Source organism: Rhodococcus sp. NPDC006774, from assembly GCF_040636045.1.
Lineage (GTDB): Bacteria > Actinomycetota > Actinomycetes > Mycobacteriales > Mycobacteriaceae > Rhodococcoides.
The window spans coordinates 1-55,699 of the sequence record NZ_JBEYIW010000007.1; the positions used below are offsets into that span (position 1 = coordinate 1).

A 55,699-nucleotide genomic window follows, 5' to 3' on the forward strand; every position below is an offset into this window, starting at 1 on the left:
GCTACGCCGATGGATACATACGATTCGGCGACGGTCGCCGAGCAGCCCAACGCGACAGCCATTTCGGTGCGTCCGTATCGGCTGTAGTGCTTGTGCTCGGTGTCGCGGGTGATCCAGTCGCAGTGCACGGTGTAGCAGGCGGTGATCTTGCGGGCCGCGTGCCGGTTTTCTTCACGCGCGGCAGCGGTCAACGCGTCCAGTGACACAGTCGGTATTGCACCCATTTTTTCACCCCCCGGTGAGCCGAAACAAGAACGTGCGTTCGAACTGAAAGAAGACTAACCCAGGCCACCGACAAGAACGCTGGAGCCGAAATTGAGGCAGCTGACCTGCCGCTATCCGCCGAATCGTTCTACACTCGACTCCATGAGCGATCCCGATTCCACGTCGTCGGAACTAGCCGAATTACGCCGGCGTGCGGCCAGCGGCGATCAGGATGCCATCGACGAGTTGGTCGAACTCGCAGGCTCTCGAAACGACCTCGACGAACTTCGCTCTTTCGCCGATGCAGGCAGCAGCGATGCCGTCGGCATCCTCGTCGAGCTCGCCGGTGAACGTGGCGACCGCGACGAGTTGCAGAGGTTGGCCGCCGCAGGCAGCCAAGACGCCGCGGACATTCTGGAGGAACTCGACGGCTAAGCGGGCCGCTCCCCCAGTTGCACGGTGAGTCGGTGTGCCGCGTCGAGCAGCAGCTTGCCCAACTCCCGGCGCCGATCATCACGGAATCGTGTCTCGACACCCGTCAGGCTCAATGCCCATGCCGGACCTCCGGCACGGTCGAACACGGCGGCGCCGAGGCCCCAGCTGCCTTCCACCAGCAACGCCGGATTGACGGCGAATCCGGTGGTGCGGGTGTGCGCGATGCGGCGTCGAATCTCGCTGTCGGAGTGGTCTTCTCCCCACTCGGGCACCAGGTCCACTCCACCGAGGTACTCGTCGACTTCTCGGTCGGGAAGGTGCGCAAGAATGGCCAGGCCTGCGGACGCCACCCCGAGCGGTAGCCGAATGCCCTCGTACAACACGTGTGAGCGCAAGGGAAAGCTCCCTTCCACCCGAAGCAGACACACGGTCTCCGCCCCACGCCGCGCCGACAGAAACGCACTCTCTCCACTCTCGGTGGCCAACGCCTGCACTATCTTTCGAGCCTGGTCGGTGATGTCGTACCGCAATGCCGCCATCGATCCGAGCAGATAGATCTCCGGGCCCAGTGACCAGTGGCCGGTGGCGGCGTCGCGGTCGACGAATCCTTGGTCGGCCAGAGACGCCAGTAGGCGATGTGCGGTCGGCCGCGCGATTCCGGTCGCCCGAGCGAGCGCGGTGGTCGAGGCGCCCGACGGCTCCTCGGTTCCCGCTGCGCGCAGCAACGAGCAGATCTTGCCGATCACACTTGCGTTGGCATCCGGTGACGTCACCCGGCCATCGTACGTCCACTCAGCGGACGCCATATCTCCATCCGTTCACCGAACGAGCAAAATCCATCATTCACTTCAACCAGATACACAGCTCAGGTTCACTGAGTGCAACGTTTGCTCAACGAACACATCAGGAGCTACAAGTGACTGGAAAGACCTATGCGTCCGCGGCCGAGGCGGTCGCGGACATCGGCCGAGGAGCGACCCTCGCGGTCGGTGGCTTCGGATTGTGCGGTATCCCCGACGCCCTCATCGAAGCCATCGCGAACACCGATGCCGACGAGCTCGAAGTGTTCTCCAACAACTGCGGCGTCGACGGCTACGGACTCGGAATCCTGTTGGCCGCCGGACGAATCCGCCGCGTCACCGCCTCGTACGTCGGCGAGAACAAGGAATTCGCCCGGCAGTATCTCGCCGGCGAACTCGAAGTCGAACTCACCCCCCAAGGCACACTCGCCGAACGACTCCGCGCCGGCGGCAACGGCGTCCCCGCATTCTTCACCCCCGCCGGGGTCGGCAGCCCCATCGCCGACGGCGGAATGCCGTGGCGCTACGACGCCGACGGCTCCGTGTCCATCGCATCGCCGCCCAAGGAGACGCGAGTGTTCGGCGACAAGCGGTACGTCCTCGAAGAGTCGATCAATGCCGACTTCGCGCTGGTGCACGCCGAAACAGGTGACACGGCAGGCAATCTCGTGTTCGACAAGACCGCGATGAACTTCAACCCCCTCGCCGCGATGGCAGGCAAGATCACCATCGCGCAGGTCGAGAACCTCGTGGAGCCGGGCGAGATCGACCCGGCCCACGTACATCTTCCCGGCGTGTTCGTCCAACGCGTCGTGCACACCGGGCCACAGGACAGGCGCATCGAAAAGCGCACCGTCAGTTCAGGAGTTCGAGCATGAGCACAGGATGGACGCGCGATCAGATGGCCGAACGCGCCGCAGCAGAGATGGTCGACGGGGAGTACGTCAACCTCGGCATCGGACTGCCGACCTTGATCCCGGGATATCTGACCGACGACGTCAAGGTCACGCTGCACTCGGAGAACGGCATCCTCGGCACCGGGCCGTACCCCACGGAGGACAAGGTCGACGCCAACCTCATCAATGCCGGCAAGGAGACCGTCACCGTCAATCCCGGTGCAGCGTACTTCGATTCGTCGTTGAGCTTCGGCATGATTCGCGGCGGCCACATCGACACCGCGGTGCTCGGCGGCATGCAGGTCTCCAGAACCGGTGACCTCGCAAACTGGATGGTGCCCGGCAAGATGGTCAAGGGCATGGGCGGCGCGATGGACCTCGTGCACGGTGCCCGGCGCGTCATCGTCGTCATGGAACACACCGACCGCGAGGGGAACCCGAAGATCCTCGACGCCTGCACCTTGCCGTTGACCGGCCAAGGCGTCGTGAATCGCATCATCACGAACCTCGCCGTCATCGACGTCGTCGGCGACGGAACCCTCGCTCTCGCCGAGCTCGCACCCGGTGTCACTTCCGAAGAGGTCGTCGCCGCAACGGGATCCGCGCTCACGATCCCGTGACACCGAGCCCGTGAGACAGAACCCGTGAAACAACTGTGGGCTCGAACGTGCGAAACGTTCGAGCCCACAGTTCGACGTACTAGTCCGGGATCATGTCGAAGGTGTCCGGGTTCGGGCCGTTGCGGCCCTGCTCGCCCTTGTCCAGGGCGGTGATGGCGTCGACATCGGCAGAGCTGAGCTCGAAGTCGAAGATCTCGAAGTTGGCCTTCACCCGCTCCGGCGTGACCGACTTCGGGAAGATGATGTTGCCGCGCTGAATGTGCCAGCGGAGCACAACCTGCGCGACGGATTTGCCTGTCGCGTCGGCGATTCGCTGCAGTTCTGGGTCGTCGAGAACGTTGCCCTGCGCGATCGGCGACCACGCCTCGGTGGGAATCGCGTGCTCACGGCCGTACGCCCACACGTCGCTGTTCACGAAGTACGGGTGCACCTCGATCTGGTTCACGGCTGGCACCGTTTCGGTCTCTCTTGCCAGCCGGTCGAGGTGGGCCGGCTGGAAGTTGGAGACACCGATGTTGCGGGCGCGACCGTCGGCTGCGAACTCCTCCAACGTTTTCCACGTGGAGACGAAGTCGCCGTCGTAGCGGGTCGGGAGCGGCCAGTGGATGAGAAAGAGGTCCACGTAGTCGGTTCCGAGATCGCTGAGCGTCGCGTCGAACGCCTTCCGCGCATCGTCGGGCTTGTGAAAACCGTTGTTGAGCTTGCTGGTGACGAAGACCGATTCACGGTCGATGCCGGAGTTGCGGATACCTTCGCCGACCTGCTTCTCGTTTCCGTACATCTCGGCGGTGTCGATGTGGCGGTAGCCGATCTCGAGGGCCGTTTCGACGGCCTGAGCCGTCTTCTCGGGATCGATCTGGAACACGCCGAAGCCGAGCTGCGGGATCTGCTTGCCGTTTCTGAGCGTGACGTTGGGTACCTGAGTCATATCGCTCGGGTGCCCGCCCTCCCGCCGCTTCAAACCGGATGAAATGATGCCAACGTGATAGTGCAGCGCATCCGGCGCGTCGTCGATGGGGTTGCCGAGAATCTCGGCCGGTCCACCGCAGCTCTGACAGCCCCGACTCGGCACTTCGATCCGGCGCACCCGTGGTTCCTCACTGCGGTCGAGCGCGGAAACGACGACACCCGAATCGCAGCCTGGACCGAGGGCAACCGCGTCGAGAATCTGGTGCACGGCAAGACGTACTTCGCGGCGCTGGCGCAGGCACTCGAGCGGACCGAACGCGACGATCTTGTGCTCTTCACCGACTGGCGCGGCGACCCGGAACAGCTGCTCACCGACGACGGCGTGACCGTCGAGGATGCGCTTACGGCCGTCGCCCACCGCGGTGGCCTCGTGAAGGGCATGGTGTGGCGCTCGCACATGGAGACACTCGGCTTCACCGGTCCGAAGAATCGCAAGCTCGCTCTGCGGCTCGAGGAGGCCGGCGGCGAAGTCATTCTCGATCAGCGCGTATTGACCCTCGGAAGCCACCACCAGAAGTTCGTCGTCATCCGCTATCGACGGCCCGAGGTGGCCGACGTCGCGTTCGTCGGTGGCATCGATCTGGCTCGTGCCCGACGCGACGACGCCGATCATTTCGGCGATCCGGTCTCGCGTCCCTTCCCTCCCGAGTACGGCGAGATCCCTGCCTGGCACGACGTGCAGGTCCAGCTGGAGGGCCCCGCAGTGCGGGACGTCGAGGATGTCTTTCGCGAGCGCTGGGAGGATCCCGCAGCCCTGTCCCGCCTCCCCTGGCACGCCGTACCCGACATGCTGCGCGGTGTGACCAGGGAACCGTCGGAGCTACCGACTGCGGCTGCGCCCCCGGATCCGCGGGGCACGTGCTCGGTTCAGCTGCTGCGCACCTACCCGCGTCGGCGTCCCGCCTACCCGTTCGCCACCAAGGGCGAGCGCAGCGCGGCACGTGCGTACGCCAAGGCTCTGCACCGAGCAACCGAGTTGATCTACATCGAGGATCAGTACCTGTGGTCGGTCGACGTCGCGCGGGTGTTCGCTGCGGCACTGCGTCGCAAGCCGAACCTGCGGTTGGTGGTGGTGGTTCCCAAGCACCTCGACGACGACAGCAATCTCACCATTCCGTCTGCGCTGCTGGGACACTCGGCCGCACTGGGCGTCATCCGCGCTGCCGGCGGTGATCGAGTACTGGTTCTGGATATCGAAAATGACCGCGGCATACCGGTGTACGTGCACTCGAAGGTGTGCGTCATCGACGACATCTGGGCAGCGGTGGGTTCGGACAACTTCAATCGCCGCTCCTGGACCCATGATTCGGAGTTGACGGCCGCCATCATCGACGAAGAACGGGACACTCGCGAACCTCTGGACCCGGCAGGCCTGGGCGACGGTGCTCGAATTCACGCCCGCAACCTACGTCTGGAACTGATTCGCGAGCACCTCGGCCGCGCCGACGGTGACGACGCCGATCTGGTGGATCCCCAAGGATTCTTCGATGTGGTCTCGGCCAGTGCGACCGCGCTCGACAACTGGCACCGCAACCCGTCCTCGGGCCCGCGCCCTGCCGGCAGACTTCGCCGACACGAGATCTCCGTGCCACCCGTGTGGCAGCAACGACTCGCTGCCTTCGCGTACCGCCTGTTCGTCGATCCCGACGGCCGCCCGATCGGAATGCGCCTGCGTCGTCGTTTCTGACGTGCTCGTCGTTTCGGTCCTGACATTTCGGGCATGCACAGTCGGTGCCCTCCTCCTCTCGTGACCTCAGTGCTCTCGTCTTCGCCCCCTCCCCGCTGTTGACGGTGACCCTCGACAAAGCTCCCAACGGCAACACAGAACTGCACGTGCACGCCGGCGGCCAGGGCCACTGGATCGCTCGGATGGCCACGGTGCTCGGCCTGGACGTCACGCTGACGGGAGTGTTCGGCGGCGAGATCGGGGGCATTCTGCGCGACATCGTCGAGCGGGAGGGCATCTCCGTCGTCTCCGTCGACATCGGCCAGGAGAGCGGCTCGTACGTTCACGATCGCCGCAGCGGTGAGCGTGAAATCCTGGCCACGGTCGACCCACCACCGCTGGCCAGGCACGCCCTCGACGACCTGTTCAGCGCGGCCCTCGCCGCCGGTGCCCGCAGCGACGTCTCGATCCTCGGCGGACCGCACGAAGACGACATCGTTCCGCCCGAGGTGTACGAGAGGCTGTGCGCGGACCTGACCGCCCTGGGCAAGACGGTGGTGGCCGACCTGTCCGGACCGACCATGATCGCTGCGCTCGCCGGCGGCCTCACGGTGCTCAAGGTCAGCCACGAGGACCTCATCGCCGACGGCCGGGCCGAGTCCGAGGACCCGGCGCACCTCATCGACTCGATGCGGCAGATGCACGACGACGGCGCGGAGATCGTCGTGATCTCGCGGGCAGGAGATCCGGCCCTGGCGCTGGTGGACGGCGACGTGCTCGAAATAGTCACGCCGGGACTGCGCATGGTCGATCACCACGGAGCGGGCGATTCGATGAGTGCAGGCATCGCCGCAGGGCTGGCTCAGGGACTGTCTGTCCCGGAGGCGTTGCGACTCGGCGGCGGAGCGGGCACTGCCAACGTCACGCGGCGCGGCCTGGGTAGCGGGCGACGCGACCTGGTTCTCGGCCTCACCGAGTCGGTGGAGGTTCGTCCGTACAAGAAGGCAGGCAAGAAATGAGAGCCCTGATCACCAACGACGACGGCGTGCACAGCGAGGGCATCGCCCAGCTCGCGCGGGTGGCCGTGGAGGCCGGTCTGGACGTCGTCGTGGCCGCGCCGCACGAGGAGCGCAGCGGGGCCAGCGCGTCGTTGACCGGCATGGGCGTCGACGATCATCTCGGTATCGGATCCGTCGCCATCGCCGGCCTTCCCGATGTACCGGCCTACGCGGTGCAGGCGTCACCCGCTCTCATCGCGTTCGTGGCCACCCGCGGGGCGTTCGGCGACCCTCCGGATCTGGTGCTCTCCGGGATCAACCACGGACCGAACACCGGTGCCGCCGTCCTGCATTCGGGCACCGTCGGTGCCGCATTGACGGCGCTGACGCATCGGGTTCCGGCGATGGCACTGTCGTCGATCGCCACGGAGCCTGCCCATTGGGCGACGGCAGAGCACGTGGCCCGGATCGCGGTGACATGGATGATGTCCCACGGCCCGTCCGACGCGGTCGTCAACGTGAACATTCCGGACGTTCCACTCGCGGAGTTGGCGGGGATAGTGCCGGCATCGCTGGCCCGCTACGGTGCGGTGCAGGCCGAAATAGGTGATCGCGGAGAGGATTTCGTCACCGTTCGCTTCGACGAGATCCGAGCCGAGGACGACGATTCCGACGCATCGCTGTTGGCCCGCAGCTGGGCGACGTTGACGGCGATCCGCCCGCCGAGCGAGGTGGAAGGAATCGACCTGTCGGCGATGCGCGGCTGACCTGTGTCGTCCGAGCTCACCGAGATGTGTCGGTGGTGTCGTGCACACTGGGAACTATCACCGGACATGCCACGGACCTAGGGGGTCACCGCGTATGACGTTTCATTCTGTAGTTCCACCGTTTCTGCTCGAGCGGTTGCAGGGTGCGGGTGCTCGCGCCACGCTGCTCGCCGATCGTGAGATGCGTGCCGGACGCGAGGTGGTGCAGGCGCGTACCGCCATCGCTCCGCGGACCGGCGGCACGCTCGAGCGCACGATTTCCGATGCCGAGTCCACTCGCGATCTCCCCGGCCGACAGGTGCGTGCCGAGGGCGAGGAAGCAACCGGAGACGCTGCGACCGACGAGGCGTACGACGGCCTCGGTGCCACGTACGCATTCTTCGACGAGGTCTACGGGTATTCGAGTCTCGACGGTAGCGGGCTTCCCCTCGACGCGACGGTGCACTACGGCCAGGACTACGACAACGCGTTCTGGGACGGCTCTCGCATGGTGTTCGGCGACGGTGACGGCGAGGTGTTCGCTCGGTTCACCGTCTCGCTCGGCGTCATCGCCCACGAACTCGCGCACGGGTTCACGCAGTACACCACCCCGCTCGAGTACAAGGACCAGGCCGGCGCGCTGAACGAGTCCATCTCCGACGTGTTCGGCGCACTCGTCGAGCAGTACACCGCGAAGCAGAACGCCGAGGATGCGTCGTGGCTGATCGGTGAGGGTCTGTTCCTGCCCGCCGTTCAAGGAAAGGCGCTGCGCTCGCTGCTCGAGCCCGGCACCGCTTACGACGACGATGTCTTGGGCAAGGATCCGCAGCCGGCGAGTATGGACGATTTTGTCGTCACCACCGAGGACGACGGCGGCGTGCACATCAATTCCGGTATCCCGAACCGCGCCTTCGCCGTTGCCGCCACCACGCTCGGTGGTCCGGCCTGGGACCGCGTCGGTCAGGTCTGGTTCGACACGATGACGGTCGGCGGACTGTCACCGACGGTCGATTTCGCAGGCTTCTCCGCCGCCACGATCGCGGCGGCGAACGAGCGATTCGGAGCCGGTTCCGACGTTGCGAGGGCCGTTGCCACGGGTTGGTCTACCGTGGGGGTGAAGACAACAGGGCTCGAGTCCCTACCGAAGCCGAACGACGATCGGGTGTGATCGAGGGCAGATGAGCCTGCGCATCGAGGTACTGCGAACCGGCGGTGTCGCCGGGATGTCCAAGCGCGGCGTCGTCGAGACCGACGAGCCGGAATGGCAGTCGTTGGTCGAGGCCGCGCAGCCGTACATCGCCGATCAGCAGTCCACCGATCCGGCCGAGTCCAACGCCCGTGACACCTTCGTGTGGAGTGTGTCGGTGGGTGAGCACTCGTGCCGAGTGGGCGATTCGAGCCTGACCGGCCCTCTACGCGACCTCGCGGAGCGCACACTCCGCGAGGGTCGCGTCAAGTAGACAGGGCCTCAGGCCTTCCACTCCGCACTGCGTTCTTCGGTCGCCTGACCCAGTGCCTCGACGAGGGCGTCGACTCCGAAGTCCTTGCCGTACGAGGGCGTTCCCGGCTGCTGACGCCACGACTGGGCGAGGGTTCCGCCGTCGACGGGGTCGAATCCGAGCTCGTCGATCACCGAGAACACGATCTTCTTGGAATCGTCGTCGTCCCCGGCGACCGGCAGTGCGATTCGACCGCTGGTCCCGGCCGGCACGCCCTTCTCGAGTAGGTGCTTGTACCAAATTCCGTTGAACGCCTTGATCACCGGCTCTCCGAGTTGCTGAGACACCCACACACTTTCGGGCGTCCCACCCTCGATGTCCTCGATCGACCCGTCGCGCTGCTGCGGGTAGTAGTTGTTGGTCTCGATGATCGGGGCTCCCGGTTTGCGGGCGCTGACAATGCCCGGGGCCAGGTCGGGAACGTTCTTCTGCGGAATGCTGAGAAGCACCAGGTCGGCGTCCTGCGCGGCGTCGGCGGCCCACACCGCCGTCGCTCCGGTTTCCTCGGCCAAATCCGCCAAGGTCTCCGGGTCGCGCGAATTCGAGAATCGAACCTCGTGACCGAGTGCTGCCCACCGACGAACGAGGGTGCCGCCGATGAATCCGCTACCGATGATTCCAATTTTCATATCGAGAACCAACGCACCCGAACCGAAACAATTCCCGTCAGGATCCGACGGATACCTTCGACCGGGGACGGCCGAACTTCATGGCCTTGTCCACGACCTTGCCGTACCGCAGAACCGGCAAGTCGCGGAAGTAGTTCATGCGCAGCTTCCATGGGGTCTCGCTCCCCTGCCTCGGGAAGTTGTCGACGGCTCGAAGCACGTATCCCGCTGCGAAGTCCAGGAACGGTTCTTCGTCGACGGACGGATCGCGCTCGAGTTCGACGGTGCTATACCCCTTCTCGTCCATGTGCGCGAGCAGACGCATCACGTAGTTCGAGACCATGTCGGCCTTGAGTGTCCACGAGGCGTTGGTGTAACCGACGACGAAGGCGAAGTTGGGGATCCCGGTGAGCATCATGCCCTTGTAGGCCATGGTGCTGGGCAGGTCGACGTCGTTGCCGTCGATGCGGAACTGCGCACCGCCGAGCGCGGAGAGGTTGAGTCCCGTTGCGGTGACCACGATATCGGCGTCGAGGTGCTGGCCGGACTTCAGCTGCAGGCCGGTTTCGGTGAAGCGCTCGATGTGATCGGTGACGATCGAGACCTCGTCCTTGCGGATCGAACGGAACAGATCGTTGTCGGGCACCAGGCACAGACGCTGATCCCACGGGTTATAGGACGGGGTGAAGTGGGTGTCGAGGTCGTATCCCTTCGGCAGCCACCCCTCCTGCATCGTGCGGATCCGCTTCTTCATGAACTCCGGGTACTCCTGGCTCAGGGTGTAGATGAGCATCGCCATGGACACGTTCTTGAGCCGAGTCACGCTGTACGCCAACTTCTTCGGCAGTCGCTTGCGCAGGGTCTGCGCAATCGGGTCCTGCGACGGAAGCGAGAGGATGTAGCTGGGTGAGCGCTGCAGCAGCGTGACGTGCTCGGCGTCGCGAGCCAGGTTGGGGGCCAACGTGATCGCTGTTGCGCCGCTGCCGATGACGACGATCTTCTTGCCGGAGTAATCCAGATCCTCGGGCCAGTGCTGTGGATGAATCACCTGGCCGCCGAAGTTCTCCTGACCGGCGAACTCGGGGGTGAACCCCTTGTCGTAGTTGTAGTAACCGCTGCAGGAGAACACGAACGACGCGGTGATCGTGACTGTCTCGTCTGTATCGCTACGGTGCGCAGTCACCGTCCAGAACTGCTGCTCGGACGACCATTCGAGAGCGACGACCTTGTGATGGAACCGAATGTGCTTGTCGACGCCCGCTTCTCTCGCGGTCTCGACGATGTAGTTGCGGATGTCGGTGCCGTCGGCGATGGACTTCTCGCCCATCCACGGCTTGAAGCTGTATCCGAGGGTGTACATGTCGGAGTCGGAGCGAATCCCGGGATAGCGGAACAGATCCCACGTTCCACCGATCGCGCCGCGGCTCTCGAGAATGGCGTAGGTCTTGCCGGGCAGATCGTGCCCGAGGTGGCGCGCGGCCCCGATCCCGGACAGGCCGGCACCGATGATGAGGACGTCGACCTCGGGAGAGGGCAATACGGCAGTCATGTCAAAGATTCCTTCGATGTCCGATGTCAGCTGGTCTTGTTGCGAGCGCTCTCGGACCTACCGAGGCGGGCTACTTCTTCGTCCATCTTCGGCAGGATCGTCGGCACGTGCTCGAGCATGCTGCGATCACCGACCCGCGAGGTGATGACGGCTTTGAACCACGACGCCGCGCCCACCCACCGCGGCACGTAGACGCGCCGCTTGCGCTTGGCCAGGCCGTCGACGAATGCGTCGACGCACTGATCGACGGTCATGGTCTTGCCCAGCGGGCCGGGGAGCACCGCGAGCAGATCCTGGAAGGCGGTGAGATCGGATTTGGCGTCCTGCACCATCGGTGTGTCGATCCACGCCATGTGTGCGGAGCCGACGTCGACACCTCGGTAGTTGACCTCGAGCCGGAGCGCATTCGCAAAGTGTTCTGCTGCAGCCTTACTGGCGTTGTACGCGGCCAGGCCGGGGCAGGGGGTGAACGCGGCGAGCGAGGAGACGACGAGGACGTAGCCGTTGCGTTCGATGAGCGACGGCAGAGCGGCGCGGACGGTGTTGAACACGCCCATCACGTTGATGTCCATGACGCGTTGGAACGTGGCGGGATCGACTTGCATGATCGATCCGTAGCTGGCGATTCCGGCATTGGCGAGCACCAGATCGATGCCGCCGTACGCCTCGATTCCGCCGTCGACGGCGCGCTGCATGTCGTCGAGGTTCCGAACGTCTGCCACGAACGCCTCGGCCTTCAGCTGCGTCGCCAGCTCTCGCAGCGGGGCCTCGTCGACGTCGACGAGTACCAACCGGGCACCGCGTCCGGCCAGCGCACGCGCCGTTGCGGCACCGATTCCCCGTGCTGCTCCGGTGATCAGAACGACCTTGTTGCGTAGCGTCGACGCCGCCATGTGCTCCCCCTCCATCGGAATGCCTGTCTGCGAACACTTTGCATCTGATACCGAGCGGTGTCAAGATCTGTGTGTGTCCACGCATCACAGTGAAGTCGGCCGCACCTACCGAGGTGCCGACCCGCAGCAGCGGCAGCAGGAGCGTCGAATTCGCCTGCTCGACGCAGCCGTCGAGGTCTTCGGCACCACCGGCTACCGGACGGCAACCGTGGAGAAGGTGTGCAGCGAGGCAGGCCTGACCAAGCGCTACTTCTACGAGTCGTTCACCAACAGCGAGGACCTACTGATGGCGACCTACGCCCGCGCAACCGATGCCATGCGCCAGAACATCCTGGCCGGTGCCGCCGCCGAGGCCGACTCGACCGAACAGGTACTCCGAGCCGCTCTCACCGGCTTCTTCACCTTCGTCGCCGAGAATCCGAAATCTGCGCGCATCGCCTTCGTCGAGATTCTCGGGGTCTCGTCCACCGTCGACGCGCTCTACCGCAAGACCACGACCTCGTTCTCCGAGACGGTGCTCCAGGTGGCCGAGGGGGTCGGTTCCAGCCGCGGGCTCGCCGGGCCCAACCGTCGAACATTGGCCATGGGCCTGGTGGGTGCGGTCCTCACCATCGCCCAGCAGTGGCTACTCTCCCCCGAACGCGAACCGCTGGACTCGGTGATCGCCAGCGCCCACACCATTCTGGCCGCGGTGGTGTTCGGACGCGTCGACGGCTGAACGTCAGCTCAAGGCCTGCTCTGCAGCGGCTCCACCGGCTCGTCCGCAGTGGCACGCTCTCCTGATTTGACGACGACGACGCCGAGCAGAACCAGTGCGCCACCGGCCAATTGGATCGGTGCCGGTGCCTGCCCGAGCAGCAGCCACGCGAACACCAGTGCGGCAACGACTTCCATCAATCCCATGAACGACGCCAACCGCGACCCGAGGCGTCGGCCTGCCGCGATCCCGAGAACATAGGCCAGCGCGGCGGTCACGACGCCGAGGCCGATGATCGGAACCCACCACGGCACAACGGCATCGACGAAGGTGACGTCGGTGAGCGGGGCAGCGAACGGGACGATGCCGATCAGTCCGGCGACCAGCAGGATGAGCCCACCCGTGAGCAGTCCTGCCCCGGCGAGCACGATCGGCGGGAGTCCGTTGCTCTCGTCCGCGGACAGCACCCAGTAGACGGCCGCACCGACCATCGAGCCCAGCGCCCACAGCACGCCGACGGTGTCGACGTCGGCACCGGAGATCAGGTCGAGTACGAGCACAAGACCCATCGCGGCGAGCAGCGCGCCCACCACGGTCAGGCGGCCCGGACGTTGCTGGTGCCGGAACCACATCCAGCCGATGACGGCCACGGGCGAGGTGAACTCGATCAGCAGCGCCACGCCCACCTCCATCCGGCCGACGGCGTTGAAGAAGGCGAGCTGGCACCCTGCCACCGCGAAGGCTCCGTACGCGAGGAGCAGCTTCCAGTTCTTCGCCAGCAGGCTCCACCGCCCGCGCAACGCAAGGATCGACGGAATCAGCAGGACGGCTGCGGCGAGCAGAATGCGCGCGGTCACCGCGGCCCCGGCGGTCCAGCCTGCGTCGAGCAATCCCGTGGCGAGCGAGCCCGAAAGCCCGAAGGACGCCGCCGAGAGCAGCGCGAAACCGAGCCCCGAGAGTCGACGCGACCGTGCCGCAGCGTTGTGTTCGACCGCACGATTCAGCTGCGCGTCATGAGTGTAAGCCGTCATGACATGTGACAGTAGGCAGTGACTTGGTAAGGTGTCAACATGCTTTTTGCTCATGACGCGGAACTGTCGTTGTTGTCCGCCGTGGCATTGGTCAATTCCGCCGAGGACCCGGACACGTTGACCACGCGCGAGCAGTTGGCCGAGTTCATCTCCGAGCAGGGCTATTCCGGCCGCTTCGACGGCGACGAGGAGGAGCTCGAGGCGGTGAGAGCCCTGCGGCCGACCTTGCGATCACTGCTCACCAGCAGCCGAGACGACGCGGTGGTCGAGGTCAACCGATTGCTGGCCGAGTCCTCCGCCCTGCCGCGACTGGTGCGCCACGGAGACCTCGACTGGCACGTTCACGCGGTCGCCGACGACAGTCCGCTCGCAACCCGCATCGTCGTCGAAACCGCGATGGCCATGATCGACGTCATCCGCGCGGACGAGCTCTCGCGCTTCGACGTCTGCGCCGATCCGGACTGCAACGGGCTGGTCCTCGACCTCTCGCGCAACCGGTCCCGCCGATTCTGCAGCACCACCTGCGGCAACCGAGCAGCCGTCGCCGCGTACCGGGCCCGCAAGGCTCAGTAGCACCACGGGGGCTTAATCGATCGGCTTTCGGGTATCCGCCGTCCGAGCTGATCGAAAGGAATTGCCCCTATGGTCGAGAAAAGGCCTACCAAGACAAGCTGGGCCAGAGCAGTCGAGAACATGCTGGCCGTCATCCTGATCTTCGCCGGGATCGCCGCTGCGGGCGGTCTGATCGCCGCATTGGCGGGCGGTTTCGAGGGATGGGCGATCATCGCCGGAATTGCCGTGATCGTGTTGTTCGCAGGCGGATTCTTTGCCATCCGCGACGGTGCCCGACGACGCGCCCTCGAATCGAACACCGTCGTCTACGCCCCGGACAACACCGACGAATTGTTCGACGTGGACCCGAGTACCGGAGAGCGAACCCCGCACCGCGACTAGCGCGATCGTGCGGGTTCGCCCGGCCAGGTCGGTCAGAACGGATACTTCTGGATGTCCGACTGCATCGTGACCCACTGCAGGTCGCAGAAGGTGTCGAGGTTGACGGTGGTGCCGAAGTGCCCGCCCGAGCCCGAGGCCTTGGTTCCACCGAACGGGGCCACGGCCTCGTCGTCGATCGTCTGATCGTTGATGTGCACTGCGCCGGAACGGATTCGGTCCGACAACTCGTACGCCGCGAACGGATTGGCGGTGACGATCGCAACGGACAGACCGTATTCCGAGGAATTGATGATGTCGATGGCCTCGTCCACGGTGCGGTACGTCGTGATCGGCGCGACCGGACCGAAGATCTCCTCGGTGAACGCGGGTGAGTCCTTCGGCACGTTGCCGAGAACGGTCGGCCGGTAGTGGAGACCGTCGAACGTGCCGCCCGCGGCCAGTTCGGCACCGGCCGTCACCGTGGCCTGCACGATGCTGTCGACTCGCTTCAACTGGTTCTCGTCGATGATGGGCCCCAACGCATTCGACGGGTCGGTCGGATCTCCGACGGTGATGCGTGCGGCGATCTTCGCGAGCTCCGCCGTGTACTGCTCGGCGAGATGCTCGGGAACGAGGTGCCGACCCGACGCCATGCAGATCTGTCCCTGGTGCAGGAACGATCCCCACGCGCCCGCCGATGCAGCGGCCTCGATGTCTGCGTCGGGCAGCACGAGGAACGCGTTGTTTCCGCCGAGTTCGAGGTGGACCTTCTTGAGCAGCGGCGCAGCGGCTTCCGCGATTCTGCGGCCGGCGGCCGTGGATCCGGTGAAGGAGATGCACGGAACGTCGGGGTGCGAGACGAGAGCGGCTCCCACATCGGCGCCCGAGGGCAATACGTGCAACAGACCGTCCGGCAGGCCCGCTTCGGCGAAGATCTCGGCGAGGATCAGCCCACCCGAAATCGGCGTTCGCGGATCGGGTTTGAGAACGACGGCATTGCCGACAGCCAGAGCAGGCGCGACCGACCGCATCGACAGTACCGCTGGGAAGTTGAACGGGCTGATCACGCCGATCACGCCCATCGGAACGTAACGCCCCATCGAGAAGCGGGACTTCGCGCTCCGCAGTACCTGCCCGTAGGGCTGCGACGCCAGAGCGGCCGCCTCGGTCAGTTCGGCAAGAACCAAGCCGACCTCGGCCCCCGCCTTGCCGTGACCGGACCCCGATTCGGGAACCAGCCACCGCGTCAGACGCTCGGGGTTTTCCGCCAGGAGCGCCGCAGCCTTCGTCATGACCGACGCCCGCTCGGGGTAGGGCTTGGCGGCCCATTCTTTCTGCGCACGTGCGGCTTTCGCGACAGCACGATCGAGGTCGGCGACGTCGGCAGCACCGACGGTGGCCACAACCGACCCGTCGGACGGCGCGGTCACGTCGAGGGTTCCACCACCGCCGTCCACCCATCCGCCGTCGAATATCTTCGCCGTCCACGCCAGTGTGTTCGCCATGTCAGTCCTGCTCTTTCTTTCTCGATGTTCTTTCTTCGTTACCGCTGGGCTGCGATCGCTGCGTCGAGCACCTCGGCCTCGGCCCAGGATCCGTGGAACGCGAACGGAACTCGGACGGGAAGCTTGACGCGTGCGAGAGGTTCGCGGGTGAACGCGTCGGCCTCGTGCACCAGTAGCTCGGACAGTCCGGTCGCCGGATTCCACCACAGGGTCAGCAGATATCCGTCGTTCTCGGCGCTCGCTCCTCGACGCTGGACGAAGACCGGTTCGCTGGGGCTGGTCAACCCGTCGGGCCCTTCGAGCACGATCGTCTGACCGGTGGAGAAGTCATGGCGCGCAAGCCCATCCGTCAGGGTCAACGGCGACAGATCACGGGTGGTGGCGAAGTAGCCGAAGCGATTCTCCTTGCCCAGCCACGCGTCGTTGATCTTCGGGAATTCACCCGCCACTCCGCTGTGCATGTGCTGGGTGGTCGTCCTGGTCGCGGTATCGAGCACGAACCGCCAGGCCATCGCAGGTGGAAACCAGGAGTGCGAGTCGATCGGCTCGTCCGAGTCGTCGACCGGATTGCCCAGACGCGCGATGACGTGCAGATCCACCACGATTCCTGTGGCAGTTTCATGCGCGTTGAAGAAGTGCGTCGGGGCCAGCATCAGGCCGGTGTCGTACCAGGTCACCTCATGGGTGCGACGGTCGAGAACGGCGAACCTGCTGCCGTTCGGTGTAGCCGATTCGTCCCAGAGCACACCGGGCCGCCCCGCCATGATGCGGTCGAGGCGGAACTGGTTGGGCGAGATGAGGAAGATCGCGAGGTGTTCGCTCACGATGTAATCGTGCACCATTGCCGGACAACCCATGTCGAAAGTGACGGTATCGACGACGGTGCCGCTGGTATCGGCCTCGTACCAGGTCAGATTCGGCCCGATGGCAGAGTAGAAGAGCATGTTGCCCGTCGACGGTTCGATCTTGTAGTGCGCCGTGCACAGGATGTCGAGTGCGCCACCGAAGTCGTACGTGCCCTGCGTGTCGAGAGTTTCGGGGTGCATCGAATGCGGAAGTCCGCCTTCGTAGTACACCAGCAGATGGTCGGCGAACAGGCCGACGTTGGTGTTGGCGACACTCTTGGACGGCGGCGCGCCCACGGGCAGATCCCGCCTGGCCTTGCCCGAACCGTTGACGAAGCCGCTGTACAGCGCTTCCCCGGCCTCGACCTCGATCTTCATCGTGTCGGTGTGCACCCACTTCATCCGGAACGACGCCTTGCCGTCGCGGATGTAGGTGCCCGCGACTCCGCCGTCGCCCTCCCACCAGTGGTAACGGTCGGTGTCGAGTGGCTCGAAGCGGGGATTGTCGGCAATTCGGAACAGCGCGCCGGCGAGGTCGTCGGGGAGTTTCCCGATCACCTCGAGGTCGAATGCCTCGGTCTCCTCGTGCCAGGGCGCGAACGGCCCGTTCAGGAATTTGTTGGACGTGTTCCAGTCGACGTCCGCGTTGTGCCGCGGAGTCGCAGGAGCGGTGCGTCGGACCAGTGTCGTCGGGAGCGGGGTCGGTACTTCACGCATAGCTGATGCCTTTCGTCTCGATGTAGGACAGTTCGGAAGGGCTCGGGGAAGATCCGGTCCACGACGCCACTGCTGCTCCGACTGCGGCTCGAACGTCGTCACCATCGTGCGGATGCCACGCGGCCGCGACGAAGCGGTCGGGCCGGATGAGCACGAATCTTCCTGTATACGTGCGCATCTCGTCGTCCAACCGGCCGTCGACGTCGAGCAGAACGTTGATGCCGTCGATTCTCGGTACCGTGCCGTCGGTGGGCACGACGGCCTCGACCGCATGCAGGCCGCGCGCGACTGCGCGCGCGTGCGCCCAATCCACCGTGTCGTGCACGTCGACTCCCACCAGCGCCCAACCGGTTCCGAGGATCTCGTCGAGCGGGCGGATGGTGCGGGTCGCCGAGTCGAAGGCCCGGGGTTGCCCGATCACGCTCCCGGTGTCGTCGCCGGGGAGTACGAGCCCGTCGGAGAATCGGTAGGGCGGACGGTAGGCCATGGTCTCGAACCAGCGTCGCCCGTTCACGGTGGCCAATGCGGCTCGGACCAACCCGTCGCGCCTGGCCGCGATGCGAGGATTGGTCGTCATCACCACGCGGCCCAACCGCTCGGATGCGCGTACCACCGCGGCTGCGTGCGGGCCACGCTCGGATTGGTATGTGGCCAGCACACTTTCGTGCAGGCAACCCTCGAGCACGCCGGCCAACTTCCACGCCAGGTTCGCGGCGTCGCGAATGCCGGAGTTCAGACCTTGACCGGCGAACGGCGGCATCATGTGTGCGGCGTCGCCGAGCAGGAAGCAGCGCCCGAGCTGCCATCGATCGGCCACGAGGCCGTGGAAGCGATAGTTGACGGCTCGTTCGACCTGCGCTGGTGTGATCGGCCGGTAGCGCGAGACGAGCTTGTCGATGAGCTCGAACGGTGGCGCGTCGGTGGCCGTGCCCTCGCCCTCGAACAGGCGGAATTCGTATCGACAGCGGCCACCGAGACCGGGCACCACCACGTGCGGCCTGCTCGGATCGGCGTGGTGCATACCGTAGCGCTCGGTGTGCGGGTCGCCGAGCGTGTCGACCACCAACCACAGTTCCGGGTGGCTGCGCCCGATCATGCCGATTCCGAGCAGGTTTCGGACGGTCGATCGTCCGCCGTCGCTACCGAGGAGATAACGAGCCCGCACCGTGCGTCCACCCGCTTCGATGGCCACGGCGTCCGCGTCCTGCACGATCGACGTGACCTCGGTGTCGAACCGTACGGTGACATTGCGCGCCGTATGCAGCGCCCCGGCCAGTACACGCTCGAGATCCGGTTGCGCGAACGGGTTCTTGAAGGGGTAGCCCAGTCGGTAGGCACTCTCCGCGCCGCCGTGGAACAGCGGTTCGTCGTCGAGGCCGTAGTAGCGGGTTCCGGTGCCGGGCACGACGATCGGCAGGATCTTGTCGATGACGCCTGCCTGCTGGTAGGTGCGCAGTGCCTCGTCGTCGATGCTGATCGCTTTGGGTTCGTCGCTCGTCGTCGAGCGCCGCTCGAGAACGACGACGCGAAGCCCTCGTGCAGCGAGCAGCAGGCCCGCGGTCATACCGACCGGACCGGCACCGCAGATCGCTACGTCGTAGAGGGTGTCGAATCTCTTGTCCACACCACCAAGGTAGCGCGCATCACGTTAAATAGGAATGCTGTCCCATAAAATAGGACATGCTACGAGCTGACGACGGCCAATCGTGCGGACAGAGCATCGGCCGCCGCCCGCACCGCGGTGACGAGCACGTCGGTCCGGTCCTCGGGAACGCGACGCCTGATCGCCACGATGCTCAATGCGGCTGCCACCGAACCGGACTCGTCGAAGATCGGTGCGGCGATTCCCATCGCATCCGGATCCACCTCGGCGACGGTCAGGCCGTAGCCAGTGGTCCGGATCCGGTCGAGGCGATCGACCAAGCGATCGACGTCGGTCAACGTTCGATCGGTGAAGCGCTGCAGCTCGTGCCGACCCAGGATCGAGCGGATCTCTTTCTCCGGCAGCCAGGCCAGGAGCGTCAATGCCGATGCGCCGGCGTTGATGGGCAGCCGACTCCCCCGCTCGTAGCTCAGGCGCACCAGCTGCTTGGCCCCCTCGCACCGCTCGATGCACACAGCCGTGTCGTCGACGAGCCTGGTGAGCAACACGGTTTCACCCACCTCGTCGGCCAGTTCGCGCATCACCGGCTGGGCGATGGTCGTCAATCCGTAACCGCGCCGGGCCAATCGAGCAAGTTCGAGTACTGCGACACCCAACCGAAAGCCGCCGTTGGGAGCTTCCTCGAGAAACGATGCGCCGACCAACGTCTGCAGATATCGGTACGCCGTGGAGCGGGCGCTACCGAGGGCCTCGGCGACGTCGTTCGCGCTGATCTGCAGGCGATCCTCGGTGAACATTCCCAGGATTATCAGTGCGCGGTCGGCCGTGCTGTTGCGTTCTCTGTATCCACTCGTCTCCGATGCCATGTTTCCATCCTAGTTCTGATTGTCAGGACTGCAGTGTCATCAAATGAATCTTTGCCCTTGACAGCTGTGATCCAGGCCATGAACACTGTCCTGTATTAGACAACAGTAGTCCTGCTTTACAGGACACGGCCTCCGGACGAGGAACTCATGAAACCCACCCAACCCAAGCTGGATCGCGGCACGCTCATCGCCTGCTGCCTCGCGATCGGCGTCGCCCAGATGGGCGTCTCGCTCGCAGCGCCCATTCTCGGTGTGATCCAACGCGACCTCGGAGCGAGCGCTGCGGCGCTGGCGTGGATCCCGGCCGCGTTCATCCTTCCCACCGCCATACTCGAGCTCAACTTCGGCGTACTGGGCGACATGTTCGGCCGCAAGAGGCTGCTCGTCTGGGGTGGCGTGCTCGTCTTCGTCGGAGACGTCGTCGCCGGAACGTCGGGAACTCTGACGCAACTGATCGCCGGGCAGGCCATCGCCGGACTCGGTGCTGCAGCAATCTTTCCCACGTCACTGGCGATGCTGGTCTCGGCAACCCCCGAACGTCAGGAGCGAGCCCGCGCCCTGTCTCTCTGGGCCGTCAGCCTGGCGTTCGGTGCCATGATCGCCCCGCTGATCAGTGGCTTCGCGGCCGAACACTTCAGCTGGGGCTGGTCGTTCGCCATTCCCGCCGTGCTGGGTCTCGTCACCGCAGCGGTCAGCGCCGCGGTGATCGTCGACTCGCGTCATCCCGCCGGGCGCGGACTCGACTGGCCCGGCCAGATCACCATCGCCGTCGCTTTGCTCGCCCTGCTGTACGCGGTGATCCAGGGCTCCGTGGACGGCTACTCGAGCCCCGTCATCGTGGGCACTTTCGTTCTCGCAGTGGCGGCATTCGTCGCGTTCGTCATCAGCGAGCAGCGAGCCCGCACCCCGATGCTGAATCTCGCGCTCTTCCGTACGCCGGCCTTCGCAGCGGCCGCCCTGATCGGTTTGCTCGCGATGTTCGGCTTCATCGGAACCGCCTACGCGCTCAGTGTGAAGCTCGAAGCGATTCTGCACGTCAGCCCGCTGCAGGCCGCTCTACCGTTCGCCCTCATCCAAGCCGTACCGCTGCTCCTCACTCCGTTGCTTCCGCGCCTGTTGATGCGCGTCGCGGCGCGCACGCTGCTGGTCACCGGGCTGGCGGCACTGGCCATCGGTCAGATATGGATGGCTCAGCTACCCGGTGACTCCACCTCGCTGCTCGCGATGACCGGCCCGATCCTGCTGCTCGGCACCGGCTTCATCACCATGTTCACCGCACTGACGGCCGTCGCCGTCGGAGCCGTCGCCATCGACTACGCCGGAATGGCAAGCGCAGTAACCAGTCTCGTCCGCGAGACCGGCCAGAGCCTCGGCCCCGCGATCGTCAGCGCCGTGTCCTTCGGAGTTGCCGGAGCCACCCTCACCTCCAGCCTGTCCGACGGTTCCCTCCCTCCCGAGGCGGTGGGCGTGGCCTCCGGCGTCGCCGAGCAGGGCGGGCCGTTGGCGGTGGCCAACGCCGATCTCGGCCCGATCTCGGATCTGGTTGCACCGCTTGCCCGTACGGCTCTCGAAACCGGCCTGGACATCGGCATCTACGTCTGTGCCGGAGCCACCGTCCTGGCCGCGGTCATCGCCCTCGTCATCCCCGGCGGAGCCCCGAAGGGCCTCGATGCGGCCCCGATCGATGCGGCAGCGTCACCTGCGGCCGGGCGACTGCTGCCGGCAGGTGAGTGAGATGTCCACGCCCACTCTGAATCACGTCTTCACCCTCGACGTCGAGCTGGCTCCCCCGGTGGTCATCGGGTCGACCCCGCACGGAATGCGTCGGGTCATCCCGATCACCGGCGGCCGATTCCACGGACCGGCCGGATCCGGAACCATCCTGCCCGGCGGTGCGGACTGGAACCTGGTGCGCACCGACGGCGTCACCCATCTGTGGGCCCGCTACACGATCGTCACCGACGACAACGTGCCCATCATGGTCACCAACGAGGGCTGGGGTACGCAGGACGACGCCACCATGGAGCGCATCTTCGCCGGCGGCGGTGCCGACATCGACCACTGGTACTGCTCCACCAACCCTCGATTCGAAGTGGCCGACCCACAGTGGAACTGGTTGAACCACAGCGTGTTCCTCGGCCAACTCTCGCCACCGAACCGCGGCGACCAGGTTCGGATCACCGTCTACACCGACGCCCCCGTCCCCACCCCATCGACGCCCCGAAAGGCGGATCACTGACATGACCACTCCCACCCGAAACAGACTGCAGGAAGGTGGTGCCGTGGGAACGCTGCGGCAGACCGCTGTCTCGCACATCGGTTTCACCGTTCCCGACGTCGCCGCCACCGCCGACTTCTACGGCCGCACCGTCGGTCTGACGGTGCAGGAAGAACTCGCGGGCGGAGGCCTGCGCCTCGGCTGGGGTCTCGGACACCACGTTCTCGACCTGACCGAGGGTCCGAAAGGACTGTCTCACTACGGCTTCGAGGTACGCGACATCGACGGCCTCGACGGTATCGCCAAGAGACTCGCCGACGCAGGCCACCACGTCGCCGAGCTGGATCCCGCCGTGCTCGACCATGCCGTCGGCGCTCCGTCGGGCATCTCGGTGACCGACCCCGACGGCACGACGGTGCATTTCCACGGGCCGGTCGCACGGCAGGGCGAGAACGCCGCCGATCCGGGACGACGCCCGATCAAGTTCCAGCACACCACTCTCGGCACCGACAACGTGGCGCAGATGGTCTCGTTCTTCGTCGACACCGTCGGGTTCCGCATCTCCGATCAGCTCGAGGACGGCAAGTTCGCGTGGCTACGCAGCGACCGCGATCACCACACTTTGGCCGTCGTCGAGAACGGCAACCCCGGCGATCTCGACCACTACTCCTACGACCTCGCCGAGTGGGAGGACTTCAAGTCCTGGTGCGATCGCCTCACCGAGATCGGCGTCGACGTCGTCTGGGGACCGGGACGTCACGGCCCCGGCAACAACCTGTTCGTCTTCTTCGACGATCCGGCGGGTAACCACATCGAGCTCTCGGCCGAGATGGAGAAGTTCCACGACGACCGAGCCACGTACGTGACGCGGCAGTGGCGTCCGGTACCGGCGTCGGTGAATCTGTGGGGCGGACAACTGGCCAGCTGGCGCAAGACGAGTGAGAGCGAGATCTGACCGATGGCCTACATCAGCTACGAACACAACGGAATTCGTGGAGTCGGGGAGGTCGACGGCGATGCGCTGATTCCGCTACAGGGCATCGCTGCGATCGGGCGTTCCAGTTCGCTCGAGGCACTCGCCGGCGCCGATCGACTGACCGAGGAGCGCCTGCCGATCGCCGACGTGCGCGTCCTGCCCGCAGTCACCGACCCGGCCCGAGTGATCTGTGTCGGTCTGAACTACCGCGACCACATCGCCGAAACCGGACGCGAGTTCCCTACGTACCCGGTGATGTTCCCCAAGTACGCCTCCAGCCTCATCGGTGCCTACGACGACATCGCCGTCCCGCCGGAAAGCTCCGAGGTGGACTACGAGGGCGAGATGGCGGTGATCATCGGACGCACCGGCCGACGCATCACCGAGGAGAACGCGTTCGATCACGTTCTGGGTTACACCGTCGCCAACGACATCACGATGCGCGACTTCCAGTACAAGACGCACCAGTGGATGCAGGGAAAGGCATGGGACGCAAGCACTCCCCTTGGCCCCCGCATCGTCTGCCCCGGCGAGGTGGACCTCGGGAGCTGCGGCATCCGCACCGTCGTCAACGGCGAGAAGGTACAGGAATCGGATCTGTCGCAATTGCTGTTCACGGTGCCGAATCTGATCGCGACCATCTCCACGTTCACCACCCTCGAGCCGGGTGACGTCATCCTCACCGGCACCCCCGGTGGCGTCGGATATCGCCGTAAGCCGCAACTGCTGTTGAAGCCGGGTGATCAGGTGTCCGTCGAAATCGACTCGATCGGCATCGTCGAGAACCTACTGGTGGCGGAGACGATCTAGAACTTCCCACGGCCGAATCGGACCGACGGCAGGGAACCGGTCAGCGCGAGTCGTCCCGCAGTGCCGCCACCATGCTCGAGCTCGGCGCATATCGGCTGATCCACGTCGCCTGGACTGCGTGGTAGAGATCTGGCTTGCCACTCCACACCGTCGCGGCCGGACGATTGCTGCTGTCGAGTTCGTGATGCCAGGACCCGTCCACGCGGTCGACGAAGTACTCGGCGGCGACATCCCACCAGGTTCGGTAGTCCTGCTCGTAGCGGTCTTCTCGGGTGTGGCGGGCCAGGGTCGCGGCCGCGCCGATCGCCTCGCACAGCACCCAGTGCAGGCGCTCGGTCACCACGGGGTGGCCGGACCAGTCGGTGGTGTACACGAACCCCGGTGTCGGCCCGGGCTGCCAACCATCCTGAGCCGCGCGGTGATACAGAGACTTCGCCGACTCGACGTAGTCGTGGCCCTGCGCGCTGGCGGCAACCATGCTGGCCTGCACCAGAAGTCGTGCCCACTCGAACCCGTGGCCGACCGTCGCCCCGTAAGGCTTGAACTGGTTGGCGGTGTCGTCCGAATTGAACTCGAGCTGCGGGATCCACTGGGCGGTGAAGTGTTCCGGGATTCGGTGGTCGTTCTCCTGCGCCCAGCCGATCACGTTGTCGCAGATGCGGACTGCACGTTCACGCCAGATCGTGGGCGCACCCGCATCGACGGCAGCCAACAGCGCTTCGACCATGTGCATGTTGGCGTTGATTCCGCGGTAGTCGTCGAGTACCGACCAATTCGCAGTCCAGGTGTCCGCACACATTCCGTACTGCTCGTCCCAGAATCGTGCAGCCACGATGTCGAGGGCTTCGTCGAGAAGACCCCGACCGTCAGGGTGCCCCGCGGCGGCGGCAGCCGAGGCGGCCAGCACCACGAACGCATGCGTGTACGCGTTCTTGCCAGCATCGGGCGAGGTCGCGTCGGAGCTGGACTCGAACCAACCGCCGTTCTCGCTGTCTCGCAACGACGTCAGAAGTCCGTCGAACACCCGATCGGCCTTTCTGCGGGACCCCGGCCGACCCAGCATCGAGGCGAGAAAGTGCACATGCGCCATCCGAGCGGTGATGTACGTATGCGCCGGGTGATCGAGGTCCGGGTTGCCTTGATCGTCCAGCCACACCGCGCCACCTGCGGGGTGGTCGAGTGAGGTTCCGAAGTCGAGAAGGCGAGACGATTCGGTGTCGAGCCACAACTGATGAGAGGGAAGGGTCCACCAACTGCGACGATGTCCGGAGCTCATGTGTTCATTGTGCGCTGTGCTCGACGCACTGGGTCGGAGTCAGCGAGAGACGCTGTAGCGCAGGTAGACCCAACCCGCGGCCTGGAACACACGTTGTTCCTCCAGGGCCAGGTCGAGGTGCCGTCCGACGGGAAAGTAGGGCTTCCCGCCACCCAGAATCGTCGGGACGAGGATGACCTCGTACTGATCGATCTCGTCGACGAGCGACTCGGCCAGGGCAGCCCCTCCGACGGCCAACGTGCCCTCGGTTTCTCGCTTGAGACGCTGCACCTCCGCGACGGCATCGACACTGCGCACCAACCGGCAGCCGTCGGCCACCGAGTCGAGAGTGTCGGAGAAGACGATCCGCGGCGTGTCCACGTACAGCCGAGCGAACTCCGCCTCGACGTCGTCACCGTCGGCGCGCGCCGGGTCTGTCCAGTAGTCCTCCATCGCGTCGTAGAGTCGACGCCCGAACAGGAAAGCGGCGGTCGCCTCAGTCTGACGGTTGGAGAAGCTGTGCGTCTCGTCGTCCGGCATGGAGAAGTCGAGACTGCCGGTGGGATCTTCGATGAATCCGTCGAGAGAAACGTGCATGTTGTAGGTCAGAATGGCCATGTCACTCCTGGGGTCGGGTGGATTCGACAGTATGGACTTCGACGCCCTCCGGAATTCACCGGTGAGCGAGTCAGTCCAGGATCGCAGTTGCCTCCACCTCGACGAGGACGTCGGGCTCGAAGAGGTAGTCGACGCCGATCAGCGATGCGGGTGGCATCGGAGTCGGCAATCCGATCTCCTCGGCGACGCGGGTGACGCCGTCCATGAACTCACCGATCCGCTCCGGGGCCCACTGCGTGACGTAGAACGTCAGGCGCAGTACGTCGTCGAATGTCGCTCCGGCACCGGTCAATCCGATCGCTGTATTGCGCAGTGCCTGCGCGACCTGCCCGGCGAGGTCGTTTTCGGCGACCGTCGACCCATCCTCGTTCCGCGCGATCTGACCGCTGACGTGGATATGCCGGGATCCCTGCCCCACCGCTACGTGGTGATACGGGGTGGGTTGCATCATGCCGGACGGAGTGAATCGAGTGACGCTCATGAAGTTCCTTTCGTCGTGACCGAAGCCAGGTATAGGATTGATACCTGGTACACAAAGGACACTTCAAGGGAACCTGGTTTCATGACCGATACCGCCGACGGCAACGCAGAGCTGACCATCAGTGCCCCTCACCGCGAACTGTTGGATCAGGTGCTGGACAAATGGTCGCTTCAGGTGCTCAACGAATTGTGCGAGCGCCCCTGCCGATTCAACGATCTCCGCCGTGCAATTCCGACAGTGACGCAGAAGTCCCTCACCGCAACTCTCAGGAAGCTCGAACGCAACGGCATCATCGAACGCATCGTTCTGAGCACTCGCCCGGTGGCGGTGGAATATCGAATCACACCGCTGGGCAAGACCCTTCGGGATCCCGTCGACGTACTTCTTGCGTGGGCAACTCGGCACATGGACGAAATCGACACCGCCCGAAATCGATTCGACGCTCCCTGATCCACTCACCGCAGCAGTGTGCTGCCCGAATGTCCTGAGATCTCGGAGAAGAGGTACACCCATGACGAGCCATTCACAGCATTCCACCGCACGCGCTGACGCCGTGCTGTCCGGCCTGGCGACGGTGATGCAACCGAAGAGTGCAATCACCGTCGGGTCTGCACGTACGGCGATCGCGTTGGCGTCCGCTCTCGAACGGTCCACAACCGCAGCGGTGCCGCGACTCCGGACCTTCGCCACCGATCCGAGCGACTCCAGCGTCGACGACTTCGTTCAGGAACATCGGCCGAAATTCGACTTCGTCGAGTCGGTCACCGACTCCCTGTTCGACTTGTCCCCTCGGAATCTACGAGACATCGGCCCGTTCGACCTCGCCTGGATCGACGGTGAATCCCTCGTGGAGGACGCGCGGTTCCTCCGTACTCTGTGGCCACACGTTGCGGTGGGTGGAGTTCTCGCCGTCGAGAACTCATACCTTCCGGCCGGGGACAACCCGCTGTGGAACGCGATCGTGCGCTTCGGCGCCGACGACGTCGAGACCCTGACGCTTCCAGGAATCGGCCTCATGAGGAAGCGGTCGGAGCCCCCTCGCGAGGTCGATTTCACCGACGAGATGATGTCCGCCACCGGGGTTCCGGTGCGGTTCGAGTCCATCGGCGTGCACGACGATGCGCCGCTGCTGGACCACGCGACCGGCGTACTTCATGTCCTGGCGGATCCGGATCTTCGGGCGGTCCTCTTCGCGATCGGCAGTGGAGTCTCGACAGTGGCCGAGCTGCAGTCCCACACGTCACTGGCCGACCGTGCACTACACAAGGCAGTCGCGCGCCTGTTCGCCCTGTCGGTGGTGACCCGGGTGGACGATCGCCTCGTCGTGGACGAGAACACGTTCGAGAGTTTTCGCGATCTCCCGCGAACAACGCCCCCGCCGACGCGGATGGCCCGATACAGCCGTGATCGTGCCGAGTTTCTGAATGCGATTGCACAGCAACTGAGTTCGACGACATGGGCGTCGGAGCACCAGGTCAACGAATTGTGCAGGTTCTTCGACGACGACTACGCGACACTACGGCGCGAGCTCGTCGATACCGGATTTCTCGAACGAGACGGTGCGGGCTCGATGTACCGGGCCAGAAGTGCGACGTAGAACGACCTCCAGCCCGCGGCGGGGTCGGGCTTCGTCAGGTCCAGTACAGAAGCTGCGCGTCGGGTAGGACGGATTCGAGTTCTTCCACGAACCACGTCCGCATGTCCGACATGGTGTCCTTCGGGTAGACGTACTTCACGCCGCCGAACTTGTTCCTCTTTGCCGTGCGGGCACTTTCGTCCATCTCGAGCTTCGTCCCCGGGTACCAGCTCAACAGCACGTCCTTGCTCGACGGCGTGAACCGATGAGTGATGATCTCGGCGGTCAGGTCCAGATCGGGAACGCCGCGCAGCGCATCGGCGACGGTCGAGAGAAGCCGACCGTACTGCTCGCGCCACCCCGGAATGGGCATGATCGGCGCGATGGTCAATCCCACTCTATATCCGGCCAGCGCAAGCTGCCGTAGCGCCTCGATTCGAGCAGGCATCCGCGCAGTTCCCCCTTCGAAACGATGCGCGATGTCATCGGCATTGACCGACAAACGAACTCGCGTGCGACGTCCGTGATCCAACGTCACCAACTCGGTGACGTCGTCGAACTTGGTCGTGAAGCGTAACGACACGCCATCGCCGTACTCGCCCGCACCGACTCTGCGCACGGCCTCGGCGAGGGATCCCGTCACATGCTCGATTCCCAAAGGATCGGTGTAACAGGACAACTCGAAGGTCGTCCCTTCGTGGCCTCGCTCCTCGGTGCCGGAGGTGATGGTGCCGCTGCCGGCATGCGTACCGATTCCGGCCAGAACGTCGTCGAGATTGGCGAACACCCGGGTGATGGGCGGCCCGGACAACGACCCCGCCAGATAGCAGTACTGACAGTGCGCCGGGCACCCCTTCGCCAGGTCGATGCGCCAGTCGGCGCTCGGCGGAATCGGTTGAGGTTTCAGCACACTCGGCGGCGCAACCACCACGGCCATCGTCGTCTTGGCACGGGCGTAGGTCTCTCGCTCGGTCTCCCCGCGCAGGCCCGTCAGACGGTCGCCCGGCAGCACGTCGATCTCGGTCACGCCGGCCTCCTCACACCGGCAAACGATCTCCGCGGTGTGCGGCAGCTCCGACGCGGACCGCGTGATCAGGACGCGCGACGGCGTCCACAGCCGAGTAGGGGCAGAGAAAGCGTTGTCCATTACCGGAGTCCAACGCCCGTCCGTCGTGGATCCTTCCCGTCAGGTGCTACGAGACCCAGGTGTTCGACGGAATCTCAGCGGGTCTACCCAACAGATATCCCTGCCCTTGAACAGAACTCGGCAAGGCGTCGAGCTGGGCGAGGGTCTCGATCCCTTCGACCACGCACCCCAGATGCAGATCTCGGGCGAGATTGATGATCGCCCGAACGATGCTGCTGCTCGTCTCATCGCTGGTCATCGTGGCGGTGAACGATCGATCGATCTTCACCGCGCTCACCGGCAGCGTGGCCAGGTACCGCAAGCTCTCGAATCCGGTGCCGAAGTCGTCGATGGCGATGCCGACACCCAGCTCACGCAGTTCACCGAGCTGACGCAGCATCGAGGACCCCGACTCGAGCAGCACCGACTCGGTGAGCTCGAGAACGAGGTCCTCCGGAGCCATTCCGTGCCGCCCCAGCGCCGCGCCCACCACCACGGCCATATCCATGTGTTGAGCCTGTCGGGCACTGAGGTTGACGGCCATCGTGACCGGGATGCCGACCCCCGAACCGCGCGGGTGCGCCGCACGCCACCGCACCAGAGTGCCCAGCGCGTCGTCCAGCACCCGCTCCCCGAGCTCGGAGATGAGACCGGTGTCCTCCGCCACGGGAATGAATCGGTCCGGTGTGATCCCTGCGCCGTCGTCGTCACGTAGGCGCGCGAGTGCCTCGAAGCTCGTGAGCGCTCTGCTGCCGAGGTCGTAGACCGGCTGATAGGCAACGGTCAGCGTCGCGGCGCCGCGGTGTTCAGGATCGAGGGCACCCCGCAGGGTCTGCTCGATGTAGGCACGCTCGAGGGCGTTCGCGCGCAGCGCGTCGTCGAACAGTTCGATCCGGTCCTTACCGAGCTGCTTGGCTCGGTACATGGCGGAGTCCGCGTCCCGCAGCACTTCCTGCGCGCTGGCACCCTTGCGAACCAGCACCATGCCCACGCTGGCCGACACCACGTACTGGCTGCCCTGGTACACGATCGGAGCTGCGAGAACCGCCCGGATGCGCTCGGCGACGCGCTCCGCCAAGCCTGCACCCGCAAGCTTGCCGGAACCACGTTCGGCGGGCAGCGCGTCGACGACGAGAACGAACTCGTCGCCGCCGACTCGGGCGATCGAGTCGTTGGCACGCAGCACCGACCGCAGACGTCGAGCAACCTCGACGAGAACCGCATCGCCGGCAGCATGACCGCCGGTGTCGTTGACGCGTTTGAATCCGTCCAGATCGCAGAACAACACGGCTGCAGCAGCGCCGGTGCTCTCACCGCGCTCGATCGCCGAGCCGATCCGGTCCAGCAGCAGCATCCGGTTGGGCAGCCCGGTCAACGGATCCTGGAGAGCTGCCCGCTCGAGTGCCAGCTCTGCCTCGACGACGTCGGTCACCTCCCGCACCACCGAGAGCACCTCGGCAACCTCCCCCGACGGTCCCCGACGAAACGGCGTGGTGCGTCGCGACAGCCACCGCAGTGAGCCGTCGGCTGCTCGCGCCCGGTAGCGGATCGTGACGCTCTCCCCCTCGGGCAGCGACGCCGCTTGCCGGTCCGCGGCTCGGACGACGCCGATGTCCTCTGCCACCGCACCGTCCAGACGATCCTCGGGAGCCTCGAGGTCGTCGAGGTCGTCGGAGCGACCGAGCCTGGGGTTCGGTGAAGGTCCGTCGGGTGGCCCCTCCTCGGGCGGCCCGTCCAACAGCGACCGCAGGCTTCGAGAAGCCCACGTGACCTGGCCGGTGCCCACATCGGTGACGGTGGTGATGTCCGGCGACGCGGTCAACACCGCGTCGCGGAACGCGCGCGCCTGCTCGAGCTCGGTCCGCGCCTCACGCTCGGCCGTGACGTCCTCGGACAGGACCATGGCTCCGACGATCGTGCCCGAACTGTCACGCAGTGGTCTGGCCTTGACCTGGAAGATCGCTCCCGTTCGGGAGCTGACTGTGTCGAACGACGTCTCGTCCCCCGCCACCGCAGCTCGGTAATGCGGCTCGAGCTGTGCGTAGACCTCCGGTGTCACAGTGTCTCGCAACAGCTGACCCTCCATCCGTCGCGGGTCGTATCCCTCCGCCACCAGTTCGGCACCCTCGACGAGCACAAATCGCAGATCGCAGTCCACGACGAGCACGGTGGTGTGCGGTAGGTTCGCCGCCAATTGCCGGTACCGGGCCTCGCTGGCATCGTCGAACATCGAGGGCGAGCCGAGCAACGCTCCGTAGAAGCGGCGCATCCCCAGATAGATCACACCGGCGAGCGCTGTCGACGCCGTCACCACCACGTCGGCGGTGCCGCCCATCGACTCCCGCATCGCGTCGACCGTTCCCGCGCCGGAGTCGAGATGCGATGCGTGGCCCCCGACCGCCGCGGCCAGGTGCACCGCATGAAGCAGGTGGTGCGCAGAGCAGGTCAGAAAGATCGCCGCCGTTGCCACCGCCAAGCGGTTGTTCCGCAGCTGCCCGGTCCGCATCAGACCCCGGACGATGAACAGCACGATCCCCAGATACGCCGCAGCGGTGATCCCGTTGAGGATCACCACCCACACCCAGCCGCTCACAGCGGGGCCTCACCGGATCGACACCGACAACACGCGCTGCGGTTCCACTCGACACACGAGACGGGCATGACGCGACCCCCCAGGGTTGTAGCCCAGTGCGTCGCACGATCGACCGGGATCGCAGTGAATACCCGCCCCATCGAAAACCCGAGTCGACCAGCGTGTCCGCGCACTGATGATCCGCGAAGGGTATCCCAATCCGATTCCTTCCGTGGCCATTGGCGCAGTGGGACAACAGGGTGTCGCCCCGGTGATCTCGCCGACCCGGGATCGACAGCGACGGCTCGTTCGAGAAAGAAGCACGAGCAAGAAATCACCGAGCCGATCAACGAAAGCAGGCCCCGTCGACGCGTCGACGGGGCCTGCTCGGTACGGGGGTCGCTCAGGAAGCGGAACCGGACGAAAGAAGCTGCAGGATCGGGATGTCGGAGATCGTGCTGCCAGTGCTGCTGCCGGTCGAGAGCAGGCTGGAAATGAAGGAAGAGATGTCCATGAAATTTCTCCGTACGCCGAGGGGGATACCACGACGCGGGGATTGAGCCCCGCGACCGAGAGTATGTATATCGGATTCAAACGACCCATGTGAAGGTTTTTGCCGAACCGAACCTTTCGTAACCCCGCTGCGGGCATCTGCCGAGGGTGGACGCGCCACAATTCGGGCAATCGACCGACTCGGTGCGCGGCGCGTCGGGTAAGAAGCTCTCATGCCTTTCGCCGACGAACTCATCGGCCCGGATGCAGCCCGCACACTGATGCGGACCATCCGGACCGCAGCACCGAGCGCAGATCTGTCCGCACTCGAAGGGTCGATCGATCGGTTGGGTCCGCTCGCGCTTCGAGCCCGCGCCGATCTGTTGCGCGATGCCCTTCTCATTGGATTGCCCGGCGACTACCCGGAGTTCGCTCGCACCATCCGCCGGGCTGCCGAGGACCCGGACTTCCAAGGATGGTCGATCTGGCCGGTCACGAGTGCCGTGGCCATGAAGGCCGTGGACGAGCAGACATCCGCCGCGTTCGACGACGGGATGTCGCTTCTGGCCGAACTCACCGGTCGACTCAGCTCGGAATTCGCCATCCGCACGTTCCTGCGAGCCGATGCGGATCGGGCTCTCGCGACAGCACTCGAATGGACGCAGTCATCGGACGCGCACGTGCGTCGTCTGGCATCGGAAGGCACCCGCCCGTACCTTCCGTGGTCGGTCCGTGTCCCCGACATTCTCGCGCGCCCGGGCGTCACGGTGCCGATCCTGGACGAGCTCTACCGGGACGACAGTGATTACGTTCGGCGTTCGGTGGCCAACCACCTCAACGACTTCAGCCGAGACGTACCGGATTTGGTCGTCCGGTCCGCGGCGCGGTGGCTCGACGGCCCGGATGCGAACACCGACCAGCTCGTTCGACATGCGCTTCGGACCGTGATCAAGAACGGAAACATCGACGCACTCGCGTTGCTCGGGTTCGCTCCGGCCGACCTGGAGGTGGACGGCCCCACCCTCGACGTCGCGGAGCTGCGGATCGGCGACAGCGTCCACTTCGAGGCCTCGATCCGCAACGTCGGCACCGAACCGGCCAAGGTCGCGATCGACTACATCGTCCACCACACCAAGGCGAATGGCCGGATGACAGGGAAGACGTTCAAGCTGACGACAAGAACGATCGCTCCCGGTGAGAGCATCGACGTCGTGCGGCAGCATTCCTTTCGGACGTTGACCACACGCAAGTACTACCCGGGCCCACATTCGATCGAGCTCCAGATCAACGGTGCGAGTTACGGTTCGGCGGAGTTCGTGCTCGTCGGCTAGCCGCGGCTTTGTACTGCCCGAATGCGGCACAACGGGCACATCCGTACGGTCGAAGAGGTGCGCGAGAAGTGGCGGTGGCTGGCAGTGGTGCTCGGCATCGCCGTGCTCGTCGCCACCCCCTCGGTGATCGCACGCCTGCCCGTCGGCGCGTCGAACATCGGCGCGGCCGAACTGCTTGCCCGAGTCCAGTCCTCCACCGCGACGCCGTACTCGGGCTACGCCCAGGCGGTCGGCGGTGTCACTCTGCCGGTGACCGACGGACTCGGCGGCCTTCCGGATCTGTTGGGCGACACCACGACCCTGCGCGCGTGGTACCGCGGCCCGGACAGCTGGCGCGTCGACACCGTGCGCCTCGCCGGTGAGCGTGGTCTCTACCGGAGCCCGGCTCGGCTGTGGAGTTGGGACTACGAACAGAACACGGCCGTGGCGACACCCGTCCCCGAGCCGAGCCTGCGCCTTCCTCGCCAAGCCGACCTGTTGCCCCCGGAGCTCGGGCAGCGGTTGCTCAGCGAAGCGAGCGCCGATGAGGTCACCCGGCTTCCGGCTCGCAGGATCGCCGGCCGGGACGCCCCCGGCCTGCGGCTGATCCCCAGCGAGCCGCAGAGCACCGTCACCGAGGTCGACGTGTGGGTGGACCCCGGCAGCGGGTTGCCGCTGCAGGTCGACGTGCTGGGCGACGGGGCCGCTCGCCCTATCGTCAGCACCGCATTCCTCGACTTCTCCTCCGCGACCCCCGACGCCGACACCGTCCGTTTCGTCCCGCCGCCGGGAACCGATGTGCAGCAGCAGGACGGGCTCGACATCGCCTCGTTCGCCGACGGGATCGACTCCGCCCGGCTTCCGTCGACGCTGTCCGGACTCGACCTGAGAGAACGCGGCGGCCAGGGTGCGGTGGGAATCTACGGCCGCGGAGTGACGGAGTTGATCGCCGCTCCCCTGCCACGCCGCGCCGCGCGCGGGCTCGTCGACCAGCTGCGGGCAGCCCCGGGCGCAGTCCTCACCGGCGGCAGCGTCGCGCTGTCGATCGGTCCGCTCAACGTCCTGATCACCGAGCCCACCGCCGACCGGCGTCGCTACCTGCTCTCCGGCACCGTCACCGCGGAGACCCTGGCGACCGCAGCCCTGCAGCTCGAAGGAGCAGCCACATGATCCGCACGACCGGCCTGACCAAGAGCTACGGATCGGTGCGGGCAGTCGACGGCGTCGACCTCGACGTGCGCGCCGGCGACATCTACGGCTTCGTCGGCGCCAACGGCTCCGGCAAGACGACGACCGTGCGCATGCTGCTCGGGCTGGTCCTGGCCACCTCCGGGCAGATGCAGGTGCTCGACGAGGAGATGCCGCGGCGACGCAGGAGCGTGCTGCCGCGAGTGGGGGCGTTGATCGAGAACCCCGCCGCCTACCCCAACCTTTCCGGACGCCGGAACCTCACGCTGCTCGACGCGGCCGGGCCGGGAGGTTCCCGGCGTACCAGGACCGCCCGTGTCGGCGAGGCCCTCGAGCAGGTGGGTCTCGCCGGGGTGGGACGCAGACCGGTCAAGCAGTACTCGCTCGGCATGCGGCAGCGACTCGGCTTGGCCGCGGCGCTCATGCGCACCCCCGAGCTGCTGATACTCGACGAGCCGACCAACGGTCTCGATCCGCAGGGAATCCTCGAGATTCGAGAGTTGCTCCTCGGCCTGCATGCGAAGGGCACCACGGTGTTCCTCTCCAGCCACCTGCTGGCCGAGGTGGAGCAGCTGTGCGACCGAGTGGGAGTGCTCGATCGGGGTCGCCTCGTTCTGCAGGATCAGCTCTCCGCGTTCCAGCAGCCCACCGGCCGAGTGCTCGTGAGCACTCCGGACCCGGCCGAGGCCGTCACCGTGGTCTCCGGAGTCCGGAACGCCACCGTGCTCCACCGTGAAGGGCAGCACCTCGTGATCGAACACCCCGACTCGGCCCAGCTCAATCGACTGCTCGTCGAAGGTGGGGTGCGGGTGAGCGAGCTGACGACGCAACAGATGAGTCTGGAGCAGTCCGTGCTGGCCGTCACCGGCGACAGTGCCGACCGCGTTCCGGCGCGCTCCATGACGGCCGGGGTGACCGCATGATCGGCGTCGAGCTGCGCGCGATGCTGAGCCGTCCCCGCACGTGGGTCGTCATTCTTTTGCTCAATCTGCTGCCGACCATCGTCGCGGGACTGCTGGCCCTGACCGATGTCGGTCCGCGGCCCGGCGAAGGTCCCGCCTTCCTGTCTGCGGTGATCAACAACGGTCAGCTCTTTCCGCTCGCCGCTCTCGCCATCGTGCTTCCGCTGTTCCTGCCCGTCGCGGTATCGGTCATCGCAGGCGATTCCGTCGCCGGGGAGGCCCAGGCCGGCACCCTGCGCTACCTGTTGGCCCGCCCGGTGGGACGGACGAAGCTGCTGGTGGCGAAGCTGATCTCGGTGGCTGCCTTCGTGCTGCTGGCGGTGGTCGTCGTGGCCGCCGTTGCGTACTTCGTCGGGACGACGCTGTTCGACACCACGTCGTTGGCCGGCGTCGCCAGCGTGTCCGGCACGGTGCTGACCGATCAACAGGTCGCCGCGCGCACCGTCATCGCCGTGCTCTATGTGACGCTGTCGATGCTCGGAGTCGCTGCCATGGGGTTGTTCCTCTCGACCCTGACCGACTCACCGCTCGCCGCGACGCTGGGCGCATTGGCGTTCCTCATCGCCAGCTCGCTGCTGCTGACGCTGGACGCCGCCGACGCCATCGCGCCGTACCTGCCGACGCGGTACTGGTTGGCTTTCGTCGACCTCTTCCGCGACCCGGTACCGACGCGGGACCTGGTCCGCGGTGTCGGGTTGCAAGGCGTCTACGTCGTCGTGCTTCTGGGTGCCGCGTGGGCGAACTTCACGACGAAGGACATCACGAGCTGAGACGGCTGCAATCAGCTGCGCCGAGCTGGGTGGTGGAGTTGCCGTCCAACTGGGCGGAGACCATCGCGGCGACAAGCGGGTCACGGGGCAGATTTCCGTGGTCGACGGTGGAGTCCGCACACACGCTCTGGACGGGAATGTCTATCGCCCCGTCGAGTTGGGCCGAGTTCGGCGGGGTCACCACCTGATCCAGTTCGGTCCAGATCGACACCCACTGCGGACCCTCCGGAGTCTCGTCGCCGGAGTTCAGGGCGGTGAGCACGGAGCTGTCCGGGGCGAGCTGTTGGCAGGCGGCCGCGCACTGGTCGGGCACGAACTGGGCTGCCAGAGCCGCCACCTGGGTGCCGTGGTGCGGGGAGCCGAGGGTCACGATGCGTCGAGCCTGCTCTGCGCCGCCCAGATCGGTGGCCCAGATCCGGGCCACCACCCCGCCGGCGGAATACCCGACGACGTCGACCGAGGTCGCCCCCGTCCGAGTCAGAGCCGCGTCGACGGCGTCGCGCAAGGTCTGCGCCTGCACGGTCAGATCGCCGACGCCGCCGTCGGGCAGAGCCACGACCGTCGCGTCGCGGCCGTCATCCCGTAGTTCGGACGCGAGCACCTCCAGCGCGTCCGTGGAACCGCCGAACCCGGGGACCAGCAACACCGGGCCGGGCACGGACTGGTCGACGCTCGCAACGGGGTCGCTCGTGGAGCGCGATGCGACGAAGGCCGCCACGACCGCGACGACCCCGACCAGGACGAGAGCAAGTACGAAAAACGCGAGACGACGACGGGCCGGAGCGAGGGAGGCGAACACTCCATCCAGTGTGCCCGTCGCGTCGGCCGAATCGACGGGCTACTGGATCCGGGTACGAAAAAGCCCCTCACGGATTGCTATCGGTGAGGGGCTTCTAAGTCTGAGCCGCCTAAGAGAATCGAACTCTTGACCTTTTCATTACGAGTGAAATGCTCTACCGACTGAGCTAAGGCGGCGTGCCTTTCGGCGTTGGTGAGTCTAACGGAGCATCACGTCGAAACGAAAATCGCCTCCCCCGGCGATCAGCCTGCGAGCCCGAGTCCTTCCGCCGGCCCGCTCAGCTTCGCCTTGACGTGCCTGGTCAGGTCGTCGGCGAGCACTTCGGTCTCGCCGGCCTCGACGGCGTCGAGCACCTGGCGCACCACATCGCGTGGGTCGTTCTTCGGCACGTTCAGCTCGGCGATCATGTCGGTGTCGGTGTATCCCAGATGCACCCCGACGACGAGGGTTCCCTGCGGTGCGAGCTCGAGCCGCAGCGAGTTGGTGACCGACCAGATTGCCGCCTTGGACGCCCCGTACGCGCCTGCGCCGCCGAGCCAGGACAGCACCGAGTGGATGTCGACGAGCGCGCCGCCTCCGTTGGCCTTCAGGATCGGCGCGAATTCCTGAGCGATTCGCAGCGCGCCGAACACGTTGGTCTCGAACACCGCGCGGATGTCGTCGATCGAGGTCGTCAACAGAGGTGTCGTCCCCGGCGCACCGGCGTTGTTGAAGACGATCGATACGTCGGACGCGATATCACCAAGCGCTGCAATGGAATCGGCGTCGGTGACATCGAGGGCAACCGGCACCACCCGAGGATCGGAGACCTCGCGCGGGCTCCTCGCCGTCGCGTAGACCTTCGCGGCCCCACGTTCGAGCAACGCGTCGACCGTCGCTTTGCCCAGACCGCGCTGACCGCCGGTCACCAACACTGTTGCTCCTTGAATCGACACCATGGCCGTCACCTTTCGAGACAGAGGTAAAATGCGTTTGATTCTGTCATTCATAGTTGACCAGTACGACATAGTCAAATAGGGTTCACATATGTCACTGTCTCCGACGGAGCGCTTCCGCCTCGCGCCGGCACCCGACGGCTTGCAGGTGGTGCAGAATCTGCTCAACACGCGAGCCATCGACGCGTACGAGCTGCCCGACCTCATCGCAGACGGCGAGTCAGCGTCCTCCACCTGGGGGACGGCGCTCTCGAACGAGGACGCAGCCGCGCTACGGATGTTGCGATCGGATGTGGAAGCGGCCATTGCAGGCGATATGGCTGCACGGCCGGCTGTTCCGGTCGATCTCGTTCCGGGCACCGACGGCACCGTCCGACTCTCGCCCACCGGCACCGGTGCCGACTACATCGCGTCGCAGATCTGGTCCGAAGTGCTTCTCGCGCAACAGGCGGACACGTGGCGTCGACTCAAGCGATGCAAGAACGAGGCGTGCGGATCCGCCTTCTACGACCGCTCCCGCAATAACAGTGGTGTCTGGCACGACGTGAAGACCTGCGGCAACGTTGCCAATCTTCGAGCTTCACGGGCGCGGAAGAAAGCGCAGGACTAACGCAGCACGTCGCCCAGCGTCCCGACCAACGCGTAGATGGCGAACTTCGGTTTTGCGTTGACCGCCAACGACTCTCGGCATTCGAGGATCGCCTCGATGCTCTTCAGCAGCGCCTCGGGCGAGACGGCTCTTGCCATGCGCTCGGCCTGCTCGGCCATGTCGGGGTGAGTGGCGGTCGCGGTCGATCCGTACGAGCGCGCGAGCGCATCTCGATACAGGCCGACCAGATCCATCAGCGCGCGATCGAGTGAATCACGACCGGTCCTGGTGGCACGCGACTTCTGCCGCTTCTCGAGATCCTTGAGCACCCCGGCCGAGCCGCGCAGCGCACCCGCGGCACCCTTGCCGGTACCGCCCGCACCCAGAGCCGTCCGCAATTCCTCGGTCTCGGCCTCGTCGCGGGAGGCACTCATCTCCTTGGCCTCGTCCTCGGCGGCCTTCACCAACTCCTCGGCCGCGAGGTACGCCTGGTTGGGCCGAGCTGCAGCCGACGCCAGAGCCAGTGCACGTTTGCGACGCGCTCGCGCATCCTCGTCGGTGGCGAGACGACGTGCTCTGCCCACGTGGCCGCCGCTGATCGACGCGGCCCACTCCGCAGTCTCGGCGTCGAGCTTGTCGCGGGTCTGCAGCACCTGCGCGATCGCCGGCACCGTGGGCGTGACCAGCGAGACGTGCCTGCAACGCGAACGCAGCGTCACCGAGATGTCCTGCGGATCGACCGACGGCGCACACAGCAGGAACACCGTCTTGGCAGGCGGCTCCTCGACGACCTTCAGCAATACGTTTCCGGCACCCTCGGTGAGCCGATCGGCGTCCTCGACCACCACCACCTGCCACAACCCGGTGCTGGGTCGACGCGAGGCGATGGAGACGATGTCGCGCATCTCCTTGGTGCTGATGCTCAATCCCTCGGGCACGACGCGTCGCACATCCCCGTGGGTACCGGCCATGGTCGTCGAGCACGCCTGACAGTGCCCGCACCCCGGAACGCCCTCGGTGGTGCACTGCAATGCCGCGGCGAAGCACAGGGCGGCGATGGAACGTCCGGATCCGGGAGGGCCGGTGAACAGCCAGGAATGCGTCATCGCCGACGAGTCGACGCCGGTGCGAGCAGCCACCGCCGCGGCCGTCAGATCGGCCTCGACATCCTCTTGACCGACCAATCGATCGAACACACCCGCCATGCACGCAACCCTAACGGTTGGGACCGACTACCCCGGCGCGGGCAGGTACGGCTCGCGCGTCCGAGAATCGCCGAACTCGAAGTTATGGACGCATTCGGCCGAAATCCCATCCATAACTTCGAGCTCGCGGGCTATTCGCTCTCGGTCTTCTTCGCCGGTGCCTTCTTCGCAGCAGCCTTCGTCGTCGTCTTGGTGGCCGTCTTCTTGGCAGCGGCCTTCTTCGCCGGAGCCTTCTTCGCTGCGGCCTTCTTGGCCGGAGCCTTCTTGGCAGCCGCCTTCTTGGCCGGTGCCTTCTTCTTCACCGGTCCGCGAGCACGCCTGTCCGCCAACAACTCCGACGCACGATCGTCGGTGATGGACTCGACGTCGTCGTCCTTGCGCAGGCTGGCGTTGGTCTCGCCGTCGGTGACGTACGGCCCGAAGCGACCGTCCTTGATCACCATCGGCTTCTCACTGATCGGGTCGACGCCCATCTCACGCAACGGCGGCTTGGCTTCACCCTGACGACCCCGACGCTTGGGCTCGGCGTAGATCTTCAGCGCCTCTTCCAGCGTGACGGTGAACATCTGATCCTCGTCGGCGAGCGAGCGAGAGTCGGTGCCCTTCTTCAGGTACGGGCCGTAGCGACCGTTCTGCGCGAGGATCTCTTCCTTGGACTCCGGATCGACTCCGACGACGCGGGGCAGCGAGAGCAGCTTGAGCGCATCCTCGAGCGTGATGGTCGCCAGATCCATGGACTTGAGCAGAGAACCGGTGCGCGGCTTGGGGCCGGTCGCCTTCTTGGCAGCCGCCTTCTTGGCCGGAGCTTTCTTGGCCGCCGCCTTCTTCACCGCGGTCTTGACGCCTCCGCCACCGTCACCGTCGTTGCCGGACGGAATCGGCACGATGTCGGGCTGAGGCGGCGTCGGCTCGGGTTCCGGCTCGGGCAGGATCTCGGTGACGTAGGGCCCGAAACGGCCTTCCTTGGCGACGATGTCGTGACCGGTCAGCGGATCCACACCGAGCTTGCGTCCCTCTTGCGGTGTGGCGAACAGCTTTTCGGCGAAGTCGATCGTCAACTCGTCCGGCGGAAGATCGTCGGGCAGGTTGGCGCGCTGGCTGATCGGATCGCCGTCGGGATCGTCGTCGTTCTTCACCATGCGCTCGAGATACGGACCGTAACGGCCTACGCGCACATGGATTTCGCGACCCTCGGAGTCGTCGAACAGCCGAATGGAGTTGATGGTGCGGGCATCGATCTCTTCGAGGTTCTGGCCGACCATCTTCTTCAGGCCACCCGAGCGAGCCACCGAACCCTCGGCACCGGTCTCACCGCCGAAGTAGAAGCTCTGCAGCCAATTGCCTCGTCGCTCACGGCCTCCCGCGATGGCGTCGAGGTCGTCCTCCATACCTGCGGTGAAGTCGAAGTCCACCAGACGCCCGAAGTGCGCCTCCAACAACGCAACCACCGAGAACGCCACCCACGACGGCACCAGCGCACTGCCACGCTTGTAGACGTAACCGCGGTCGAGAATGGTCTTGATGATCGACGAGTACGTCGATGGTCGACCGATGCCCAATTCCTCGAGCGTCTTGATGAGCGACGCCTCGGTGAATCGTGCAGGCGGGTTGGTGGTGTGACCGTCGGGATCGAGCTGGGTCGCGGTGACGGCCTGGCCCTGGACCAGTGCGGGCAAACGGGATTCGGCGTCGTCGGACTGTCCGCCGGCCTGATCGTCGACGCTCTCCACGTAGGCCTTGAGGAAGCCTGCGAACGTGATGGTGCGACCCGATGCGGAGAACGTGCACTCCTCGCCGGTTCCGGCGGTTCCGGTGATGCGCAGTGTCAGCGTGGTGCCGCGAACGTCGGCCATCTGCGACGCGACCGTGCGCTGCCAGATCAGCTCGTAGAGGCGGAATTCGTCGGTCTGCAGGGCGGAGTGCAACTGACCGGGCGTCTGGAAGACGTCACCGGACGGGCGGATGGCCTCGTGGGCCTCCTGCGCGTTCTTGACCTTGCGGGTGTACTGACGCGGCGTCGGGTGGACGTACTCCGGTCCGTAGAGCTCGGTCGCCTGGGTGCGCGCCGCCGAGATCGCCGACGCGGACAGCGTCGTCGAGTCGGTACGCATGTAGGTGATGTAGCCGTTCTCGTACAGTCGCTGCGCAACACGCATGGTGCGCTCGGAGCTGAAGCGCAACTTGCGGGCGGCTTCCTGCTGCAGCGTCGACGTCATGAACGGTGGGTACGGCTTGCGGGTGTAGGGCTTGTCCTCGGCGGACGCGACCGTCAGGTCGACACCTTCGAGAGCCTCGGCGAGGCGTCGGGCACGCGGTTCGTCGAGGACGGTCACCGCATCGGACTTGAGCTTGCCGTCGGCCCCGAAGTCGCGACCGGCGGCGACGCGATTGCCGTCGACATTGACCAGACGGGCACCGAAACTGCGCGGCGTGGCGTCGGCTCCGGCGTCGAGCGTGGCGGAGATGTCCCAGTACTCGGCACTGCGGAAGGCCATCCGCTCACGCTCACGCTGGACGACGATGCGGGTGGCGACGGACTGCACTCGGCCTGCCGAGAGCTTCGGCATGACCTTCTTCCACAGCACCGGGCTGACCTCGTAGCCGTAGAGACGGTCGAGGATACGACGGGTCTCCTGGGCATCGACGAGGTCTTGGTCCAGGTCGCGGGTATCGGCCGCAGCGGCGAGGATGGCCGGCTTGGTGATCTCGTGGAACACCATGCGTCGAACAGGGATCTTGGGGTTCAGGGTCTCGAGGAGATGCCAGGCGATGGCCTCACCCTCGCGGTCGGGGTCAGTGGCGAGATAGAGCTCGTCGGCGTCCTTGAGCAGGCTTTTCAGCTCTGCGACCTTGCCCTTCTTCTCGGGCGAGACGACGTACAGGGCCTCGAAGTCGTGGTCGACGTCCACGCCGAGACGCGCCCAGGGCTCGCCCTTGTACTTGGCGGGAACGTCCGCGGCACCGCGGGGAAGGTCGCGAATGTGGCCGACGGAGGCCTCGACGACGTAGTTGCTCCCGAGGTACGGGGCGATCTTCTTTGCCTTGGTCGGAGACTCGACGATGACCAGACGACGTGGCTCGGCGGAGCTGTCCCCCGTGCCGTTGTTACGTGCTGCCACCTTGCTGCCGAACCTTCCCTAGTGCGTTTTCACAGGCAGATTTGCCTGTCCCACTACTAACAGACTGACATACGTCGGCCAAATACTCGCAGATCAGTCACAGATCGGCCTACTCGGCGTGGGGCCAATTGGTACGTGCGTCCACGTTCTGTGGAGCCTCGCCGACGTTCTCGGTGAGCCGCAGCAACCGGCGTCGACCGGTGATTCGCAGGCCCGGATTGGACCCACGAGTGCCGATGAGCGTCGGCGCGATGCCCGCGCGCATCAGGGACTGAGCGAGGACTGCGTGAGTCTCCGGCGCATGCGGATCGAGACCCAGCACGTACCGCTCCCCCTCCGCCTCGGGCCGACCCGACGCGAGCACCCAGGCGCGCAGTTCGCGGGAGCCGGGCACCCAACCGGGCGGGACGGCCTTCACAGCGCCCTTGGTCCACAGAGACGCCAACGCGGACAGTTCGGGCACCGACGCGGTGCGCACCAGTGGCCTGTCCTCTTCCGATCGACCGAGCTCCGGCGTCAGACCACATTGCTCGATGAGTTCGGCGATGGCATCCGCGCGCCATTGAGCGTCGACCACGACGGAAATTCGGGCCGCACCCGCGGAGGTGACGACATGGCCGGTGGCAGCCAGCAGCCCACTGAGATCGGTCACCGCGGGCGGCAACGACTCGGCGGAGAAGAAGGACAGCTGGTTCACAGCATGGACATTAGGACATCGACGCCCGCGCTCACGGCTTTCGGCGCTCCCCGGTGGTTCGCGGAAACGAAACATCCCCCTTTTCCATCGGCCTCGTACGACCGTTGGAAAAGGGGGATGACGGTTCTCGACTCCGAAAAGAAGAGAATCAGACTGCGCGAACGCCCGTTGCCTGAGGACCCTTGGTGCCCTGGCCGACCTCGAACTCGACGCGCTGGTTCTCCTCGAGGGTGCGGAAGCCGCTGCCCTGAATCTCGGAGTAATGGACGAAGACGTCAGCCGAGCCGTCTTCTGGTGCGATGAATCCAAAGCCCTTTTCGGCGTTGAACCACTTCACAGTTCCCTGAGCCATGCTTTTCCTTCTCTTTCTAACACCGGATTCGATGGAGCGCACTTTCGGTCCATCGGGCCGGTTCCGACCGCTGCACTTTCCTGAATCCCCCTCAGGATTCCCCCTGACGGACGAGCTCTTCCAGTACCGCGCCCGCAACGATAGATCCTGCGAGCGTAGAACGAACACAGAAGCTGCGACCGGGTCAAGTGAACCATGAGATCCGCGTTCGCAACAGTCGAAAGTCGACCGTTTTCGAACATTTTGTCCGTGTTGTCGAAACGGACAACCTCCGACAGGTGAATAGCCGCTTCCACCAGGGCACGAAGGAGCCCAGCAGGGTCCGCGCTAGCATGAGGATCCCAGGTCGCGAAGAGCCCGACGGCACTTGTAGATCGAACGAATGCATGGAGACCGGCAGTGAGCGAGAACCATCCGCACGGCGGTGCGGATGTCGGGAGCTACGGGCAGCGGTTGCTGGATCGAGTGTTGGCGGGATCGTCCGCGAGCGAGAGCCCGTTGACCCACGTCGCCGAACTGCAGGCACGGGCCTCTCAGTTCGCCTCCTGGCCGTCGTGGGTGGGCCCGGAAGTGGTGCAGGTGATCACCTCTCGTGGGATCGCACAACCGTGGACGCATCAGGCACGTGCGGCAACACTCGCCGCCGAGGGCAATCATGTTGTGCTGTCGACCAGCACCGCGTCGGGCAAATCGCTGGCGTACCAACTCCCCATTCTCACGACCCTGTCCGCCGATGCCCGGGCAACCGCGCTGTACCTGGCTCCCACCAAGGCCCTCGGTGCCGATCAGCTGCGCACCACGATCTCGATCACCGACGAGTTGCGTTCGGCATCAGACGAACTCGCCGAGGTATTCCCCAGCGCGTACGACGGCGACACGCCGATCGAGATTCGCCAGTGGGCCCGAGCCAACGCACGATGGATCTTCACCAATCCCGACATGCTGCATCTCGGCATCCTCGGCTCGCACGAGCGGTGGTCGAGATTTCTCCGCAACCTCCGCTACGTGGTGGTCGACGAATGCCACTACTACCGTGGCGTTTTCGGATCCAATGTCGCGTTGGTACTACGCCGGTTGCGACGCCTGTGCGCACGGTACGGAGCATCGCCGGTATTCGTTCTCGCCAGTGCGACGACCTCCGAACCGGGGCGGGCCGCAAGCCGCCTCATCGGAGCACCGTGCGCGGAAGTCACCGAGGACGGATCCCCACACGGAGCCCGCACCGTCGCTCTGTGGGAACCACCGCTGCTCAAAGAGATCACCGGCGAAAACGGAGCTCCGGTAAGGAAATCCGCCGGCGCTGAAGCGTCGCGCATCATGGCCGACCTACTGGTGGAGGGCGCGCGCACTCTGGCATTCGTGCGGTCCAGACGCGGAGCCGAGGTGACCGCGCTGGGTACCCAGAGAATTCTCGCCGACGTCGATCCGCAATTGGTACGACGCGTCGCCGCCTATCGCGCAGGGTATTTGGCCGAGGATAGGCGCAAACTCGAATCCGATCTGTCCGACGGCACCCTATTGGGCGTCGCCACGACCAATGCGCTCGAATTGGGCGTCGACATCGCCGGTTTGGACGCGGTGATCGTCGCCGGCTTCCCCGGTACCGTCGCGTCGTTCTGGCAGCAGGGCGGCCGGGCCGGACGACGCGGGGAGGGCTCCCTGCTGGTGCTCGTTGCGCGCGACGACCCGCTCGACACCTATCTGGTGCATCACCCGGCGGCACTGTTGGACAAGCCCGTCGAGGCCACCGTCACCGACCCCACGAACCCGTACATCCTGGCTCCGCAGTTACTGTGCGCTGCAGTCGAACTGCCGATCACCCTCGTCGAGGCCGAGGAGCTGAACGCGGAATCGGTGCTCGAGGAGCTCGAGCTGAAAGGGTACGTGCGCAAGCGTCCACACGGGTGGTTCATCACGCCCGAGGGCCAGCAGCTCTCACCGCACGGTGCGGTGAACATTCGCGGCGGCACCGGGGTGCAGGTGGCCATCGTCGACGGCGAGTCCGGCCGCATGCTGGGCACCGTCGACGGCGGCCGCGCTCCCGCCACCGCCCACCCGGGGGCCGTCCACATCCACCAGGGTGAGTCGTTCGTGGTCGACGAACTCGATCTCGATGCCGGTCTCGCACTGGTCCACGCGGAGCAGCCCGAGTGGAACACCTCGGCTCGCGAGATCACCGACATCTCGATCACCGCGGTGCACGAATCCGTCGACTACGGCGAGGTACGAGTCGCACTGGTGCAGGTGAACGTCACTCATCAGGTTGTCGGCTATCTCCGACGCCTCCTCTCGGGCGAGGTTCTCGATTCCATCGAACTCGACATGCCCGCACAGACACTCGACACCCGAGCCGTCATGTACACCATCACCCCGGAGTTGCTCGAGCACAGCGGAGTTCCGTACGAACGATTCCCCGGATCGCTGCACGCCGCAGAACACGCCGCCATCGGACTGCTGCCCCTGGTGGCGACGTGCGATCGCTGGGACATCGGCGGAGTGTCGACGGCACTGCACCCCGATACGGGCCTACCGACCGTCTTCGTCTACGACGGATACGACGGCGGAGCAGGCTTCGCAGACCGCGGTCACGTGGCCATCGCCGATTGGCTCGCGGCTACGAAAGACGCCATCGTCTCCTGCGAATGCCAAACAGGTTGCCCGTCCTGCGTGCAATCGCCCAAATGCGGAAACGGCAACGATCCCTTGGACAAGGACGGTGCTGTTCGAGTGTTGACCGCTGTCTTGGCGGCCATCACTCGGGAGGGGTGAGCCAGGGTTCACCGCACAACCGCGCGTTCACGTTTGACGATGACCACAGCAGCGACGGTTGTCGCAATGACGACGAGCAGAAGCGCAGGCAGGCTCAGATCGTGTAGTACGCCCTCGCCGAAGTCTCCGTCGAGGAACACCGAGAAGTCCCACAGTCCGTGGAAGAACATCGCGACGACGATCAGCCCGAACCCTCGCCGGAACAGGTAGAGAACGAAGCCGCTGAACGTCGCCAGCACAACCTGGAAGATGCCGGACGGTCCCTGTCCCATGAAGATGTTCGGAATGTGGAACAGACCGAACGCGACCGCTGTCCACACCGCACACCAGGCCTCCGGCCGGTCGCCGCTTCGCATGCTGCGCAGGAAGATTCCCCGAAACAGCACCTCCTCGGCGAATCCGACGAGCACCGCCGTCAGCGCCACGGCCACGATCAGGTCTGCGCCGATCACCGCCCAGTCGACAGCGATCAGCCGCGGGACGATGGCAAGACCGAACAGAATCGGCGGCACCCAGAGAACGATCGACATGGGTAGCCGCACCGAGTCCCGCCATATCGAGTCCCATCGCGCCCAGTAGAGAAACGCAACGAGAAGAATGGATCCCACCAACAGTGGAATGACCGCGGTTCGGTACACATTGTCGGTAGTGGCGAACCAATCGCCGTAATCGATCCCCGAGGCGAACTGCATGCCCGCAACAACGACGATGTAGGCGATCACGACGGCGATTCCGACGAGTGGAGTCGGCGCGATCCGGTGACCACGGGCCCCCTGCGTCGACTTCGCATGCACAGCGTTCATGGCGCTCTCACACCTTTCGAGAAAGTGTCGGGTCAGGCGGCCACGAAGACGCGGACGTCTCTTCTGTCCACGATGACGCCGGCCGGGCCGCTGCCACTAGTTACTTTGGTCCTCATATTCGGGTTTCGTCTTTTCGGGTTTCGTCGGTGGACCCTGCTCGTCGCTGCCGACACCTCGGGTGGTGTGGTGGGAAGAGGATCAGCCCACAGAATCGAGAACGTGACATGCCCATCAACCGGCAGATGCCCAAAGCTACCGACCTGCGCGAGGTCCTCTCGTTCAAGAAACCGGATCTGAATCTGCGTCGACGACGCCTGAACGCCGCACTCACCATCGACGATCTCCGCACCATCGCCCGTCGACGCACCCCGCGCGCGGCATTCGACTACACCGACGGTGCCGCCGACGCCGAGATCTCGCTCTCGCGGGCTCGTCAGGCCTTCCGCGACGTGGAATTCCACCCTTCGATCCTGCGGGACGTCTCCCACGTCGACACCTCGACTTCGGTCTTCGGCGGGCCGTCCGCGCTCCCGTTCGGCATCGCCCCGACGGGATTCACTCGACTGATGCAGACCGAGGGCGAATACGCAGGTTCTGCCGCAGCCGGAGCTGCCGGAATCCCGTTCTGCCTCTCGACCCTGGGCACCACGTCGATCGAGGACGTCAAGGCCACCAACCCGAATGGGCGAAACTGGTTCCAGCTCTACGTCATGCGCAACCGCGACATCTCGTTCGGGCTGGTCGAACGCGCCGCGAAGGCAGGCTTCGACACCCTCCTGTTCACGGTCGACACACCGGTCGCCGGAGCTCGCCTGCGCGACAAGCGCAACGGGTTCTCCATCCCGCCGCAGTTGACCGCGTCGACGATCGCCAACGCCATTCCGCGGCCGTGGTGGTGGTGGGATTTCCTCACGACGGCCAAGCTCGAGTTCGCATCGCTGTCTTCGACCGGCGGCACGGTCGGCGAGCTGCTCAACTCGGCGATGGATCCATCCATCTCGTTCGAGGATCTCGACGTCATCCGGGAGATCTGGCCCGGCAAGCTGGTTGTCAAAGGTGTTCAATCGGTGGCAGATTCGGTCCGTCTCGCCGAACTGGGAGTCGACGGGATCATCCTGTCCAATCATGGAGGCCGACAACTCGATCGGGCTCCCGTTCCCTTCCATCTGCTGCCTCAGGTCGTCCGCGAAGTCGGCTCCGACTTCGAAGTAGCCGTAGACACCGGCATCATGCACGGTGCCGATATCGTCGCCTCCCTCGCGATGGGAGCATCGTTCACCCTCGTCGGCCGGGCGTACCTGTACGGCCTGATGGCCGGGGGTCGCGAGGGCGTCGACCGCATGATCGAGATACTGCGCGAAGAAATCGTGCGCACCATGCAACTGCTGCAAGTCAATTCGATTGCGGAACTGACCCCGGAGCACGTCACTCAACTGACTCGGCTCGCCCCTCTGCAGTCCGAGGCACGCACAGTCACGACACACTGACCGCTGCAGCCGGGCCGTCTCGGACCGCCGAACCCGTGGCGCGAATTTCGGCCACGGGTGCGGGGTGCGGGTTCGAGGCCGGGTTCGAGGCCGGGTTTCGACGCAAACGCGCGCGCATTCGCTGAACGCTCGCGAAATCGCCGGCCAAACGAGGCGATTTCGTGCGCACCTGGCAAACGCGCGCGCGTTTGCGGATTCGGGCGGGCGCACCCAACCGCCCTCACCCCGGACCCGCCCGCGCCGAGGCGATGGCGTCGGACATTCCGAAGCGACCCAGGAACACCGGCTGCCCCACCGTCACGATCACGTCCCACTCCTCGATCGTGCACTCCCGCAAATCGGTCGACATCCTGCTCGCTACTGATCGCGCCGTCTCGCACGCATCCGCCACCCCACGATCGAGGGCCCCGGCCCCGGCCAACGCAGCGAGATCGGCCGCCGACTGCGCCTGATGACGAGCACTCACCGCCGAGCCGACGTTCATCACCATCACCACGACCGCGATCAATGCCGACATCGCCAGCGCCGCCAACACCGTCGCGCCGCCCTCGTCGTCGCGCAGGCCCGTTCTCATTCCGCTGCAACCGGTTCCGCAGCCGCAACCGCCTCCGCCGACAACCTCAATCCCGGCAGCGGGCTCGCCACCTCCACCCGCGCGACGAAGAACTCCCCATCCTCGGTCACCGTGACCAGAGCCCCCTCCGGCGCAACCCTCTCCCCCACCGACACAGCCCGGTCCGCATCCCCTCTGGCCGCCAACCGAGCTGCCTCCCTGGCCGCATCGACGCAGCCGATGTGCATCGTCACCGACACGATCGCCCCGATACACACCACGATCACCGCAACGATGGACGCGATCGCGAACGCCGCCTCCACCGTCACGGCCCCGTCGTCACCGCCCAGGCTCAGACTGCAGTGTTCAACGCTCGATCGATGATCCCCGTCAGAGCCGACACGATGCTGTCGCCGGTCACCACCGTGTACAGCACCGCCCCGAACGCCGCGGCCGCGATGGTGCCGATCGCGTACTCCGCGGTCGACATGCCCTCGTCCTCCACGCCGAACAGAACGATTCGAGTCTTCAACTCCTGCAGTGCGTTCTCGATCATCTCGGTTCCCCTCCCTGTTCTCCGATGCGGCATCTCCGCACCGGACACTCGAGTGCGCGGCGGTCACAGCAGACCACCGCCCATTACATTGCCCGCCAGTCCGATCACCACGGGGATGATGCCGAGACAGATGAAGGCGGGCAGAAAGCACAGCCCCAACGGCCCGCTGATCAGCACACCCGCACGCTCGGCCGCGGCAGCCGACGCATCCTCGGCCCGCGTTCGTTGTGTCGCAGCAAGTTCCGTCATCGCCGACGCCATGGACGACCCGGCCCGGGCTGATCGGCGGGCCATCCTGGCCAGAGCCTCGGTCTCCGGATCCTGCGCGACGGCGTCCCACGCGGTCGCGGCGTCGGCACCGAGTTCCAGCAGATCGGCCGCCTTGCGGAGCGCAACACCGAACGAGGTCGGAGCGGACTGTGCCGCCGCCGCAGCGGCAGTCGATATCGGCAAACCCGACCGCAGACATGCGGCGAGCAGATCGAAGGTCGTGGCCACCGCGAGCGGGTCGGGTGGCGGCGCATCGACGGCGTCGGCGACCGCCCGGCCCTCGGGTGCGAGCCTGTGCAACCCGCCCGCGACCGAGGGCAGCGTCATCAACGCCGTTGCGACACAGAGCACCGTCGCCCACATTACGTCGTCACCTTGCCGGTGATCGCATCGGTCCACAGCAGCCCCGCGCACCCCAGCGCCGTGCCGATGAGCAGCAGCATTCCGCCGAGCCCACCGCCGAGCAGAATCTGCAGTGGATTCGCGCCCATCAGCTGGCCCAGCGCGACTCCGAGAATCGGCAGACCGGCCAGAACCAGCGCGGTGGCACGGGCACCGGCGAGGGATGCGTCGGTTCGTTCGCGAAACCGTCTGCGCCCCAGCATGTCCTCGCGAACAGCATCCAGCAGCTCGGCAAGTGCGAGTCCATGGTTGTCGGCCACTCGCCACGCGGCGGCCAGCCGGCCGAGCTCGGCGTCCAACAGCGAATCGGACGCAGCGATGCCGTCGGCGGCCCTGCCGCCCAATCGGGAGCGCGATGCCGCACCGCGCAGTGCCGTCGACGCGATCCCGCCGCACTCGTCCGCCGCAACCGCGCTGGCCGTGGCCGGATGGGACCCGACGCGGAGCTCTCCGATCACCACCTCGACTCCGGTTGCGAGCCAGTTCAATTCCTCGGCGCGCCGGTCGCGTTCGAGTCGCCGACGGTAACGCCGCCATCCGGTACTGCCCGCCACCGCCGCTGCGCTCACTGCCCAGATTCCGCCGAACCACCACACCGCCCCTGCCGCAAGCAGAGCGCAGCATGCCGGTGCCATCCATCGCGGCGCGGACGACGCCGTCCGTGCTTCACGAGGCAACCGACGGAAACTGCTCGGCCACAGAGCGACTGCCACAGCGAGGGCCATGAGGGCGGCCGTCATCCGGCGTCACCGCAGCGGCGGTCGAGCAGTTCGAGGAGCCGACCTTCGCCCGGCGTCGGTTCGCCATCCACCGACCAGGCCGCTGCGATGTGCACTCGCCCGGTGGGATCGACGTCGACCACTCCGATCTCACGGAGACGCCGAGTACCGTCGGCGCTGCGATGGACGTGCAAGACCACTTGGACCGCAGCGGCAAGTTGGCTGTGCAGCGCGTCTCGCCCCATTCCGCCCAGTGCCGCAAGGGCTTCGAGTCGGGCGGGTACCTCGGCCGGGGAGTTCGCGTGGATGGTTCCGGCTCCACCGTCGTGACCGGTATTGAGAGCCGTCATCAGGTCGATGACCTCGGCCCCGCGCACCTCACCGACGACGAGTCGGTCGGGTCGCATTCGCAGAGCTTGACGCACCAGTTGGCGCACCGACACCTCCCCTACCCCTTCGACATTGGGTGCGCGGGCCACCAGACGGACCACGTGCGGATGGGCCGGTGCCAACTCTGCCGCGTCCTCGACGCACACGATGCGTTCGGCCGGATCCACCTCACCCAGCAGTGCGGCCAAGAGTGTAGTTTTTCCGGCGCCGGTACCTCCGACGACCAAGAACGCCAAGCGCCCGAACACGATTCGACGCAGCAGCTCGTACCCGCCTTCGGTCACGGCTCCCGATGCACGGAGCGCGGCGAGTCCCTGCGTCGCGGGTCGCAGAACCCGAAGCGAGACGCACGTTCCCCCGCTCGCCACCGGTGCCAGCACAGCGTGCAGGCGGACGCCGAACGCCCCCTGCCCGACGCCCGGCAGTCGCCCGTCGACCCAGGGCTGCGCGTCGTCGAGTCGACGGCCGGCAGAGAGGGCGAGCCGTTGCGCCAGCCGCCGAACGGCAGCCTCGTCGACGAAGCGAACTCCGGTGCGCTCGAGTCCGCGACCACGATCGATCCACACCTGATCCGGTGCGGTGACCAGTACATCGGTCACTCCGGGCTCGGACAGCAGCGGCTCCAACGGACCCGCGCCGGTCAGTTCGGTCTGCAGAACACGAAGGGCCGCAAGCATATCGGTGTCGCCGATCACTCCCCCGGCTTCCGCTCGAATGGCCGCGGCGACGGTGGCGGGAACAGGAGCGTCGGCCGATGCCGCCAGGCGATCGCGGACGCGGTCGAGCAGGTCCACGGTGACGACTGCGCTCACGCCGCCCACCGCTGACCACCGGGCTTGTGCGCGAACGTATCGAGCACTGCGTTGGCTGCTGCGGCCAGCGGCGAACGTCGGCCCAACACCAGACCTCCTCGTTCGAGGCGCTCGGCCAACGCGGGCTCGGCGCGCATCGACGTCAACAGTGGAAGTTCGAGGGCGACGGCGATATCGTCGGCCCTCAGCCCACCCGGCGCAGGCCCACGAACGACCAGGCCGACATTGGCATTTCGATCCACCACATGCGCTGCCACCACCTCGGCCGACGTCACGGCTCGCAGTTCGGCCGGAAGTACCAGCGCGACGAGGTCCGCCGCGGCGTACAGAGCGTCGGAGACGTCGCTGGGATGACGCGGAGCGTCGCACACCACCAGGTCTCCCGCTGCGCGTCCTGCGTCGAGTACAGCCGCCACTGCGACGGCGGAGAGTCCGACACTCCGCTCGTCGGATCTGCCCAGTGCCAACACCGACAACCCGTCCCGCGACGGCAGCGCGCCGTGCAGCGCGTCGCCGGAGACTCGGCCACCTTCGACGACCAAACCGGACCACCGCAGACCCGGAGCGTTCTCCCAGCCGAGTAGCAGGTCGAGGCCGCTGCCGTAGCGGTCACCCTCGACGAGGAGTGCACGTCGGCCCGAGCGGCCGCTGCAGAGTCCGAGTGCGGCGGCGAACGTGGATGCACCCGCGCCACCGCGAGCGCCGACCACCGCGATCACTCCACCGTCTCCCGACGCTACCGACGCGGGTTCGCCGAGTATGCGCACGAGTGCGTCCTCGTCCCACGGCAGCGAGACCACGTGCTCGGCACCGAGCGATGTGGCGATTCGCCAATCGTCGAGTGTCGGCGGCGCGTCCGTGACCAGAATGACGCCCGAGCGGCGCGGAAATCCGGTCGCCAGTGCCGCCTCGGCGGACACGAAATCGATCAAAATAATTCCGACGCGGTCCCACATCGAACGGGTGAAACCGATACCGACCAGTAAGTTCTGCTCTTCCACAACACAATCCGCGGCTGCGGCGATTCGATAGACGTCCTCGCGGAGACCGCGAAGTTCGATCGACATCGTCACTGCCGGGTGCGTGATTCGCCGTCGCACGTCCGTTTCCATGCGGCAAGCCTGCGTGAGAATCTGCTCGAGATGCGCGCGACTTGGGGAAATGTGGATAGATCCGGGCCTGTGGATGAATACCGGTACTTCTGTACCAGTTTTCGACCTACCTCCGAAAAGAGGACGACCCTCGCCAGGGGGGGAGGAGGCGAGGGTCGTCTGGTTCAGCCCCGGGGGGTCGGGCTGAACACCGCCCGGGATGAACCGGGCTCGTAGAAAATACTACACCCGTGGACGTCCTTGTTTGCAAGTTCAACAGTCCGTTTTTCTCGACCGCATCGGACCGAGTCCACCAGTGGCACCGCGCAACATCCACCGGTCACCACCGGCCACTATGGTGACAAACGTGACCCAGAGCGCGAGCAACGACGACGTCCCGGCCGGCCGACGCGCAGCGCGCGTCGCGGCATTCTTCGACCTCGACAAGACGATCATTGCCAAGTCCAGCACGTTGGCATTCAGCAAGCCGTTCTTCGACCAAGGACTCATCAACCGGCGCGCCGTTCTCAAGAGCAGCTACGCGCAGTTCCTGTTCCTGCTCTCCGGAGCCGATCACGACCAGATGGAGCGCATGCGCGCCCATATCGCGAGCATGACCGCAGGCTGGGACGTCGAACAGGTGCGAGCGGTCGTCGCCGAGACTCTGCACGACATCGTCGACCCCCTCGTGTTCGCCGAAGCCGCCGATCTCATCGCCGACCACAAGCTCCGCGGACACGACGTCGTGATCGTGTCGGCCTCCGGCGACGAGATCGTGCACCCCATCGCACAACTACTGGGTGCCGATCACAGTATGGCCACCACGATGGTGACCGTGGAGGGCAAGTACATCGGCGAGGTCGACTTCTACTGCTACGGAGAAGGCAAGGTCGACGCCATGAACGCCCTGGCCGCGCAACACGATTACGACTTGACGTCGAGCTACGCGTACTCGGACTCGATCACCGACGTGCCGATGCTGCGCGCCGTCGGGCATCCCACAGCCGTCAACCCCGATCGCGCACTGCGCAAGGAAGCCGCCTCCCGCGGCTGGCCGATTCTCACCTTCTCCAACCCGGTCTCGCTGCGATCACGGATCCAGACCCCGTCCGGCAAGACCGTAGCAGCAAGTGCCGCAGCAGGTTTCAGCGCTCTTGCCGCAGGCGCGATCACCTACGGACTGCTCCGAAGAAAAAGATGACGCCCAAACCCTTGATGTGAGGAGCGTCACGGGGTACAAATGACGTACGGAAGAACGGAAGGCCAAGAACGAATCGGAAGAGAAGATTCGCTCTCCCGACCGGGATTCCCAGCACGGACACCAGGCACCCACGCGGAGCAGCCACCTAATGGCAGAAGCGCTGTGGGCCTGCGAGATTCGTCGATGATCAGCAAGAACCCTGCACCGGTTGCAGGGATGACCTCATCACCGTCGAACCCTCGCCGAGGCCACGTGGTTTTCCATCACAGCCCACCTGAGCACGCTTGGTAACCAGGCGCTCCGTGCTAACGGGCGGCGACGTCGACGCAAGTCGACATCGCCGCCCTTTTATGTGCTCGCTACTGCAGGCTCCGCTCGCGGCCCTTTTATGTGCGCACAAGCCTTACTGCGCAGCTTCGGCAATCGAAGTCGCTTCTGCCGCACCGGCTTCGAATGCTCCGCAGCACAGGATCACCCAACTCCCGACGCCGGTCGCGGTGCCCTCGGCGAATCCCG

The 55,699-nt window shown here is 65.7% G+C and carries 56 protein-coding genes and 1 tRNA gene (1 of these 57 cut by a window edge); 25 read left to right on the forward strand and 32 right to left on the reverse strand.

Annotated features, from left to right (window positions below; all coding sequences use genetic code 11):
• Positions 1 to 224, reverse strand: a 224-nt coding sequence (locus ABZ677_RS12535) for a hypothetical protein (RefSeq protein ID WP_358369723.1), incomplete at its 3' end; no start/stop codon positions are given.
• Positions 225 to 366: 142 nt separating this feature from the next.
• Here ABZ677_RS12535 and ABZ677_RS12540 point away from each other — a divergent pair.
• Positions 367 to 639, forward strand: a complete 273-nt coding sequence (locus ABZ677_RS12540) for a hypothetical protein (RefSeq protein WP_358369725.1) — start codon at positions 367 to 369, stop codon at positions 637 to 639.
• Here ABZ677_RS12540 and ABZ677_RS12545 read toward each other — a convergent pair.
• Positions 636 to 1,445 carry an IclR family transcriptional regulator gene (locus tag ABZ677_RS12545; RefSeq protein ID WP_094740912.1) on the reverse strand — a complete coding sequence of 270 codons (810 nt, stop codon included), beginning with the start codon at positions 1,443 to 1,445 and terminating at the stop codon, positions 636 to 638. The two genes, ABZ677_RS12540 and ABZ677_RS12545, sit on opposite strands and share 4 nt — an antisense overlap.
• A 110-nt stretch (positions 1,446 to 1,555) precedes the next feature.
• Here ABZ677_RS12545 and ABZ677_RS12550 point away from each other — a divergent pair, with 110 nt between their 5' ends.
• Positions 1,556 to 2,317: a CoA transferase subunit A gene (locus ABZ677_RS12550; protein WP_037188043.1), complete on the forward strand. Its 762-nt coding sequence runs from the start codon at positions 1,556 to 1,558 to the stop codon at positions 2,315 to 2,317.
• Entirely contained in the window at positions 2,314 to 2,955 is a 642-nt protein-coding gene (locus ABZ677_RS12555; RefSeq protein WP_358369728.1) for a 3-oxoacid CoA-transferase subunit B, read from the forward strand. The genes ABZ677_RS12550 and ABZ677_RS12555 overlap by 4 nt, the downstream gene beginning before the upstream one ends.
• 79 nt (positions 2,956 to 3,034) lie before the next feature.
• Here the strand turns inward: ABZ677_RS12555 and ABZ677_RS12560 are convergent, their stop codons facing one another.
• Positions 3,035 to 3,883 carry an aldo/keto reductase gene (locus ABZ677_RS12560; protein ID WP_358369730.1) on the reverse strand — a complete coding sequence of 283 codons (849 nt, stop codon included), beginning with the start codon at positions 3,881 to 3,883 and terminating at the stop codon, positions 3,035 to 3,037.
• Positions 3,884 to 3,937: 54 nt separating this feature from the next.
• On the opposite strand from ABZ677_RS12560, the gene ABZ677_RS12565 reads away from it, so the two are divergent.
• The 5 genes from ABZ677_RS12565 to ABZ677_RS12585 all read left to right on the forward strand — a co-directional run bounded on the left by ABZ677_RS12565 (position 3,938) and on the right by ABZ677_RS12585 (position 8,794).
• Complete coding sequence (locus ABZ677_RS12565) at positions 3,938 to 5,611, forward strand: phospholipase D-like domain-containing protein (protein WP_037188035.1); 1,674 nt, start codon at positions 3,938 to 3,940, stop codon at positions 5,609 to 5,611.
• Between the two features lie 44 nt (positions 5,612 to 5,655).
• Positions 5,656 to 6,609, forward strand: coding sequence for a PfkB family carbohydrate kinase (locus tag ABZ677_RS12570; protein WP_037188034.1), 954 nt, complete (start codon positions 5,656 to 5,658; stop codon positions 6,607 to 6,609).
• Positions 6,606 to 7,355 (forward strand): 5'/3'-nucleotidase SurE, encoded by a 750-nt coding sequence (locus ABZ677_RS12575; RefSeq protein WP_358369733.1) that lies wholly within the window; start codon positions 6,606 to 6,608, stop codon positions 7,353 to 7,355. The genes ABZ677_RS12570 and ABZ677_RS12575 overlap by 4 nt, the downstream gene beginning before the upstream one ends.
• Before the next feature lie 94 nt (positions 7,356 to 7,449).
• Positions 7,450 to 8,502: a M4 family metallopeptidase gene (locus tag ABZ677_RS12580; RefSeq protein WP_037188029.1), complete on the forward strand. Its 1,053-nt coding sequence runs from the start codon at positions 7,450 to 7,452 to the stop codon at positions 8,500 to 8,502.
• 10 nt (positions 8,503 to 8,512) lie between these two features.
• A complete protein-coding gene (locus ABZ677_RS12585) occupies positions 8,513 to 8,794 on the forward strand; it encodes a protealysin inhibitor emfourin (RefSeq protein WP_052047354.1) in 282 nt (93 codons plus the stop codon).
• Positions 8,795 to 8,802: 8 nt separating this feature from the next.
• Here the strand turns inward: ABZ677_RS12585 and ABZ677_RS12590 are convergent, their stop codons facing one another.
• Genes ABZ677_RS12590 through ABZ677_RS12600 form a run of 3 tightly spaced genes read right to left on the reverse strand, consistent with a single transcriptional unit; the run spans position 8,803 to position 11,883 of the window.
• Positions 8,803 to 9,462, reverse strand: a complete 660-nt coding sequence (locus tag ABZ677_RS12590) for an NAD(P)-binding domain-containing protein (RefSeq protein ID WP_094740905.1) — start codon at positions 9,460 to 9,462, stop codon at positions 8,803 to 8,805.
• 37 nt (positions 9,463 to 9,499) lie between these two features.
• Positions 9,500 to 10,990 (reverse strand): NAD(P)/FAD-dependent oxidoreductase, encoded by a 1,491-nt coding sequence (locus tag ABZ677_RS12595; protein WP_358369736.1) that lies wholly within the window; start codon positions 10,988 to 10,990, stop codon positions 9,500 to 9,502.
• 26 nt (positions 10,991 to 11,016) lie between these two features.
• Complete coding sequence (locus tag ABZ677_RS12600) at positions 11,017 to 11,883, reverse strand: SDR family oxidoreductase (RefSeq protein WP_094632394.1); 867 nt, start codon at positions 11,881 to 11,883, stop codon at positions 11,017 to 11,019.
• A 73-nt stretch (positions 11,884 to 11,956) separates the two neighbouring features.
• Between ABZ677_RS12600 and ABZ677_RS12605 the strand changes: the two genes are divergently transcribed.
• Complete coding sequence (locus ABZ677_RS12605) at positions 11,957 to 12,601, forward strand: TetR/AcrR family transcriptional regulator (RefSeq protein ID WP_358369739.1); 645 nt, start codon at positions 11,957 to 11,959, stop codon at positions 12,599 to 12,601.
• Between the two features lie 8 nt (positions 12,602 to 12,609).
• Here ABZ677_RS12605 and ABZ677_RS12610 read toward each other — a convergent pair whose 3' ends face one another.
• Positions 12,610 to 13,611, reverse strand: coding sequence for a DMT family transporter (locus tag ABZ677_RS12610; RefSeq protein ID WP_358369742.1), 1,002 nt, complete (start codon positions 13,609 to 13,611; stop codon positions 12,610 to 12,612).
• Between the two features lie 39 nt (positions 13,612 to 13,650).
• Between ABZ677_RS12610 and ABZ677_RS12615 the strand changes: the two genes are divergently transcribed.
• On the forward strand, positions 13,651 to 14,184 hold the full coding sequence (locus ABZ677_RS12615; protein WP_037188016.1) for a CGNR zinc finger domain-containing protein: 534 nt from the start codon (positions 13,651 to 13,653) through the stop codon (positions 14,182 to 14,184).
• Between the two features lie 69 nt (positions 14,185 to 14,253).
• Positions 14,254 to 14,565 carry a hypothetical protein gene (locus tag ABZ677_RS12620; RefSeq protein WP_052047353.1) on the forward strand — a complete coding sequence of 104 codons (312 nt, stop codon included), beginning with the start codon at positions 14,254 to 14,256 and terminating at the stop codon, positions 14,563 to 14,565.
• A gap of 32 nt (positions 14,566 to 14,597) precedes the next feature.
• Here ABZ677_RS12620 and ABZ677_RS12625 read toward each other — a convergent pair whose 3' ends face one another.
• The 4 genes from ABZ677_RS12625 to ABZ677_RS12640 are packed head-to-tail and all read right to left on the reverse strand — an operon-like array spanning position 14,598 to position 20,080.
• Positions 14,598 to 16,049: an aldehyde dehydrogenase family protein gene (locus tag ABZ677_RS12625; RefSeq protein WP_358369747.1), complete on the reverse strand. Its 1,452-nt coding sequence runs from the start codon at positions 16,047 to 16,049 to the stop codon at positions 14,598 to 14,600.
• A gap of 38 nt (positions 16,050 to 16,087) precedes the next feature.
• Positions 16,088 to 17,611, reverse strand: a complete 1,524-nt coding sequence (locus ABZ677_RS12630) for a carotenoid oxygenase family protein (RefSeq protein ID WP_094632384.1) — start codon at positions 17,609 to 17,611, stop codon at positions 16,088 to 16,090.
• On the reverse strand, positions 17,604 to 19,235 hold the full coding sequence (locus tag ABZ677_RS12635; RefSeq protein ID WP_358369750.1) for an FAD-dependent monooxygenase: 1,632 nt from the start codon (positions 19,233 to 19,235) through the stop codon (positions 17,604 to 17,606). The genes ABZ677_RS12630 and ABZ677_RS12635 overlap by 8 nt, the downstream gene beginning before the upstream one ends.
• A 59-nt stretch (positions 19,236 to 19,294) precedes the next feature.
• Positions 19,295 to 20,080 carry an IclR family transcriptional regulator gene (locus ABZ677_RS12640; protein WP_358369752.1) on the reverse strand — a complete coding sequence of 262 codons (786 nt, stop codon included), beginning with the start codon at positions 20,078 to 20,080 and terminating at the stop codon, positions 19,295 to 19,297.
• A 147-nt stretch (positions 20,081 to 20,227) separates the two neighbouring features.
• On the opposite strand from ABZ677_RS12640, the gene ABZ677_RS12645 reads away from it, so the two are divergent.
• The 4 genes from ABZ677_RS12645 to ABZ677_RS12660 are packed head-to-tail and all read left to right on the forward strand — an operon-like array spanning position 20,228 to position 24,084.
• Positions 20,228 to 21,814 carry an MFS transporter gene (locus ABZ677_RS12645; protein ID WP_358369755.1) on the forward strand — a complete coding sequence of 529 codons (1,587 nt, stop codon included), beginning with the start codon at positions 20,228 to 20,230 and terminating at the stop codon, positions 21,812 to 21,814.
• 1 nt (position 21,815) lies between these two features.
• A complete protein-coding gene (locus tag ABZ677_RS12650) occupies positions 21,816 to 22,319 on the forward strand; it encodes a DUF3237 domain-containing protein (protein WP_358369757.1) in 504 nt (167 codons plus the stop codon).
• A 1-nt stretch (position 22,320) separates the two neighbouring features.
• Positions 22,321 to 23,253, forward strand: a complete 933-nt coding sequence (locus tag ABZ677_RS12655; protein WP_358369760.1) for a VOC family protein — start codon at positions 22,321 to 22,323, stop codon at positions 23,251 to 23,253.
• A gap of 3 nt (positions 23,254 to 23,256) precedes the next feature.
• A complete protein-coding gene (locus tag ABZ677_RS12660; RefSeq protein ID WP_358369763.1) occupies positions 23,257 to 24,084 on the forward strand; it encodes a fumarylacetoacetate hydrolase family protein in 828 nt (275 codons plus the stop codon).
• A 40-nt stretch (positions 24,085 to 24,124) separates the two neighbouring features.
• Here the strand turns inward: ABZ677_RS12660 and ABZ677_RS12665 are convergent, their stop codons facing one another.
• The 3 genes from ABZ677_RS12665 to ABZ677_RS12675 all read right to left on the reverse strand — a co-directional run bounded on the left by ABZ677_RS12665 (position 24,125) and on the right by ABZ677_RS12675 (position 26,438).
• Complete coding sequence (locus ABZ677_RS12665) at positions 24,125 to 25,360, reverse strand: AGE family epimerase/isomerase (protein ID WP_358369765.1); 1,236 nt, start codon at positions 25,358 to 25,360, stop codon at positions 24,125 to 24,127.
• 39 nt (positions 25,361 to 25,399) lie between these two features.
• Positions 25,400 to 25,957 carry a dihydrofolate reductase family protein gene (locus tag ABZ677_RS12670; RefSeq protein WP_358369768.1) on the reverse strand — a complete coding sequence of 186 codons (558 nt, stop codon included), beginning with the start codon at positions 25,955 to 25,957 and terminating at the stop codon, positions 25,400 to 25,402.
• A 70-nt stretch (positions 25,958 to 26,027) separates the two neighbouring features.
• Positions 26,028 to 26,438 carry a RidA family protein gene (locus ABZ677_RS12675; protein WP_037187992.1) on the reverse strand — a complete coding sequence of 137 codons (411 nt, stop codon included), beginning with the start codon at positions 26,436 to 26,438 and terminating at the stop codon, positions 26,028 to 26,030.
• Positions 26,439 to 26,519: 81 nt separating this feature from the next.
• On the opposite strand from ABZ677_RS12675, the gene ABZ677_RS12680 reads away from it, so the two are divergent.
• Together ABZ677_RS12680 and ABZ677_RS12685 are read left to right on the forward strand one after the other, a co-directional pair.
• Entirely contained in the window at positions 26,520 to 26,888 is a 369-nt protein-coding gene (locus ABZ677_RS12680) for a helix-turn-helix domain-containing protein (RefSeq protein WP_358369770.1), read from the forward strand.
• A gap of 61 nt (positions 26,889 to 26,949) precedes the next feature.
• Entirely contained in the window at positions 26,950 to 28,035 is a 1,086-nt protein-coding gene (locus ABZ677_RS12685; protein ID WP_358369772.1) for a DUF2087 domain-containing protein, read from the forward strand.
• 34 nt (positions 28,036 to 28,069) lie between these two features.
• Here the strand turns inward: ABZ677_RS12685 and ABZ677_RS12690 are convergent, their stop codons facing one another.
• Complete coding sequence (locus tag ABZ677_RS12690) at positions 28,070 to 29,161, reverse strand: spore photoproduct lyase family protein (RefSeq protein ID WP_358369774.1); 1,092 nt, start codon at positions 29,159 to 29,161, stop codon at positions 28,070 to 28,072.
• 46 nt (positions 29,162 to 29,207) lie between these two features.
• Positions 29,208 to 31,733 carry an EAL domain-containing protein gene (locus ABZ677_RS12695; protein WP_358369776.1) on the reverse strand — a complete coding sequence of 842 codons (2,526 nt, stop codon included), beginning with the start codon at positions 31,731 to 31,733 and terminating at the stop codon, positions 29,208 to 29,210.
• Between the two features lie 704 nt (positions 31,734 to 32,437).
• On the opposite strand from ABZ677_RS12695, the gene ABZ677_RS12700 reads away from it, so the two are divergent.
• From ABZ677_RS12700 to ABZ677_RS12715, 4 genes are read left to right on the forward strand one after another with little or no spacing between them, the layout of a single operon-like run.
• A complete protein-coding gene (locus ABZ677_RS12700) occupies positions 32,438 to 33,535 on the forward strand; it encodes a DNA alkylation repair protein (protein WP_358369778.1) in 1,098 nt (365 codons plus the stop codon).
• Between the two features lie 21 nt (positions 33,536 to 33,556).
• Positions 33,557 to 34,684, forward strand: coding sequence for a hypothetical protein (locus ABZ677_RS12705; protein ID WP_358369781.1), 1,128 nt, complete (start codon positions 33,557 to 33,559; stop codon positions 34,682 to 34,684).
• A complete protein-coding gene (locus ABZ677_RS12710; RefSeq protein ID WP_358369783.1) occupies positions 34,681 to 35,625 on the forward strand; it encodes an ATP-binding cassette domain-containing protein in 945 nt (314 codons plus the stop codon). The genes ABZ677_RS12705 and ABZ677_RS12710 overlap by 4 nt, the downstream gene beginning before the upstream one ends.
• Complete coding sequence (locus ABZ677_RS12715; protein ID WP_358369785.1) at positions 35,622 to 36,434, forward strand: ABC transporter permease; 813 nt, start codon at positions 35,622 to 35,624, stop codon at positions 36,432 to 36,434. Before ABZ677_RS12710 ends, ABZ677_RS12715 begins: the two co-directional genes overlap by 4 nt.
• Here ABZ677_RS12715 and ABZ677_RS12720 read toward each other — a convergent pair.
• The 3 genes from ABZ677_RS12720 to ABZ677_RS12730 form a co-directional block, all read right to left on the reverse strand.
• The gene (locus tag ABZ677_RS12720) at positions 36,424 to 37,233 is read right to left on the reverse strand and encodes an alpha/beta fold hydrolase (protein ID WP_358369788.1); all 810 of its coding nucleotides are present in this window, start codon (positions 37,231 to 37,233) and stop codon (positions 36,424 to 36,426) included. The two genes, ABZ677_RS12715 and ABZ677_RS12720, sit on opposite strands and share 11 nt — an antisense overlap.
• Positions 37,234 to 37,336: 103 nt before the next feature.
• Positions 37,337 to 37,409: transfer RNA gene (locus ABZ677_RS12725), tRNA-Thr, on the reverse strand.
• A 66-nt stretch (positions 37,410 to 37,475) separates the two neighbouring features.
• Positions 37,476 to 38,171, reverse strand: coding sequence for an SDR family oxidoreductase (locus ABZ677_RS12730; protein ID WP_358369791.1), 696 nt, complete (start codon positions 38,169 to 38,171; stop codon positions 37,476 to 37,478).
• 88 nt (positions 38,172 to 38,259) lie between these two features.
• Here ABZ677_RS12730 and ABZ677_RS12735 point away from each other — a divergent pair, with 88 nt between their 5' ends.
• Complete coding sequence (locus tag ABZ677_RS12735; RefSeq protein WP_358369793.1) at positions 38,260 to 38,778, forward strand: CGNR zinc finger domain-containing protein; 519 nt, start codon at positions 38,260 to 38,262, stop codon at positions 38,776 to 38,778.
• Here ABZ677_RS12735 and ABZ677_RS12740 read toward each other — a convergent pair.
• The 4 genes from ABZ677_RS12740 to ABZ677_RS12755 form a co-directional block, all read right to left on the reverse strand.
• Entirely contained in the window at positions 38,775 to 39,962 is a 1,188-nt protein-coding gene (locus tag ABZ677_RS12740) for a DNA polymerase III subunit delta' (RefSeq protein WP_037187888.1), read from the reverse strand. The two genes, ABZ677_RS12735 and ABZ677_RS12740, sit on opposite strands and share 4 nt — an antisense overlap.
• Positions 39,963 to 40,093: 131 nt before the next feature.
• Positions 40,094 to 43,081: a type I DNA topoisomerase gene (gene topA / locus ABZ677_RS12745; protein ID WP_094632344.1), complete on the reverse strand. Its 2,988-nt coding sequence runs from the start codon at positions 43,079 to 43,081 to the stop codon at positions 40,094 to 40,096.
• A 109-nt stretch (positions 43,082 to 43,190) separates the two neighbouring features.
• Positions 43,191 to 43,778, reverse strand: a complete 588-nt coding sequence (locus ABZ677_RS12750; RefSeq protein WP_037187885.1) for a hypothetical protein — start codon at positions 43,776 to 43,778, stop codon at positions 43,191 to 43,193.
• A 148-nt stretch (positions 43,779 to 43,926) separates the two neighbouring features.
• Positions 43,927 to 44,130 (reverse strand): cold-shock protein, encoded by a 204-nt coding sequence (locus ABZ677_RS12755; RefSeq protein WP_005248460.1) that lies wholly within the window; start codon positions 44,128 to 44,130, stop codon positions 43,927 to 43,929.
• Between the two features lie 399 nt (positions 44,131 to 44,529).
• Here ABZ677_RS12755 and ABZ677_RS12760 point away from each other — a divergent pair, with 399 nt between their 5' ends.
• Positions 44,530 to 46,899 (forward strand): DEAD/DEAH box helicase, encoded by a 2,370-nt coding sequence (locus ABZ677_RS12760; protein ID WP_358369797.1) that lies wholly within the window; start codon positions 44,530 to 44,532, stop codon positions 46,897 to 46,899.
• A gap of 8 nt (positions 46,900 to 46,907) precedes the next feature.
• On the opposite strand, the gene ABZ677_RS12765 is transcribed toward ABZ677_RS12760, so the two are convergent.
• On the reverse strand, positions 46,908 to 47,702 hold the full coding sequence (locus tag ABZ677_RS12765) for a CPBP family intramembrane glutamic endopeptidase (RefSeq protein WP_358369800.1): 795 nt from the start codon (positions 47,700 to 47,702) through the stop codon (positions 46,908 to 46,910).
• A gap of 224 nt (positions 47,703 to 47,926) precedes the next feature.
• On the opposite strand from ABZ677_RS12765, the gene ABZ677_RS12770 reads away from it, so the two are divergent.
• Positions 47,927 to 49,189: an alpha-hydroxy acid oxidase gene (locus tag ABZ677_RS12770; RefSeq protein WP_358369802.1), complete on the forward strand. Its 1,263-nt coding sequence runs from the start codon at positions 47,927 to 47,929 to the stop codon at positions 49,187 to 49,189.
• Between the two features lie 220 nt (positions 49,190 to 49,409).
• Here the strand turns inward: ABZ677_RS12770 and ABZ677_RS12775 are convergent, their stop codons facing one another.
• From ABZ677_RS12775 to ssd, 7 genes are all read right to left on the reverse strand, one after another.
• Positions 49,410 to 49,763 carry an Rv3654c family TadE-like protein gene (locus tag ABZ677_RS12775; protein ID WP_358369804.1) on the reverse strand — a complete coding sequence of 118 codons (354 nt, stop codon included), beginning with the start codon at positions 49,761 to 49,763 and terminating at the stop codon, positions 49,410 to 49,412.
• Positions 49,760 to 50,071 carry a TadE family type IV pilus minor pilin gene (locus ABZ677_RS12780; RefSeq protein ID WP_358369806.1) on the reverse strand — a complete coding sequence of 104 codons (312 nt, stop codon included), beginning with the start codon at positions 50,069 to 50,071 and terminating at the stop codon, positions 49,760 to 49,762. The genes ABZ677_RS12775 and ABZ677_RS12780 overlap by 4 nt, the downstream gene beginning before the upstream one ends.
• 23 nt (positions 50,072 to 50,094) lie before the next feature.
• Positions 50,095 to 50,298 carry a DUF4244 domain-containing protein gene (locus ABZ677_RS12785; RefSeq protein WP_037187877.1) on the reverse strand — a complete coding sequence of 68 codons (204 nt, stop codon included), beginning with the start codon at positions 50,296 to 50,298 and terminating at the stop codon, positions 50,095 to 50,097.
• A gap of 63 nt (positions 50,299 to 50,361) precedes the next feature.
• The gene (locus ABZ677_RS12790) at positions 50,362 to 50,931 is read right to left on the reverse strand and encodes a type II secretion system F family protein (RefSeq protein WP_358369808.1); all 570 of its coding nucleotides are present in this window, start codon (positions 50,929 to 50,931) and stop codon (positions 50,362 to 50,364) included.
• The gene (locus ABZ677_RS12795) at positions 50,931 to 51,710 is read right to left on the reverse strand and encodes a secretion protein F (RefSeq protein WP_358369810.1); all 780 of its coding nucleotides are present in this window, start codon (positions 51,708 to 51,710) and stop codon (positions 50,931 to 50,933) included. Before ABZ677_RS12795 ends, ABZ677_RS12790 begins: the two co-directional genes overlap by 1 nt.
• Positions 51,707 to 52,900, reverse strand: a complete 1,194-nt coding sequence (locus ABZ677_RS12800; RefSeq protein WP_358369812.1) for a TadA family conjugal transfer-associated ATPase — start codon at positions 52,898 to 52,900, stop codon at positions 51,707 to 51,709. Before ABZ677_RS12800 ends, ABZ677_RS12795 begins: the two co-directional genes overlap by 4 nt.
• On the reverse strand, positions 52,888 to 54,003 hold the full coding sequence (ssd, locus tag ABZ677_RS12805; protein ID WP_358369814.1) for a septum site-determining protein Ssd: 1,116 nt from the start codon (positions 54,001 to 54,003) through the stop codon (positions 52,888 to 52,890). Before ssd ends, ABZ677_RS12800 begins: the two co-directional genes overlap by 13 nt.
• Before the next feature lie 334 nt (positions 54,004 to 54,337).
• Between ssd and ABZ677_RS12810 the strand changes: the two genes are divergently transcribed.
• On the forward strand, positions 54,338 to 55,183 hold the full coding sequence (locus ABZ677_RS12810) for an HAD-IB family hydrolase (RefSeq protein WP_252342019.1): 846 nt from the start codon (positions 54,338 to 54,340) through the stop codon (positions 55,181 to 55,183).
• A gap of 403 nt (positions 55,184 to 55,586) precedes the next feature.
• Here ABZ677_RS12810 and ABZ677_RS12815 read toward each other — a convergent pair whose 3' ends face one another.
• Positions 55,587 to 55,699, reverse strand: partial view of an oxidoreductase gene (locus tag ABZ677_RS12815; protein WP_358369817.1) — the final stretch only. Its footprint extends 634 nt past the window's final position; 113 of the gene's 747 nt are visible here — the last part of the coding sequence; the start codon falls outside the window, past its right edge — the gene reads right to left on this strand; the stop codon is at positions 55,587 to 55,589.

Excerpts from the sequence above, each read along its gene's own strand:
- ABZ677_RS12540 (WP_358369725.1), top strand. The coding sequence starts at position 367 with ATGAGCGATCCCGATTCCACGTCGTCGGAACTAGCCGAATTACGCCGG.
- ABZ677_RS12545 (WP_094740912.1), bottom strand. The coding sequence starts at position 1,445 with ATGGCGTCCGCTGAGTGGACGTACGATGGCCGGGTGACGTCACCGGAT.
- ABZ677_RS12555 (WP_358369728.1), top strand. The coding sequence starts at position 2,314 with ATGAGCACAGGATGGACGCGCGATCAGATGGCCGAACGCGCCGCAGCA.
- ABZ677_RS12560 (WP_358369730.1), bottom strand. The coding sequence starts at position 3,883 with ATGACTCAGGTACCCAACGTCACGCTCAGAAACGGCAAGCAGATCCCG.
- ABZ677_RS12575 (WP_358369733.1), top strand. The coding sequence starts at position 6,606 with ATGAGAGCCCTGATCACCAACGACGACGGCGTGCACAGCGAGGGCATC.
- ABZ677_RS12580 (WP_037188029.1), top strand. The coding sequence starts at position 7,450 with ATGACGTTTCATTCTGTAGTTCCACCGTTTCTGCTCGAGCGGTTGCAG.
- ABZ677_RS12585 (WP_052047354.1), top strand. The coding sequence starts at position 8,513 with ATGAGCCTGCGCATCGAGGTACTGCGAACCGGCGGTGTCGCCGGGATG.
- ABZ677_RS12590 (WP_094740905.1), bottom strand. The coding sequence starts at position 9,462 with ATGAAAATTGGAATCATCGGTAGCGGATTCATCGGCGGCACCCTCGTT.
- ABZ677_RS12595 (WP_358369736.1), bottom strand. The coding sequence starts at position 10,990 with ATGACTGCCGTATTGCCCTCTCCCGAGGTCGACGTCCTCATCATCGGT.
- ABZ677_RS12600 (WP_094632394.1), bottom strand. The coding sequence starts at position 11,883 with ATGGCGGCGTCGACGCTACGCAACAAGGTCGTTCTGATCACCGGAGCA.
- ABZ677_RS12610 (WP_358369742.1), bottom strand. The coding sequence starts at position 13,611 with ATGACGGCTTACACTCATGACGCGCAGCTGAATCGTGCGGTCGAACAC.
- ABZ677_RS12615 (WP_037188016.1), top strand. The coding sequence starts at position 13,651 with ATGCTTTTTGCTCATGACGCGGAACTGTCGTTGTTGTCCGCCGTGGCA.
- ABZ677_RS12620 (WP_052047353.1), top strand. The coding sequence starts at position 14,254 with ATGGTCGAGAAAAGGCCTACCAAGACAAGCTGGGCCAGAGCAGTCGAG.
- ABZ677_RS12625 (WP_358369747.1), bottom strand. The coding sequence starts at position 16,049 with ATGGCGAACACACTGGCGTGGACGGCGAAGATATTCGACGGCGGATGG.
- ABZ677_RS12630 (WP_094632384.1), bottom strand. The coding sequence starts at position 17,611 with ATGCGTGAAGTACCGACCCCGCTCCCGACGACACTGGTCCGACGCACC.
- ABZ677_RS12640 (WP_358369752.1), bottom strand. The coding sequence starts at position 20,080 with ATGGCATCGGAGACGAGTGGATACAGAGAACGCAACAGCACGGCCGAC.
- ABZ677_RS12645 (WP_358369755.1), top strand. The coding sequence starts at position 20,228 with ATGAAACCCACCCAACCCAAGCTGGATCGCGGCACGCTCATCGCCTGC.
- ABZ677_RS12650 (WP_358369757.1), top strand. The coding sequence starts at position 21,816 with ATGTCCACGCCCACTCTGAATCACGTCTTCACCCTCGACGTCGAGCTG.
- ABZ677_RS12655 (WP_358369760.1), top strand. The coding sequence starts at position 22,321 with ATGACCACTCCCACCCGAAACAGACTGCAGGAAGGTGGTGCCGTGGGA.
- ABZ677_RS12660 (WP_358369763.1), top strand. The coding sequence starts at position 23,257 with ATGGCCTACATCAGCTACGAACACAACGGAATTCGTGGAGTCGGGGAG.
- ABZ677_RS12665 (WP_358369765.1), bottom strand. The coding sequence starts at position 25,360 with ATGAGCTCCGGACATCGTCGCAGTTGGTGGACCCTTCCCTCTCATCAG.
- ABZ677_RS12670 (WP_358369768.1), bottom strand. The coding sequence starts at position 25,957 with ATGGCCATTCTGACCTACAACATGCACGTTTCTCTCGACGGATTCATC.
- ABZ677_RS12675 (WP_037187992.1), bottom strand. The coding sequence starts at position 26,438 with ATGAGCGTCACTCGATTCACTCCGTCCGGCATGATGCAACCCACCCCG.
- ABZ677_RS12680 (WP_358369770.1), top strand. The coding sequence starts at position 26,520 with ATGACCGATACCGCCGACGGCAACGCAGAGCTGACCATCAGTGCCCCT.
- ABZ677_RS12685 (WP_358369772.1), top strand. The coding sequence starts at position 26,950 with ATGACGAGCCATTCACAGCATTCCACCGCACGCGCTGACGCCGTGCTG.
- ABZ677_RS12690 (WP_358369774.1), bottom strand. The coding sequence starts at position 29,161 with ATGGACAACGCTTTCTCTGCCCCTACTCGGCTGTGGACGCCGTCGCGC.
- ABZ677_RS12700 (WP_358369778.1), top strand. The coding sequence starts at position 32,438 with ATGCCTTTCGCCGACGAACTCATCGGCCCGGATGCAGCCCGCACACTG.
- ABZ677_RS12705 (WP_358369781.1), top strand. The coding sequence starts at position 33,557 with ATGCGGCACAACGGGCACATCCGTACGGTCGAAGAGGTGCGCGAGAAG.
- ABZ677_RS12710 (WP_358369783.1), top strand. The coding sequence starts at position 34,681 with ATGATCCGCACGACCGGCCTGACCAAGAGCTACGGATCGGTGCGGGCA.
- ABZ677_RS12715 (WP_358369785.1), top strand. The coding sequence starts at position 35,622 with ATGATCGGCGTCGAGCTGCGCGCGATGCTGAGCCGTCCCCGCACGTGG.
- ABZ677_RS12730 (WP_358369791.1), bottom strand. The coding sequence starts at position 38,171 with ATGGTGTCGATTCAAGGAGCAACAGTGTTGGTGACCGGCGGTCAGCGC.
- ABZ677_RS12735 (WP_358369793.1), top strand. The coding sequence starts at position 38,260 with ATGTCACTGTCTCCGACGGAGCGCTTCCGCCTCGCGCCGGCACCCGAC.
- ABZ677_RS12740 (WP_037187888.1), bottom strand. The coding sequence starts at position 39,962 with ATGGCGGGTGTGTTCGATCGATTGGTCGGTCAAGAGGATGTCGAGGCC.
- ABZ677_RS12755 (WP_005248460.1), bottom strand. The coding sequence starts at position 44,130 with ATGGCTCAGGGAACTGTGAAGTGGTTCAACGCCGAAAAGGGCTTTGGA.
- ABZ677_RS12765 (WP_358369800.1), bottom strand. The coding sequence starts at position 47,702 with ATGAACGCTGTGCATGCGAAGTCGACGCAGGGGGCCCGTGGTCACCGG.
- ABZ677_RS12770 (WP_358369802.1), top strand. The coding sequence starts at position 47,927 with ATGCCCATCAACCGGCAGATGCCCAAAGCTACCGACCTGCGCGAGGTC.
- ABZ677_RS12775 (WP_358369804.1), bottom strand. The coding sequence starts at position 49,763 with ATGAGAACGGGCCTGCGCGACGACGAGGGCGGCGCGACGGTGTTGGCG.
- ABZ677_RS12785 (WP_037187877.1), bottom strand. The coding sequence starts at position 50,298 with ATGATCGAGAACGCACTGCAGGAGTTGAAGACTCGAATCGTTCTGTTC.
- ABZ677_RS12790 (WP_358369808.1), bottom strand. The coding sequence starts at position 50,931 with ATGTGGGCGACGGTGCTCTGTGTCGCAACGGCGTTGATGACGCTGCCC.
- ABZ677_RS12795 (WP_358369810.1), bottom strand. The coding sequence starts at position 51,710 with ATGACGGCCGCCCTCATGGCCCTCGCTGTGGCAGTCGCTCTGTGGCCG.
- ssd (WP_358369814.1), bottom strand. The coding sequence starts at position 54,003 with ATGGAAACGGACGTGCGACGGCGAATCACGCACCCGGCAGTGACGATG.
- ABZ677_RS12810 (WP_252342019.1), top strand. The coding sequence starts at position 54,338 with ATGGTGACAAACGTGACCCAGAGCGCGAGCAACGACGACGTCCCGGCC.